A 51744-nucleotide genomic window follows, 5' to 3' on the forward strand; every position below is an offset into this window, starting at 1 on the left:
CTCGCGATCGGCGACGGCGGCGGCCTCATCAGCGCCGCGCTCCATCCGGTCGAAGGCGGCGAACGGATCGCGCGTTACCTGATCGATCTCGTCAGCGGCACCCCCGCACTGGCGATCCTGGAGCGCACGGTCAACAGCCAGCCCGGCTTGGTGCTCCAGGCGGACGGCGTCACCACGGCAGTACTGGCGTTCGAGATCGCAGCCGGCCGGATCAAGCACATCTGGGGAGTGCGCAACCCGGACAAACTCCGGCTTTGGACCGCGGGCTGACGCGCGCAGATCGCCCTGGAGACCAAATGGGGCGCACCCGACCGGCAGGGAGTCAGCAGAGAAGCGGCTGGCTGATGCGGAGTCGCGGTTGCGCCGCCATCAGGCGGCGATCGAGGCGGGCGTGGACCCGGCTGCTGTGGATCCGGCTGCTGTGGTCGAGGCGATCAACACGGCGAAGGCGGAGCGGGAGGCGGCGCGCGCCGAGTTGCAGCACTTGCCCAAGGCGACCGTGATCGAGGCGGCGGAGGTGTACGCGCGGCTGGATTCGGTGGACGACGTGGCCCGAGTGCTGAACTCGCGGACGCCGGAGCGGATCACGCGGGTCTACCGGGGTCTCGGCGCACAACTCCGCTATGACAATGAAAAAGAGGCGGTCGTAGTGACCGCCTCTCCCCACGTGTCTAACGTGTGTGTCCGAGGGGGGACACTATCCACACTGTTGCCGCTGCGACGTTGATCACCGATCAACGTCGATGCTGAACGGCAGAGCAGGCAGGTCGTAGCGGTGCGTGCGGAGCTGCTCGCCGAGGCTGAGCGGACCAGCTGAGCGGCGGCGGCGTCCGGTGGGACGGGACGTTCCGGAGATCCATGAGCTGAAGGAGGCTGTGCCGGACGGGTCGGCCGGGCCACGGAGAAACAGCGGTCCGGGCTGCGTCCGCAGCTGTCCGATGTGGACGAAGACTTGAGTGGCCGGACCGCCTTCCGGAGAACAAGTGCAGACGTATCGCCGGTTCCTGACACGGGCGCCGGCCGGGGAAGCCGCGGCTGTGTCCGGCAGCGCTCCCGTCGGTGGGACACCGTCAATGGGGGCGGTGTCCGGTGACAAGGACTTCGACCAGAGACGGCGCATCGGATGCGATCGCCCTGCCAAGAGCGTCAGTGAGGTGGGCAGTGTCGCGCACGCGGGTGGCCGAGATGCCGAAGAAGTCGGCGGCTTTGGTGAAGTCGAGGTGGGGCGGGGCAAGGTCGAGGCCGGGATAATGGCCCATCGCGGTAGCGCGGCTCTCCCACCGGTCGAGCGTCTCCTTGAGGGTGCGGTACTCGCCATTGTTCATGACGACGAACGTCACCGGGACCTGGTACCGGGCCGCCGACCAGAGTCCCTGCAGGCCGAACATCGTGCACCCGTCGCCGAGAACCGCCACGACGGGACGTTCCGGGTTGCCCATGCGGGGACCGGCTCCAGATGGCCCGGTCGCTGACCGACCTCAGCCACGTGTACTCCTTGCTCAAGGACTACTCGCGGGCGAGGACGCTGATCCGGCGGGCAGGCAACGTCGCCCGGGATTGCCACGCGGAGCTGCGCACCGTGCCGGACACCCCCGTCGCGACGGGCGGCGGCTCTCAGGAGTCGGTGCTCAGCGAGGCTGAACGGCGGGTCGCGGTGTTGGCCGGGGCCGGGCACACCAACAGGGAGATCGCCCGCACCCTCTACATCACGGTCAGTACTGTCGAGCAGCACTTGACCAAGGTTTACCGCAAGCTCAGGGTGACTCGCCGCACCGAGCTGCCCACGAAGATGGTGGGCCGCTGACAACCGGCCGCGTTGCGCGAGCGCTGTGCCGCGGCGGCAATGCCGGCAGGGTTTCGATCACCGCGGCGCACTCCGCCGCCGCGCCCGTCGCGGCCGCACCATCTTCGATTCCGAACTCGGCTTCCCGCTAACCGGGCGGGATGTTGTGGTTGTGCCCCAGCAGGTTTCCCGGGTCGTGCCGACGTTTCAACGCGGTCAGGCGCCGATAGTCCTCCCGGGTGTATGCCGTTGCGGTGAGCCGCGGATCGGTGAGGAAGTTCAGCACTGCCCCGCCGGTCCGGTGCGGTGCCAGCTCGTTGGCGAGCATCAGATCGCCGATCCGCGAACTGGTCGCGGCGGACTTCAGCAACACCGAGAAAGGGACGTCGCGGTGGCCGACCGGGCCGGCTCCGGCGTCCGGCCGGGCCATCGCCCCGCCCCAGTGCCGGATGTTCACCGCTGTCGAAGCGTCGACGAGGTCGCCGGTCAACGCGGCGACGACCGGATCGGACAGCTCGGTGAACATGTCTATGCGTTCACGAGCGGCCTGCGACGGTTCCGGCGGCCCGAACATCCTCAGCAGCTCCGGATAGGTCATCGGGCCGAGCTCGCCCGTGAGCGGGCGTCCGCCGGCCGCCCACAGCGGCGCCAGCCACTGCTCGGTGACGGCGGGCGCGGCGAGCGAACACGCTCCGACGCAGACGACCTGCTTGCCGCCCAACGGCGCGGGTACCTCCGGCGGGAGGGTGAGGAGAAACACGGATGTGCTGAGGTCGTCCGGTTCGGTCGCGGCCCAGTCCCGGTAGGTCCGGAGAAGCGTTCCGGCGTTGCCGCCGTCGAAGAACTTGAGCCCGGCGTAGACGCGGGACACCGCGTAGAGCCGCATCGACAGCTCGGTCACCACGCCGAAGTTCCCGCCGCCGCCTCGCAACGCCCAGAACAGTTCGGCGTTCTGGGAGGCGTCCGCGGTGAGGACGTCCCCGTCGGCCGTCACGACCTCGGCCCGTAGCAGGCTGTCGGCCGCGTACCCGTGCTTCCGGGACAGCCAGCCGGAACCGCCGCCGAGCGTGTAGCCGGCGACTCCGACTTCCGGGCAGTACCCGGACAGCGGTGCGAGGCCCACCTTCGCCGCGGCGGCAACGACATCGCCCCACAGCGCTCCGGCTCCCACGCGCGCGACCCGGCGGGAGGGATCGATGTCGATGTGGTTCAGCCGCGGCGTGGCCAGCAACAGCCCGCCGTCGCAGGGCCGGACAGTGCCGTGACCTGTCGACTGCACAGCGAACGGCAGTTCATGGTCGCGTGCTGTCCGAACCGCCGCACGAACGTCCTGTGCGGTCGCGGCCTCCGCGACCACAAGCGGCCGCTGGTCGATCTCCCGACGCCAAGGCCGCCGCAGCGCGTCGTACCGCGCGCTGCCGGGAACGTGCACCGCACCGCTGAAGCCGAGCCCGAGCCCGTCCGCCACCAGGCGGCCGCGCGCGGCGCAGCGGCCGGTCTCCGAGGTACTCACAGCTCAGTGCCGCTGCGGTTGCGGTCGGGTGTTGATGAGAACTGCCGCCAGCACCGCCGCGACGACCAGGATGCCCGCCGCCCAGCCGCAGGCAGTCCGGTAGCCGTACACGTTTCCCTCGATCTGGCCGGCCGTCGCGTGCGCCGCCAGGTAGGACGCGGTGGTGCCGGCGGCGATGGTGTTGAGCAACGCGGTGCCGATCGACGCGCCGATCTGCTGGGACGTGCTGACGAACGCCGAGATTACGCCGGTGTCGCTGGGGGCGACCTCGCGAGTGGCGGTGTTCAGGCTCGGCGACATGACCGCGCCGGACCCGAGGCCGACCAGGATTTCTGCGGGCAGGATGTGCGCGAGGTACGAACTGTCCGGCGTCAGGAACGTCAGCAGGAACATGCCTCCCGCGGCGATCAGCAGGCCGGGGGAAATGAGCGCTCGCGGCGGGACCTTCGGCAGCAGCCGGGCGACGATCTGCGTTGCGGTGACCGCGCTCATCACCATCAGCGGCAGAAAGGCGCAGCCTGCCTGGATCGGCGAGTAGTGCATGACCGTCTGCAATTGGTAAGTGACGAACAGGAACATGCCGAACGTGCCGATGAAGTTCAGCGCGACCGACAGGAAAGCGCCGACCCGGTTGCGTGCCGAGACCACCTTCAGCGGCAGCAGAGGATGACGCACTTTGCTCTGCAGCACAATGAAAAGCGCGAGCAGCACCACGGCGGCGGCCAGCGTGCCGAGCACCAGGCCCGAGGTCCAGCCGGACGCGGCCGCCTGCCCGAAGCCGAACACCAGCGCGGCCATCCCGCCGCCGCCGGTGATCGCTCCTGCGATGTCGATCCGCGCTCCGGACTGGCCGGGGACATTGGGCAGCACCAAGGCCGCGCCGACGCCGGCGGCGACCGCGATGGGAACGTTGACGTAGAGGCACCAGCGCCAGTCCAGGTACTGGGTGAACACCCCGCCCAGGATCAGCCCCGCGGCTCCGCCGGAGATCAGCACCGCGCTGAAGATGCCGAACGCCTTGGCGCGTTCGCGATGGTCGGTGAACATCGTGACCAGCAGGGACATGGTGGACGGCGCGAGCAGCGCGGCGAACAGCCCCTGCAGCGCGCGGGAGCCGATCAGCATGCCCGGGTTCATCGCGGCCCCGCCGAGCGCGGAGGCCGCGGCGAACCCGGCCACCCCGACGAGCAGGGTCTTCTTGCGGCCGACCAGGTCGGCGATCCGGCCGCCCAGCAGCAGCAGGCCGCCGAAGGCGAGGGTGTAGGCCGTCACGACCCACTGTCTGCTCGCGTCCGACATGCCCAGGTCCTGCTGGGTCGTGGGAAGCGCGATGGTCACGATCGTGGTGTCCAGCACCACCACCAACTGGGCGAGCGCGATCACCACCAGGCCCCACCACCGGGTCGCGGGAGGGGGAGGACTGGTGGTGGGCACTGGCGTGGCCGTGGGGTTCGTCATGTGCGCGACGCCTTCTCGTGAGATCCGAGGCCGAAACCATATTCGGCGAAATACGGTTCGGTTATACTTCCTGTTACGGTCGCCGTCAACAACCGGGAGGGGAAGGAAGGCCATGAAGGGGTCGCAGAGTCAGGGGATCCGCAAGGCCAAGGCAGAACAGACCGTGCTCGCCCTCAAGGAAGCGGCCAGGAAACTGTTCGCCGAGCGCGGCTATCTGGCCACGAAGATCACGGACATCCTGGCCGAGGCGGGTCGTTCGGCCGGCGTGTTCTACGACCACTTCGCGAGCAAAGAGGAGCTGCTGGAGGCGTTGATCGCCGACTTCCAGTCCGACGCCGCCGCCGGGGCCGCCGCCATGGACTGCGCCGCGGACGAACACGACCTGTCCGACCGGTCGCAGCTGCGCGCGCACATCGAGGTCTTCTGGCGCACCTACACTTCGCACTTGCCGGTCATGGTCGCGATGTTCCAGGCGTCCATGGTGGACGAAGGGGTGACCGCAGGGTTCGGCGAATGGCTCAACACCACCATGTTGCACCAGCATCTGGAGCACCTGGAGAAACGCGGTGTCGCGCTCGCGGGCGAGCCGGCCTTGCTCGCGTCCGCTCTGAGCAGCATGCTGTTGCAGTTCGCCTACGTCTGGCTGGCGACCGACGGACGGGCCCCGGGGGGAACCGGAGCCCGTTCCGCGCCGTCCGCCGACGAGGCCGTCGACATGCTGACTTCGCTGATCCACAACGGAATCGTGGCCAAGAACTAGGACGGCACAGAGCAATCACTCCGGACGGCGAACGAACCATGTGCACCTACCTGGGCGCGTGCGCGGAACTGGGGCCTGAGGACATCGATGCCCGGCAGGTGGCGTCGGCGGCGGTGACCTACCTCGAGGGTTACCTCTGGGATCGCCCTCGGGCGAAAGACGCCTTCCGGTTGGCGATGTCCCTCACGCACCAGGCGGACCGCCGGGTCGCGCTCAGCTTGTCCGACGGCTTCTGCGTCGAACGCCACCGTGCCGAGTTCCTCGACCTGGTGCGTTCGGGAGTGGACGTGCTGTTCGCGAACGAGGACGAGATTCGCTCGCTGTGCCAAGTGTCCACAACGGACGCCGCGGTGGCACAGTTGCGCGGTGCCTGCGAGATTCTTGTGGTCACTCGCGGGGAGAAAGGTTCCGTGGTGGCCGGAGCGGGCGTGCAGTACGAGGTTCCCGCCGTCCCCGCCGCGGTCGTGGACACCACAGGCGCCGGGGACGCCTACGCCGCGGGCTTCCTGCACGGTCTCACGCGAGGAGCGGGCCTCCACGAATGCGCCCACCTCGGCTCGGCGGCTGCCGCCCGGATCATCTCGCACCTGGGGTCCCACGCGATTCCCGACATCACCATTCGCCGCGGCTGACGCACCGGTCGGCTCCGCACGGCGGGTCGTGAAACCGGGGGCGAATCTGCGGTCGCCCCCGGTTTCAGGACGCTTTCGGCGGACGGGCAAAGAGAGCTGGCGGTGTATGTCACGGCCGGCTCTCGAGCGGACAGCGAGTGCGCCGCGGGATGATCGCCCGCCGACACGCCGCGGTCGCCGTCGTGAGGAATCCGCCAGTGCTCAGCCGACCTCGCTCGTCCGGAGGGGGTGGTCGGAGCGGGGCGGTGCGGAGTCCCGCCAGAGGGCGCAGAGCTGCTCGACCGAGAGGCGGTCGAACGCACTCGCGACGCCTGGCCGGTCGTGCTGGATCAGTTCGGCCGCCAGCGCGCACTCAGTCCACCGCCCGCGCGCTCCCCAGCTGCGGAGGTCGCGAAGAGCCTGGTCCAGACCCACCACCTCGCCTCGCTCGTTTCGCGCTGCCAGCCGCGTCCGCATCTGCTCTCGTCCGCGCGGCGTCAGCTGGTCGAGAAGTGCCGTCAGGTTCAGATCGGTCCAGCCTCGCGGCGGAGCCTGGTCCGCGGGTGTCTCGGGCATCGACGGCGCCGCGAAGAGCAGTTCCACTGCGGGCAGACCACCGAGAACGTACATGTCGCGCAGGAGGTCCGCCGGCTCATCGGGACAGTGGACGAACGCGATCATGCGGTTCGTCATTCCCAGCACGGCGCGAAGCTGCCCGTCTGTCCGCCTGTTCCCGTTCGACGAGCCCTTGCGCTCGGCGAGCCACATCGTCAGCGGAGTGCGGCCGCCGCGCGCGTTCCGGCGGACGAGCAGGCACCTCGACGGTTCTCGTTCCGACATCATCACGTGGAGACGGATCCGATCGGTGGTCGCCTTGACCCACGGGTAGGACCACAGGGCATTCGACCGGGCCGCGTCCAGCTCGACGTCGAACGAGGACACGACCGACAGTCCATGTGCGTCGAGGAAACGGCGAACGGCCGCCATCCGCCCGCTCACCAGCGCCTCCGGCTTCACCACGACCAGGGCCAGGTCCCACAGCCGGGCGGCGACGTCGCCCGCGAGCCCGGCGGCGATGGCCATCGCCGTCCGGGGAAGCGGGTCGGCACCGTACGCGGCGGCCTTCTCCGGCAGCCTCGTGAGCGCTGTCCAGCCGGCTGTCCCGCTCACGTCAGCAACTCCTGGGCAAGCCCGGCGAGCTTGTCCGGGCCGATGCCGTAGTGGGAGAGGACGTCCAGCTGGGGACCGTTGACGATCGGCTCGTCCGGGATGCCGAGGCACCGGAACCGGACCGGGATCCCTCCGGTCATCAGCGCCGTCGCACAGGCTTCGCCCAGACCGCCGTGCACGCTGTGCTCCTCGACCGTCACGAGTGCGCGAACTCGCCGGGCGACCTCGAACAACGTGCCCGTGTCGAGCGGCCGCACGGTCGGCATGCTGACGACAGTCGTGTCGACCCCCTTGCGCTCCAACGCTTTCGCGGCTTCAAGTGCGATCGCCACGGTTTCGCCCGTCGCGATGATTCCGGCGTCGCCGCCTGCCCGCAGCTGTGTGGCGTGCTCGACCGTCACCGGCCCGGACCGGCTGGTGTGCACGCACGCCAATGCCCGCTTCCCGAGCCGGATGTACACGGGTCCGTCGGTTGCCGCCGCGGACCGGACAGCTGCCTCCGTCTCGCAGTTGTCCGCCGGCGCCACGATCGGGATGCCGGGCATCGCACGCAGCGCCGCGTAGTCTGCGATGGAGTGGTGCGAGGCGCCGAGGGCTCCGTAGCTGATCCCCGCGCTGATCCCGATGAGCCGGACCGGATTGCGGCCGTAGCTCACGTCCACTTTGAGCTGTTCGAGCGACCGGGCGGTCAGGAAACACGCGGGCGAGACGACGAACGGTTTCATGCCGCAGGCCGCGAGCCCGGCGGCATCGCCGACCAGATTCTGCTCGGCGATGCCGACCTCGACGATGTGATGCCGGCGAAGAACCCGGCGTTTCGGGCGGGGCGTCCGTGACACCGGACCGAGCGTTCCTGCACGCGGCGCTGTTCTACCGCAGTGCTGACGAGTTCCTGGCGGGCCTCGTCCCTTTTGCCCGCGACGGGCTGGCGGCGGGCGAACCGGTCGCAGTCGCCGTGCCGCCGGAGCACGTGCGCCTGGTGCGGGCCGAGCTGGGCGCGGACGCCGGGAGGGTGCTGCTGGTCGACATGACCGAGGCGGGCCGCAATCCGGGCCGGATCATCCCGGGCGTGCTGCGTGCGTTCGCCGACGGGCATCCGGACCGGCACGTGCGGATCGTCGGGGAGCCGGTCTTGGCGGGCCGGTCGCCGGCGGAGTACCCGGCGTGCGCGCAGCACGAGGCGTTGATCAACCTGGCGTTCGAGGGCCGCTGGGCGACCATCCTGTGCCCCTATGACGCTGCGGCTCTGGGACCCGTCGAGCTGGCGGACGCGGTCCGGACACACCCGTGTCTGATCGACGGCGCGGGAGCGTGCGTGAGCGGCGGGTACACGCCGGACGCGGTGGTCGCTGGCTACAACCGCGAACTGCCGCCACCGCCCGGTGCCCGGTCCTTCGTCGTCGCCGAGCCCGACCTCGTCGACCTCCGCGTGGTGACCGCCGAGACCGCGCGGCGGCACGGCCTCGCCGAGGATCGGGTCGAGAACGCGGTGATGGCGGTGCCGGAGCTGGCGGTCAACAGCGTCGAGCACGGGAGCGGATCCGCGGTGGTGCGGCTGGGCTTCGCCGGCGGGCAGTTGGTGTGCCAGGTTCGGGACAAGGGGTGGCTGGCGGATCCGATGGCCGGTCGCCTTCCGGCTCCTCCCCATCAGGTCCGCGGCCGGGGACTCCTGCCGGTGAACCATCTCGCGGACCTGGTGCGGATGCACTCGGACCCGTCCGGGTCGACGGTGGAGGCCCGGTTCGCCGCCGAATGAAGGCACCCGGCTTAGATTGTTCGTCGCTTCCGGCGAGGAAGGGGATGGGCCGCACCCTTGAACGGGCCGGTCAGGGCACCGCGTTGGCGGTGGCGGCGTCGATGCCGTGTGCGGCGACGATTTCGGCGCTGCCGTCGGCGAGGCGGTAGCGGAGGCCGACGACGGCGGCCTGGCCGTCGGCGACGCGGTCGGCGAGCACGCGGGAGCGGTCCAGCAGCAGGTCGACGGTGTGCTTGACGTGCTCGGCGAGGATTTCGTGCGGTTCGGTCAGGCCTGCTGCTCGTGCGGCGAGGACGCTGGGGGTGACCTTCTCGACGACGTCGCGGACGTAGCCGACGGGTGCGAGTCCGTCTTCGAGGGCTGCGGTGGCGGCGCCGACGGCGCCGCAGGAGTCGTGGCCGAGGACGACGACGAGGGGGCAGTCGAGCAGGTCGACGCCGTATTCGATGCTGCCGAGGACTTCTCCGCCGATGACCTGGCCTGCGGTGCGGACGACGAAGAGGTCGCCGAGGCCGCGGTCGAAGATGATTTCGGCGGCGAGGCGGGAGTCGGAGCATCCGAACAGGACGGCGAACGGGTGCTGGTTCGGCGCGATCGCGGCGCGGCGGGCGGCGTCCTGGTTGGGGTGTTCCGGGGCGCTGGTGACGAAGCGGTGGTTGCCTGCCATGAGCAGGTCGAAGGCTTCTTGCGGAGTCGGCGATGTCGTGTCGGCCATGCTCGCAGCTTAAGCCGGTGCGGGCGGCGACAGGTGTTGCCGTCGTCTCGCTTCCGTCCGGTGCCGTTCCGGCGGTGCGCGGACCGATGTGCTTCGGGGAGAACGCGTCCTCCCGCCCGCCGCTCTGGCACTCGTGCGGCAGCGGATCGGGGCGCGCGGCGAACTCTGGGGTTTTTCCGGTTGCCGCCAAGGCAAGCTGGGATGTGGGCAGCCCCGGCAGCGCCGAAACGAGCTGCCTCAGGCGAGGAGAGGATGTGTGCTGGCGTCGATCCGCGGTTCGGACCTCGTCCGGGTGCCGGGGAAACAGGTGCCCGGGGAGCGGAACGCGCGGGGTGGCCGAGCGCCCGGGGCGAGGGGCGGACTCGCGGGAGTCCGTTCTGCCGGAGGCGTTTCCGGCCGCCGAGGCACCGGCCTGGCTGCCGTGAGCGGCGGGTTCTCGCGTACGGGAAATGCGGTCGGCGCGGGCGTACGGGCATCGGTGATGACGGCGTGACCCGGTCGGCCGTGGTGCTCTTTCCCGGAATGGCGCCGGCGACGTTCGACGATCTCGGCCGGTTCCTGGTGCTCGACCGTTACGTCCGGCCCTGGCTGGCCGCCGCCGGCGAGGTGCTGGGCGAGCCGGTGCTGCCCGCGTTCCGGGCCGAATCCGCGCACTACGGGCCGTTTTCGCAGGTGGCCTTTCTGGCGAGTTCGCTCGCGCTGGCCGAGCGCGCCGAGCACGAATACGGGATGACGCCGGGTGTTTGCGTCGGTCCCAGCTTCGGCCAGCGCGCCGCGGCGGTGTACTCGGGTGCTGTCGGTTTCGCCGACGCGGTCCGGTTGACCGCTGCCTGGGCTCGGTGCGAGCGGGACTATTTCGCCGCGCAGCCCGAGGCTTTCGTGACGCAGTGCTTTGTCCGCGTGCCGGACCAGGCGATTCCGGAAGTGCTGGCCTGCCTCCGCGAACGGGGGGAGTGGGCGGAGGTCTCGGCCGACCTGGGCGACGGCGCGGTCATGGTGTCGGTGTGCGAGGCGGTTCTCGGCGAAGTGGTGTCGGCGGTTCGGCGGCGGGGCGGCTACGCCATGCGGGCGATGCGACCGGCCATGCACGCGAGGCGCTTCGCGCCGTTGCGGGAAGCGGCGGCCGAGGTGCTGGCCGGGTGCGCGGTGGCCGATCCGGAATTGCCGGTTGTCGCTGATCAGGACGGCCGGGTGGTGCGCACCGCGGCCGGGGTCCGCGGCATGCTGCTTGACGGCTTCGATCGTCCGGTGGATTGGCCGGCCGCGGTCGCCGGACTGGCTGAACTGGGCGTCGAAACCGTTTTCGTCACCGGTCCCGACCGACTGTTCCGGAAACTGGAGGCAACGCGGTCGCTTGGTGATGTTTTCGCGGTAACTCCGGATACGGTGGGCTGGGTGCGCAGGTGAGCACATATCGGCATCGTGGTTCCCGAAAGGTCGTTCTTTCCGGATCCGAAATGTGCACTGTTGCCGCGCTAAAGCGGTGAACTGACCTGCTTCGGCGCGCGGTGCCGGCAATGTGCTTCGAGGTGCGTCGCGAGCGGTCCGGTTGATCGTATTCGTCTGAGGTGCGGCGATGTCCGGTCTGCGGGAACGTGCGGAAACACTTGTGCCCCAGCTGAAGCTGGACACGGATGCGTGTCGAATTCTTGTGCGGCAACGATTTCCGCAGTGGGGAGGCGGCGGACGGGTGGCTGGAGTTTGGCGTGAGATTGCCGAAAGTTCATTGTATGGCAAAGAAAAGTCAGTGTTCGCGCTCGGGTGGTGTGGGCTTGTCCGAGATCGATGGCCGGATGGCCGCGACGGTTGCGCCGCGTGCCGGAGCGGCGGGTGGCCGAACGGGGCGCGGAATCCGGGGGGAACGCGATATCGGCATTGTGTCCGTGATCGCCGATCGAGCCGGAAACTGTAGTGCGAAAGGCTGGCGTGGTTCGGGCGGAGCTGCGGCCGGCGAGACGCAGTGTGCGTATTTTCGCACAAATGCGCACAAGTGAGCGGGGTTGGTTCGGTATCGGGTTCACTCATATGCATGATTGACGCTCATCTGGGCGCCTAATGGCTGCCTGTACTTACCTTGCGGACGGGCATGTTCGTGCTGGAAATCTTGCCGGGAAACCGTCCTCGACGGTAATGTTCAGCACCGGAGCACCACTGTTTACGCCACGAGGTCCGCATGACGGGAGGGGCCAATGCGGGGTCGTTGGTCTCCGAGGTTCGCCGGAGGCGAACCCGGGAGGTGCGAACCGCCGTGTCCGGGCGAACGGGCAGCCAGTCCCGAGTTTGCTCACCTGAGCGAGCCAGCGGGGCCGGAGTTCCGCGACGGCGAACTGTCGCGGCAGGCCCTTCGGGGGGTTCTCGTGGCCGCGGTCTCGTGCTGCTCCTCGCTCCACACCGGGATTCCGGCCGCTGCGGAGGGCTGGCGAGAGTCGGCGCATGCGGATCGGCGGTGGCGCCGGCCTGGCCGGTCCGCCAGGACAGACCGGGTCCGCGGCCACGGGCGACGGCCGGGAAGAGCCGGTGCGGGCAACGGCAGCCCCGTCCGCGCGACGCAGTTCCACGTCTCGCTTCCGGCTGTCTTGGGCGGCGTTGCCCGGTGCCCGGCACCGGGCGATGGCGCGAACAAGCAAGCAAACACTGTCGTTTGCCAGGAGTTGGTCTTCGGGCGGTTGGCCGGCGGCTCTTCGGCGGACTAGTTTTCGCCGCCGAGCCCTGGATTCCACGCCGGGAGCGGTGCGCCGCGCGGCGCATTCCCGGCGATTCCCCGAACGCGACTCCTGACGATGGAAAATCGAATGACGCAACGGCATGAGAGGGACGGTCTGTTCAGATGAGCTCGAATCCAGTGTCCCATCGCTCCGCGGCCATGGGGCGCTCTCCGGACGCCGCCGAACACGGCGACAGATACCGGTCGCTGTTCGACCAGTCCGGAATGTGCATCGCGAACCTCGACCTCGGGCTGCGGGTGACCGACGTCAACCGCTTCTTCTCCCGGCAGTTCGGCCGCAGCGTCCAGGATCTGCGCGGCCGCGGGTTCTGCGACGTCCTGCACCCGAGCGTGCACGGGAAGGTCCGGGACCAGCTGACCCGGCTGCGCGAGGGGGGCCGCTCGCGGTTCGCCGAACAGGTCGTGGCGCTCGGCGCGGGCGAAGGGACGTTCGTCGGCGAGCTGGTCGGCGTCGGCGTGCGCGGCGGCGCGGGCCGGGTCACCGGGCTGATGGCGCTGGTGCAGCCGGAAGACGCCGAGGGCGTCCCGCCGGCGGTCAGCGGCAAGCGGGTGCTGCTGAGCCCCGTCGACGCCCGGATCCTCGAAGGCGTCGCGACAGGCGAGTCCACGGTGCAACTGGCGGCGAAGCTGTTCCTGTCGCGAGGCGGAATCGAGTATCACGTCACCACCCTCCTGCGGATGTTGAAGGTGACCAACCGGCCGGCTCTGGTGTCGAAGGGCTATTCGATGGGAATCCTCAGCCTCGGGCACTGGCCGCCGCGGGTCCGGCCGGAATACATCCGTTCTTCGTGATCCCGGGTGCGGCGGCCGGTCCGCGGGGACCGGGCCGCCGAGTCGGCGACGCCCGGAGCCGGGGCCGGGCACGCCCGCGCTCCCGCCGAAGCGGTGCCGACGGCGCGGCACCGCGGCGGTTCAGCTCGAAGCGGCTGAGATGCCGGTGCGGGGCGCGGTGGCGCCGCGATCCTGCCGGGAGTGCGGAGCACGGCCGGCCCGGGCGAGTTCGCCGGAGATCTCCCGGTTCACCGCGGCCGCGTGTGCGGTGAGGTAGAAGTGCCCGCCGGGGAAGGCTTTCCGGCGGAAGGCTGCGGTGGTGTGCTCGCGCCAGCGGTCCACCTCGGCGAGTGTGGCTTTCGGGTCCGCGTCGCCGATCAGCGCGACGACAGGGCAATCGACCTGCGCTTCGGGCCGGCCTCGGTAGGTTTCGGCCGCGCGGTAGTCGTTGCGGATCGCGTGCAGCGCCAGCCGGCGCATTTCCGCGTCGTCCAGCATCGCGGTGTCGGTTCCGCCGAGCCGCTCGACTTCCCGAAGCAGTTCCGCGTCGGCAAGCCGGTGGAAGTGCTCCGCCCGGCGTGTCGCCGGCGCGCGGCGTCCGGAGACCACCAGCGCGGAAGCGCTGCCGGTGCGCAACGCGGTCTCGAACGCGACGGACGCGCCCATGCTGTGTCCGAAGTAGACTGTCGGCAGCTCGGGTTCGCCGCGGAGGATCTCCGCAATCTGGTCGGCGTAGGTTTCGACGGTGGGCAGGCATTGTTCGCGGTAACGGTCCTGCCGGCCGGGGTACTGCAGCACGACGACGTCGATGCCAGGCGGGTGTGCCGCCGCGACCGGCCGGTAGAAGCTGGCCGAGCCCCCGGCGTGCGGGAAGCAGACCAGCCGGCGGGCGGCGGCCGGAGCCGGCCGGAACCGGCGGAGCCAGCGGTCGGAGTTCGTCCCGGTGATGCTCATGGTCGGCGTTCCTTCGGACGGCGGAAGCGGAGCGGACCGGCGGCTCGTCGCCGGGTCGTGGCAGCAGTAGACACCCGTCGTGCCGAGGAAATCACTAGAGACCCGGCGGCTCGCCGCCGAGTCCGTGCCTCGGCCGATCTCGGGGATCTGGTGCTTTCCACACCCTTTCGTCAGGAGCTTTGACAGCGTGGCCGCGGCACTGGGATCTTCGGACCGAAGAGGGAACGTCGTCAATCCGCAATGGAGCCCGACCATGCCCAACTCCGCTGAGCACCTGCCCAGCCTGGCCGATTTGCCGATGCCTGTGCTCCAGCCCGCTCCGGACTGGCGGCGGCTGCAGGAATCCGGTGCGGTGGTCCGGGTGCGGACCTATGCCGGCGACGAAGCGTGGCTGATCACCCGGTACGCCGAGATCAAGAAGCTGCTGACCGACCCGAGGCTCGGGCGCACGCATCCGGACCCGGCGAACGCGCCGAAATTCATCGACAGCCCGATGTTCGACCTGGCCGTGGGCCAATCCGACCACACGACCGAACTCGCCGACCACCGCAGGCTGCGGACGGTGCTCGCGCCGTACTTCTCCCGCAATCGGATGGCCGCGCTCGAACCCGCGGTGGCGCGGATCGTGGACGAAGAGGTGGCCGCGCTGGCCGCGCACGGGCCGCCCGCCGATCTGCAGGAGGAATTCGCGAACCCGCTGTCACTGGCGGTCCTGTGCGAGCTGATCGGCATTCCGGCCGAGGAGCGCGGCGAACTGGGAAAGCGGCTGGCCGAGGCGAGCCTGCTCGGCAGCGAAGCCGGCGGGCAGGGCCCGCTGTCGGCGATGCTCGGCGGGCTGGCCGCCGAGCGGCGCGCGCGGCCGCGAGACGACCTGATGTCCGGGGTCTGCGCCGCCGGGCTGCCCGACGGCGAAGCCACCGGCATGGTGGCCGGCGTGATCTTCGCCGGGCACGGCAGCGTGGTCAGCCATCTCGGCTTCGGCGTCGCGCGGCTGTGCAGCGACGAACGGCTCCGCGCCGCGGTCGCCGCGGATCCCGGACTGCTCCCGGACGCCGTCGAGGAATTGCTCCGCACGTCCAGCGCGGGCGGCGGGTCCATGCCGCACTACGCGCTGGAGGACCTCGAAGTGGCCGGCGTCCGCATCGCGGCGGGCGATCTGGTGCTGCTGGACTTCGCGCTCGCCAACTTCGACCGGCGGGCCTTCGCCGACCCGGACCGGATCGACCCCGCCCGTACCCCGAATCAGCACCTGACCTTCGCCCACGGCCTGTGGCACTGCGTCGGCGCGCCGCTGGCGCGGATGGAGCTGCGGCTGGCGTTTTCCGCTCTGCTGCGGCGTTTTCCCGAGCTGCGGCTGGTCCGGCCGGTGGCGGAGCTGAGCACGCCGAGCGATCAGCTGGCCGGCGGGCTGTCCGCCCTGCTCGTCGCCTGGTGAACCCCGACCACCGCACCCCGCCCCTGTGCAAGGGAGACTGAAATGCCCTGTCCTGCCGAGGACCTGCCCAGCCTGGCCGCTCTGCCCATTCCCGTGCTCCAGCCCGCTCCGGACTGGCGGCGGCTGCAGGAATCCCGTGCGGTGGTCCGGGTGCGGACCTATGCCGGCGACGAAGCGTGGCTGATCACCCGGTACGCCGAGATCAAGGAACTGCTCGCCGGCGCGAAGCTCGGGCGGGCGCACCCGGATCCGGCCAACGCGCCCAAATTCATCGATTCGCCGATCCTCGACGCGGCCGCCGGCCAGACCGACTACGCGAACGAGGTCGCCGAGCACCGCCTGATGCGATCGGTGCTCACCCCGTACTTCTCCCGGAAGCGGATGCTCGCGATCGAACCCGCGGTGGCGGCGATCGTCGACGAAGCGGCGGACGTCATGGCCGCCCACGGGCCGCCTGCCGATCTGCAGGAGCTGTTCACCAACCCGGTGTCGATGGCGGTCGTGTGCGAGCTGATCGGGATTCCCGCCGAAGACCGGGAGGAAGTGGGGCGGCGGCTCGCGGACGTCAGCATGCTCGGCGGTGACACTGACGGGCTGGGTCCGGTAGCGGACGCGCTGGGGCGGCTGATCGCGCTGAGGCGGCGGGAACCGCGCGACGATCTCCTCTCCGGCGTTTGCGCGACCGAACTGTCCGGCGACGAGGTCGCGAACCTCGTCGCCGGGGTGATCTTCGGGTCCCGCGGCGTGGTGAACCATCTCGCGTTCGGCGTCGCGCGGCTGTGCAGCGACGACGACCTTCGCGCGAAGGTGACCGCTGATCCCGAGCTGATGTCCGCCGCGGTCGAGGAGTTGCTGCGCACCGCCAGCGCGGGCGGCGTGATCATGCCGCACTACGCGCGCGAAGACCTCGACGTCGGCGGAGTCCGCATCCCGGCGGGCGACCTGGTGCTGCTCGACCTGTCGCTCGCGAATACCGACTCGCGCGCCTTCGACGAGCCGGACCGGTTCGACCTCGCTCGGCCGTCGAACCCGCACCTGACCTTCTCCGCGGGCATCTGGCACTGCGTCGGCGCGCCGCTGGCGCGAGTGGAGCTGCGAGTGGCGTTTTCCGCGCTGCTGAAGCGGTTCCCCGGCCTGCGCCTGGTGCGGCCGGTGTCGGAACTGGTCGCACCGGACGACGAACTCGCCGCCGGGCTGACGGAACTGCTCGTCGCTTGGTGAAACGGCGTCGCCGTGCGGCGCCGGCGGCGATGCATGCCCGCTTGATACTCGCCTGCCCGTATCTTTACGTCCGTGAGGGGAACCCTGAGGGAATCTGATTCCCTCAGGGTTCCCCTCACGGACGTAGCCGGGCTTGTGGCTTGCGGGCCGCGCGGCTCCCGGTCAGAGCGGGCGGCGGAAGCCGGGAAGGGCGGCGAGGGCGCCGACGACGGCGAGCACGACGCAGATGCCGACGGTCAGCCCGGCGGCGCCCAGCCCGCCGCCGGGGATGCCGAGGGCGAGGGTCCGCATGGTGTCGACGGCGTAGGTGAGCGGGTTCAGCTGCGCGAGCGTGTGGGTCCAGCCCGGCAGCGCGGAGATCGGCACGTAGGCGCTGGAAATGAACATCAGCGGGAACACGGCGACGACACTGACGTTCTGCATGGTCTGCGCCCGCCGCAGCCACGCGCCCAGCGCGAGGAACGGCCAGCCGACGCCCCAGCTGACCACCAGCGCCAGCAGGAGCGAGGCGAGCACGCCCGCGGGGCTGCCGCCGGGCCGGTGGCCGAACAGCGCGATCGCGATGCCGAGCATCACCACCAGTTGCAGCGCGCAGAACCCGAGGCCGGCGAAGCTGCGCGCGACCAGCGGGACGAGCGGGTGCACCGGCATCGACCGCAGCCGCGCGAGGAAGCCGTTGTCAAGGTCCTCGACCAGCGCGACACCGGACTGCATCGCCTGCTGCAGCGCGTTGTTCAGCAGGATCGCCGGCATCAGGTAGTCCACATAGGACAGTCCAGGCGGGAAGGCGGCGGTCGTGGTCAGGATCGCGAACACCTGGGTGAACAGGAACAGCAGCACCGTCGGCTGCAGCAGCCCGAACAGGATCTCCTGCGGGTCGCGCACCGCGGTGCGCAGCTGCCGCCAGGTGAGCGTGGCCGCCTGCGCGGCGAACGAACTCGACGGCCAGCGGGCCGGGACGGCGGCCGGGCCGGGAAAAGCGGTCATGGCAAGGCTCCTGAGGGGGTCAGGCCGCGAGCGCGGAATGGCGGGCGGTGAGGGTCAGATAGACGTCGTCCAGCGTGGGTTCCCGCAGTCCGATGTCGTCGACCTCGATGCCCGCCTCGTCCAGCGCGCGGATGACCGCGGCGAGTTCGCGCGCGGAATCGGCGGGAGCGACGACGGCGCCGGGCTCGGCCGCGGCCGGCTGCAGTCCGGCGCGGCGCAGCGCCGCGCACGCCGGATCCGTTTGCGCGGCAACCGAAAGCCGGACGTGCACCGAGCGCTGGCCGACCCGGGCCTTGAGCGCGGAGGCGGTCCCGGACTCGACGACCCGGCCCGCGGACATGACCGCGATCGTGTCCGCCAGCCGGTCGGCCTCGTCCAGGTACTGGGTGGTGAGCAGCACCGTGGTGCCCTGTTCGACCAGTCCTTCCACGATCTGCCACAGCGTGTTCCGGCTCGTCGGGTCCAGTCCGGTCGTCGGCTCGTCGAGGAAGATCACCTCCGGCCGTCCGACCAGGCTCGCGGCCAGGTCGAGCCGACGCCGCATGCCGCCGGAGTAGGTGCGGGCGGGCCGTCCGGCCGCTTCGGCCAGCTCGAAGACCGCGAGCAGTTCGTCGGCCCGCTCGGCCGCCTGCCGCCGGTTCGCGCCCAGCAAGCGGGCCAGCAGCAGCAGATTGGCGCGTCCGCTGATCGCGGCGTCCACCGAGGCGAACTGCCCGGTGAGGCCGATCCGCCTGCGCACCTCGGGGCCTTGGCGGCGCACGTCGTAGCCGGCCACCGACGCGGACCCGGACGTCGGGGGGAGCGTCGTGGCCAGGACGTTGACCAGGGTCGTCTTGCCCGCGCCGTTGTGGCCGAGCAGACCGAGTACGCGGCCGCGGCCGACCGACAGGCTCACTTCGTCGAGCGCGGTCACCGCGCCGAACGTCCGGGTGATCGCGGTGGCCTCGATCACGCAGTCGCGGCTCATGGTGTTGCCCTTCTTCGGAACGGCCCGGTGCGCGGTCAGTATGGGGCGGGCGGGGCTGGGGAAAGTCCCAGACGTGCCGGGCCCGGACGGCGGGTTCCCGGCCCGAGGACTAGAGGTTTCCGCGTTCGCCTTCTGCGATCGTGCGTTGCGGGCGCAGCCGGCGCCCCGGCTCGGAGGGAGCGGCGGAATGTGCGGCATCACCGGATGGCTGTCTTTTGAACGGGATCTGCGGGCCGAGCGCGCCGCGGTGGCGGCGATGAGCCAGACGATGGCCTGCCGCGGCCCGGACGCCGAAGGCGGCTGGGCGGACCGGCACATCGCGTTCGGGCACCGCAGGCTCGCGGTGATCGACGTCGAGGGCGGCGCGCAGCCGATGCGCGCCGAGGTCCCCGGCGGGAGCGTGGTGACGACCTACAGCGGCGAGGCGTACAACTTCGCCGAACTGCGCGCCGAACTGCGCGGGCGCGGCCATCGGTTCGCCACCTCGAGCGACACCGAGGTCGTGCTGCGGGGGTATCTCGAGTGGGGCGAGGCCGTGGCCGGCCGGCTCGAGGGCATGTACGCCTTCGCGATCTGGGACGGCCGGGACGAGAAGCTGGTCATGGTCCGGGACCGGCTCGGCATCAAGCCGTTCTTCTTCTCTCCCACCGGCGACGGGGTGCTCTTCGGTTCCGAGGCGAAGGCGATTCTGGCCCATCCGCTGGCGAAGCGGGTGATCAAGGCCGACGGTCTTCGCGAGATGCTGAACGGGTGGAACACCCCCGGGGCCGGGATCTGGTCCGGAATGCGGGAAGTCCGTCCCGGGAGCCTGGTCGTGGCCGACCGCTCCGGCGTGCGCGAGCGCCGCTACTGGGAGCTGGGGCCGGCCGAGCACACGGACGATCTCGACGCGACCGTCGCGACCACGCGCGAGCTGCTCGACGACATCGTCGCGCATCAGCTCGTGGCGGACGTCCCGCGGTGCGTCCTGCTCTCCGGCGGGCTGGATTCCAGTTCGCTGACCGTCGTGGCGGCCCGGCGGCTGGCCGCGCACGGCGAACGGGTGCACACGTACTCGGTGGACTTCGTCGGCCGCAACGAATCCTTCCGGCCCGATCAGATGCGCGCCACCCCGGACTCGCCGTTCGTCCACGACGTGGCCGGGCACATCGGTTCGGTGCACGAGGACATCGTGCTGCCGTATACCTCGATGACCGACTGGGAGAACCGCAAGGCGGTGATCGCGGCGCGTGATTTCCCGGTCGGCATGGCCGATGTCGACGTGCCGCTGTACATGTTGTTCAAGGCCATCCGGGAGCACTCCACGGTCGCGCTGTCCGGCGAGGGAGCCGACGAGGTGTTCGCCGGCTACCCGTGGTTCCACGTTCCCGAGTTCGCGAACGCCGACGTGTACCCGTGGATGGTCCCGGTGCTGGCCGCGTGGGACGACTCGAACGCGAACGCGATGATGAACCCGGATCTGCGGGCCGCGCTCGACCTGGAGACCTACTTCAAGGACTCCTACCGCGACGCGGCGGCCACCGTGGAGTCGCCGCCCGGGGAAACCGAGCAGGAACGCCGGATGCGCGTCATGTGCCACCTGCACCTGACCCGGTTCCTGCCGATGCTCCTCGACCGCAAGGACCGGATCAGCATGGCGGTCGGCCTGGAGGTGCGGGTGCCGTACTGCGATCACCGTCTCGTCGAATACGTGTACAACACCCCCTGGGCGATGAAGACCTTCGACGGGCGCGAAAAGAGCCTGCTCCGGGCGGCGGCGGGGGACCTGCTGCCCGCTTCGGTCCGGGACCGGGTGAAGAGCCCGTTCCCGGCGACGCAGGACGAGCGGTACGCCGCCGAACTGCAGCAGATGGCCCGGGAATTGACCGCGGACGCCGACCATCCCGTGTTCCGGTTCGCGAACCGAGCGTGGGCCGAGGAGGTGCTGCGGGCGGATCCGGCGGACATCGACGACAGCACCCGGGAAGCCCTCGACCGCATGATCGACATCGCCACCTGGGTCGATCTCTACCAGCCGGAAATCGAGCTCGGCTGAGCCGCTGGCACGGGACAACCTCTAGGGAATGTCCGGTGCGGCGAGGTGCACCCTGGTTTTCCGGGGGGTCGTCGACGCGGAGGAAACCCCCGGTTCCGCGAAAGGGATGATCGAGATGGAGAAGGTACGGATTGTGCTCGCCGGCGGTCCGGCCGAACTGCGGGAAAGCGCGGTCACCGAAGTCGACAGCCTGCACGAAAAGGTCAAGATAGCGTTCGCTTCCGGATACGAGCATTTTTCGCACAGCGGCGAAGTCGCCGAGGTGGACGGCGCGGTGCTGCCGGTCTTCCGCTGGTGCGCGCGGACCAGGATCGCGGAGTAGCCGCGTTCGCGGGCCGCCGGCCGCCGAATCGTGTTCGTGCATATCCCCAGTTCCTTTCCGGGCCGCCCCGGTCCGCGGCCGATCGATCGCGAGCTGTCCGTGTCCGAGAAAAGAGGTTGAAATGTCCAGGCGTGCATTGATCACCGGGATCACCGGTCAGGACGGTTCGTATCTGGCCGAACACCTGCTGGCGCAGGGATACCAGGTGTGGGGGTTGATCCGGGGGCAGGCGAATCCGCGGAAATCGCGGGTCAGCAAGCTGGCCGCGGACCTGAATTTCGTCAACGGCGATCTGCTGGACCAGGCGAGCCTGGTCGCGGCGGTCGACAAGATCCAGCCGGACGAGGTCTACAACCTCGGTGCGATCTCGTTCGTGCCGATGTCGTGGGAGCAGGCCGAACTGGTCACCGAGGTCAACGGCATGGGCGTGCTGCGCATGCTCGAGGCGATCCGGATGGTGAGCGGGCTGTCGATCGCTTCGCGTCCGTCGACCGCCGGGCAGATCCGGTTCTACCAGGCCTCGTCGTCGGAAATGTTCGGCAAGGTGACGGAAACGCCGCAATGCGAGACAACGGTGTTCCACCCGCGCAGCCCGTACGGCGTGGCGAAAGCCTACGGCCACTACATCACGCGCAATTACCGCGAATCATTCGGCGTGTACGGGGTCTCCGGGATGCTGTTCAACCACGAATCGCCCCGGCGCGGCACGGAGTTCGTGACCAGGAAGATTTCCCTGGCGGTGGCGCAGATCAAGCTGGGGCTGCAGGACAAGCTGAAGCTGGGCAATCTGGACGCGGTGCGCGACTGGGGTTTCGCCGGCGACTACGTCCGCGCCATGCATCTCATGCTGCAGCAGGAGGTGCCCGGCGACTACGTGATCGGGACCGGGCGGACGAATTCGGTGCGCGACGCGGTCCGGATCGCGTTCGAGTGCGTGGACCTGGAATGGGAGGACCACGTGGAAATCGATCCGTTGCTGGTCCGCCCGGCCGAGGTCGAGACGTTGTGCGCGGATTCCGGGCTGGCGCGCGAGACGCTGGGCTGGGAGCCGTCGGTCTCCTTCGCCGAGCTGATGCGCATGATGGTCGAGTCCGATCTGCGCCAGGTGCAGCGCGAACGCCGGATCGACGAACTCTCGCTGACCGGGACCTGGTAGCCGCCGATGCACCCGTCCACACGCGCCAATATAGGGATTTCCCAGCCGTACCAGCGGGAAACTGTTGTGGTGGGAACGACGACCGGGGCCGCGCGGCGGTGCCGCGGCGCGGCGGGCAGGCGGCGGACGAGGCCCCTCCGGACATTTCTGATCTGTGGTGCGGGCAGCGTTTTTCCGCTCGCCGTCGAGACGGATTGAGCGGGAATGGACAACGAACAGAAGCTCAGGGACTATCTCAAGCGGGCCAGTGCCGATCTGCGGCGGTACCGGCAGCGGGTGGGCGAACTCGAAGAAGCCGCCGCCGAGCCGATCGCCGTCGTCGGCATGGGCTGCCGGTTCCCCGGCGGGGTGGCTTCGCCGGAAGACCTGTGGCGGCTGCTGGCGGACGGCGCGGACGGCATCTCGGGTTTCCCGCTCGACCGGGGCTGGGAGCTGGCGGACCAGGGGTTGGGCGCGGCCGGAGCCGGGGCGGGCGGATTCCTCCGCGGCGCCGCCGAATTCGACGCGGACTTCTTCGGGATCTCGCCGCGCGAGGCACTCGCGATGGACCCGCAGCAGCGGGTGCTGCTGGAAACCGCTTGGGAGGCCTTGGAACGGGCCGGGCTCGATCCCGCCGCGGTGCGGGGGAGCCGGACCGGCGTGTTCGTCGGCGCGATGGCCCAGGATTACCGGGTCGGTCCAGGCGAGGGGGCCGAAGGCTTCCAGCTGACCGGCGCCACCACCAGCGTGTTGTCCGGACGGCTGTCCTACACCTTCGGCCTGGTCGGTCCCGCGGTGACAGTGGACACCGCGTGTTCGTCGTCGTTGGTCGCACTGCACTTCGCGACCCAGGCCCTGCGCGCGGACGAGTGTTCGCTGGCGCTGGCCGGCGGCGTCACCGTGATGTCCAGTCCGGCGACCTTCGTCGAGATGAATCGTCAGGGCGGCCTCGCTGCGGACGGCCGCTGCCGTTCGTTTTCCGACGACGCGAGCGGAACCGGATGGTCGGAGGGGGCCGGGGTCCTTGTCCTGGAGCGTCTTTCCGACGCCGAGCGCAATGGGCACGAAGTGCTGGCGGTCGTGCGCGGCTCCGCGGTCAACTCCGACGGCGCGTCGAACGGCCTGACCGCGCCGAACGGCCCTTCGCAGCAACGGGTCATCCGGGAGGCGCTGGTCAACGCGCGGCTCACCGCGGCCGAGGTCGACGTCGTGGACGCGCACGGGACCGGCACGACCCTGGGCGATCCGGTGGAGGCGCAGGCGCTTCTGGCGACGTACGGGCGCGAGCGGGACGCGGCGCGTCCGCTGCTGCTCGGTTCGGTGAAGTCGAATCTCGGCCACACCCAGGCCGCCGCCGGGGTCGCCGGGGTGATCAAGCTGGTGCTGGCGATGCGGCACGGCGTGGTGCCCCGCACGCTGCACGTGGGCACGCCGTCGTCCCATGTGGACTGGACGGCGGGCTCGGTGGAGCTGGTCGCCGAGCAGGTTCCGTGGCCGGAGACCGGCGAACCGCGCCGGGCCGGGATCTCTTCGTTCGGCATCAGCGGCACCAATGCGCACACCATCATCGAGCAGGCTCCGGTCGCCGGGCCCCCGGCGGCGAGGCGCGCCGAGCCCGGCGCGGTGCCGTTGCCGGTGTCCGGCAAGACGGCCGAAGCGCTGCGGGCGCAGGCCGCGAACCTGCTGTCCTTTGTGGACGAGCACCCGGACGCCGAGCTGGCCGATCTGGGGTACTCGCTGGCCACCGCGAGGGCGAGTTTCGAGCACCGCGCGGTGCTGACCGCTCTCGACCGCGAAACGGCGGTGGCCGGGCTGACCGCGCTGGCCGGGGACGGTTCGGCGCCGGGGCTGGTCCGGGGAACCGTCCAGGGCAAGCCGAAACTCGCGTTCTTGTTCACCGGGCAGGGTGCGCAGCGGCTGGGCATGGGCCGGGAGCTCGCCGCGCGTTTCCCGGCGTTCGCCGACGCGCTGGACCTGGTCGCCGCGGCCCTCGACGAGCACCTCGACCGTCCGCTGAAGGACGTGATGTGGGGCGAGCGGGCCGAGGTCCTCGAGCGGACCGAATACGCCCAGCCCGCGTTGTTCGCGGTCGAGGTCGCGCTGTTCCGGCTGCTGGAAAGCTGGGGCTGCACACCGGATTTCCTGATCGGGCATTCGATCGGCGAGCTGGCCGCGGCACACGCGGCCGGGGTCTTCGGCGTCGAAGAAGCGGCCGCGCTGGTGGCCGCCCGCGGCCGCCTGATGCAGGCGCTGCCGGGCACCGGGTCGATGGTCTCGCTGCAGGTGTCGGAGGCCGAAGCGGCCCCGCTCGTCGAGGACCGGGCGGACCTGGTTTCGATCGCCGCGGTCAACGGTCCGGCCTCGGTGGTGGTGTCGGGCGACCGCGAAGCGGTCGAGGAGATCGCGTCGCATTTCGCGGCGCTGGGCCGCAAGACCCGGAAGCTGGCGGTCTCGCACGCGTTCCATTCGCCCGATCTCGACCCGATGCTCGGCGAGTACCGCGAGGTCGTGGCGGGGCTTTCCCCGCAGCCGCCGCTGATCCCGATCGTGTCGACGGTGACCGGCGAGCCGATGACGGCCGAACAAGCCGGCGACGCGGGCTACTGGGCGGATCAGGCCCGCCGCACCGTCCGGTTCGCCGACGGCGTCGGCTGGCTGCACGACCACGGCGGCGAAGTGTTCGTCGAACTCGGCCCGGACGGAGTGCTCTCCGCCATGGTCCAGTCCTGCCTGGACGACGCGGCCGTCTTCCCGGCGCTGCGGGCCGGCCGTCCCGAGGTCCCCGCGATCACGGCGGCGGCGGGCGGCATGCACGCGCACGGCGTCCGGATCGGGTGGGACGCCTTCTTCGCGGGCACCGGCGCCCGCCGGGCGGACTTGCCGACCTACGCCTTCCAGCACCGGCGGTTCTGGCCGAAGGCCCGGGCCGCCGAGGCCGGCGAACTGCGCGCGGCGGGTTTGGGCGCGGCGAGCCATCCGCTGCTCACGGCGGCCGTCGCGCTGGCCGGGCCGGACGGGTTCCTGCTGACCGGCCGCCTTTCCCGGCAGACGCACCCGTGGCTGGCCGACCACGCTGTCGGCGGTGCGGTCCTCCTGCCGGGCACGGCGTTCCTGGAACTGGCGATCCGGGCCGGGGACGAGGTCGGCTGCGAGCGGGTCGAGGAACTCGCCCTCGCCGCGCCGCTGGCGCTGCCCGAGCACGGCGGCGTCCAGGTCCAGGTCTGGGTCGGTCCGCCGGACGAGTCCGGCAGCCGCTCGATCTCCCTCCACTCCCGGCCCGACGACGTCGCCGAGGCGGCCGACCTGCCGTGGGTCCAGCACGCGACTGGACTGCTTTCGGCCGAGCCCGCCGGCGCGGTGCCCGACGAGGACTTCGCCGTCTGGCCGCCGGCCGGTTCGGCGGCGCTCGACCTCGACGGGCATTACGACCGGCTCGCCGGCGTCGGTTTCGAGTACGGGCAGGCATTCCGCGGCCTCACCGCCGCGTGGCGGCGCGGGGACGAGGTCTTCGCCGAGCTGACCCTGCCGGAGGGCGAGGACGCCGAGGCGTTCGGCATTCACCCCGCACTTCTCGATTCCGCTTTGCACGCCTTGGGTTTCGCCGGCGTGACCGGCGGTCTTCCGTTCGCCTGGGAAGGCGTTTCGCTCTACGCCACCGGTGCCTCGGCGGCTCGGGTCAAGATCGCCAAACTGGCCGACGACACCGTCTCCGTCGCGGTGGCCGACGCGGCCGGCGAACCCGTCGCCTTGATCGACACCCTCGTGGTGCGCGCGGCGGACGGCAACGCCGGGTCCTCCGGGGTCGAGCGGGATTCGTTGTTCACCCTCGGCTGGAAGAAAGCGCACACCGGCCAGGCAACGGCACCTGCGTCGATCGGCGTGCTGGGCGAGGACGTCTTCGGCCTGGCCGGCGCCGTTCGCGAAGCGGGCGTCGCCGTCGAGGCCGAACCCGGCCCGGTCTGGTCCGGCGACGCGGTTCCGGAGATTGTGCTGATCCCGTTGCGCGGGAACGGAAGCGAGGTCGCCGCTGAGACGCACCGCTTGGCCGCCGAAGCGTTGAGCCAGGTCCAGGCGTGGCTGGCCGACGAGCGGTTCGAGCAGTCGCGGCTGGTCTTCGTGACCCGCGGAGCCGACCAAGGCGATCTGGCCGCGGCTGCGGTGCGGGGTCTGCTCCGGGCTTGCCAGAACGAGCATCCCGGCCGATTCGTCCTGCTCGACCTCGACCCGGAGACGACTTCGGCGGCCGGGTTCGTCCCGGCGCTGGCGGTGGCCGAACCGCAGGTGATGATCCGCGACGGCGTCGTGCTGCGGGCCCGCCTGGCCCGCGTTTCCCCGGTGGCGCCGGAAGAAACACCGTGGAGCGCGGACGGCACCGTCCTCGTCACCGGGAGCGCGGACGGTCTCGGCGGCGTCTTCGCCCGGCATCTCGTTGCCGCGCACGGCGTTCGTCGCCTCCTGCTGCTGAGCCGCCGGGGCACCGCCGCCCCGGGCGCCGCCGAACTCGTGGCCGAACTGGCCCGACAGGGTGCCGAACTCGCCGTCGTCGCCTGCGACGTCGCCGACCGCGCCGCCATCGCCGAGGTGCTGGCGTCGGTTCCGGCCGAACACCCGTTGACCGGCGTGCTGCACACCGCGGGAGTGCTCGACGACGGCGTTGTCTCAGCGCTCACGCCAGAGCGTCTCGACGTCGTTCTGACGCCGAAGGTCGACGCTGCCTGGAATCTGCACGAACTGACGCGCGCGCTCCCGCTCACCGCGTTCGTCGTCTTTTCCTCGGTCGCCGGCACCTTCGGTGCCGCCGGGCAGGCGAACTACGCGGCTGCCAACGCCTTCCTCGACGCACTTGCCGCGCACCGTCGCGGTGCGGGCCTGCCCGGAGTCTCGCTGGCCTGGGGCCCGTGGGCCGGGTCCGGCGGGATGACCGCCGCACTGACCGACGCCGACCTGGAGCGCCTGGCGCGGGCGGGTACGCCGCCGATCTCCGCGGAGCAGGGCGTTTCGCTGTTCGACGCAGCGCTGTCGGCGCCGGAAGCGCTGGTGCTGCCGGTCCGGTTCGACCTGGGCGCGCTGCGGGCGATCGGCGACGTGCCGCCGCTGCTGCGCGGGCTCGTCAGGACCTCCGGCCGCCGCGCCGTGGTCGCCGGTGCCGGCCCGGCGTCCGCGCTGGTCCAGCGGCTTGCCCGGCTCACCGCGGCCGAGCGCGCCGACACGGTGCTGGACCTGGTGCGCACCGAGGTCGCCGCGACCCTGGGGCACGCCGGAGCCGCCGCCGTCGATCCCGGCCGCGCGTTCGCCGACCTCGGTTTCGACTCCCTGACGGCCGTCGAGCTGCGCAATCGGCTCAGCCGCGTCACCGGCCTCCGCGCTTCGGCCACGGTGGTCTTCGACTACCCGACCGCGCACGCGCTGGCCGCGCACGTGCTCGCCGAGCTGACGGATCCGGACTCCGCGTCCGGTGCCCCGTCCGACGGCCGCCCGCGCCCGCCGCTCGCCGATGACCCGATCGCGATCGTGGGCATGAGCTGCCGGTATCCCGGCGGGGTGGCTTCGCCGGAAGACCTGTGGCGGCTCGTGCGCGAAGGCGCCGACGCCGTCTCGGGCTTCCCGGTGAACCGCGGCTGGGACCTGGGCTCGCTCTATCACCCGGACCCGGACCATCCGGGCACGACCTACACGCGGTCCGGCGGTTTCCTGCACGACGCCGGCGCATTCGACCCGGGCTTCTTCGGCATGAGCCCGCGCGAGGCGATGGCGACCGACGCGCAGCAGCGGTTGCTGCTGGAGGCTTCGTGGGAGGCGGTCGAGCGCGCCGGGATCGATCCGGTGTCGTTGCGCGGCAGCCAGACCGGCGTGTTCGCCGGGGTGATGTACAACGACTACGGCGCGGTGCTGGCCGGCGGCGGGTTCGAAGGGTTCCAGGGGAGCGGGACCTCGCCGAGCGTGGCGTCCGGGCGCGTTTCCTACACGCTGGGGCTGGAAGGCCCGGCGGTCACCGTCGACACCGCGTGCTCGTCGTCGCTGGTCGCGATGCACTGGGCGATGCAGGCGCTGCGCGCGGGGGAGTGTTCGCTGGCGCTCGCGGGCGGTGTGACGGTGATGTCGACGCCGGCCGCGCTGATCGAATTCGCGCGGCAGCGCGGGCTTTCCCCCGACGGCCGCTGCAAGTCCTTTTCGGACTCCGCCGACGGCGTCGGCTGGGCCGAAGGGGTCGGCGTCCTCGTCCTGGAGCGTCTTTCCGACGCCCGGCGCAACGGGCACGAGGTGCTGGCGGTCGTGCGCGGCTCCGCGGTGAACTCCGACGGCGCGTCGAACGGCCTGACCGCGCCGAACGGCCCGGCACAGCAACGGGTGATCCGTCAGGCACTGGCAAGTGCCGGGCTGTCGGCTTCGGACGTCGACGCGGTGGAGGCGCACGGCACCGGCACCCGCCTCGGCGACCCGATCGAGGCGCAGGCGCTGCTGGCCACCTACGGCCGGGACCGGGACGGACAACGGCCGCTGCTGCTGGGCTCGGTGAAGTCCAACCTCGGCCACACCCAGGCGGCGGCCGGGGCGGCAGGCGTCATCAAGATGGTGCTGGCGATGCGCCACGGGGTGCTGCCGCGGACGCTGCACGCCGGCGTTCCTTCGTCCGAAGTGGACTGGACGGCCGGCGCGGTCGAGCTGGTGTCGGAGGAGACCGCGTGGCCGGACGCCGGCCGTCCGCGCCGCGCCGGGATCTCGTCGTTCGGGATCAGCGGGACCAACGCGCACCTGATCGTCGAGGAAGCCCCCGCCGTCGTGCGGCCGGAGCGGCCCGGCGGCGAGCCGGTCCTGCCGTGGCTGGTGTCCGGAAAGACCCGGGAAGCGCTGCGTGCGCAGGCCGCCGCGCTCAAGTCCGCCGTGGAGTCCGATCCGGAGCTGCACCCGGCCGATGTCGCGCTGTCGCTGGCCACCACCCGCACGGCGTTCGACCGGCGTGCGGCAGTCGTCGGCGCGGACCGCGACGAGTTGCTGGCCGGGCTGGCCGCGCTGAGTTCGGACGCGTCGGCGCGCGGGCTGGTCGAAGGCGAGGCGGGCGGCGGGTCCAAGCCCGCGCTGCTCTTCGCCGGGCAGGGCAGCCAGCGGCCGGGCATGGGACGGGCGCTCGCGGCACGGTTCCCGGTGTTCGCCGCGGCACTCGGCGAGATCGCCGCGCAGTTCGGCGATTCCCTCGAGCGGCCGTTGCCCGAGATTCTTTTCGCCGCGGAAGGCACTGCCGAAGCGGAGCTGCTGAACCGCACGGACTGGACCCAGCCGGCGCTGTTCGCGTTCGAGGTCGCGCTCTTCCGGCTGCTGGAGTCCTGGGGCGTCCGGCCCGCCGCGGTCGCGGGCCACTCGATCGGCGAGCTGGCCGCGGCACATGTCGCCGGAGTGTTTTCGCTGGCCGACGCCTGCGCGCTGGTCGCGGCCAGGGCGAAGCTGATGGCGGCATTGCCGGCCGGTCGCGGCGCGATGGCGTCGCTGCGGGCCGGAGCGGACGAGGTCGGCCCGCTGCTGGCCGACGGGGTGTCGCTGGCGGCGGTCAACGGACCCGCCTCGGTGGTCGTCTCCGGCGACGAAGACGCGGTGCTCGCGCTCGCCGCCCGCTTCGGCGAACGCGGCCGCAAGACCAAGCGCCTGAAGGTGAGCCATGCGTTCCACTCCTCGCACATGGACGCGATGCTCGACGAGTTCCGCGCGGTCGCGGCGGGACTGTCCTATGCGGACCCGGAGCTTCCGCTGGTGTCCAATGTGACCGGTGGGTTCGGCACCGCCGAGCAGATGTGCTCCCCGGATTACTGGGTCGAGCACGTGCGTGCCACCGTGCGGTTCGCCGACGGCGTCCGCACGCTGCGGGACTCGGGCCTGACCACGTTCTTCGAACTCGGCCCGGACGGTGTGCTCTCCGCGATGGCCGAGGAGGTGCTGGCCGGCGAGACCGATCCGGAGGCCGAAGCCGTGCCGGCCCGGCGGGGGGACCGGCCGGAAGAACTCGCGCTGGCCGATGCGCTGGCGCGCCTGCACGTCCGCGGCATCGCACTCGACTGGTCCGCGTTTTTCGCCGGCTCCGGCGCGCGCAAGGCCGATCTTCCGACCTATGCCTTCCAGCACGAGGTCTACTGGCCGGAGAACGTCCCGGCGGCCGCCGGGACGGACCCGGCCGACGAACGGTTGTGGGCTGCCGTCGAACGCGGCGACGCCGATCGGCTCGCGGCGCTGCTGGGCCTGCGCGAGGAGCAGCTTTCCGCGCTCGGTTCGGTTTTGCCCGCCTTCGCCTCGTGGCGCCAGGGCGCGCGGGAGCGGTCTCTGCTCGACTCGTGGCGCTACCGCGTCGACTGGAAGCCGCTCCGGCTCCCGGCCGCTCCCGAACTCGGGGGCTCCTGGCTGCTCGTCACCAGCGACCGGACCGGCGACGAGGCCGCCGCGGAAGTCTCCGCCGCGCTCGCCGTGCACGGTGCCGAGGTCTGCCGTTTCGGCATCGGCGAGTCGGGCACCAGCCGCGCCGCGCTCGCTTCCCGGCTCGCCGAAGAAGCAGGGAACGTCACGGGAATCGTCTCGCTGCTCGCCGCGGACGAGCAGGCCGACGACGAGTTCCCGGTGCTCTCCCGCGGCCTGGCGCTGACGATCGCGCTCATCCAGGCGGCCGGAGACGCCGGGCTTGACGCCCCGCTGTGGGCGGTGACCAGAGGAGCCGTCGCGGCCGCGCACGGCGACCCCGGCCCGAGTCCGCGCCAGGCCGCGGTGTGGGGCCTCGGCCGGGTCGCGGCGCTGGAGCATCCGCGGCGCTGGGGCGGCCTGATCGACCTGCCCGCGACGCTGGACGGCGCCGCGGCCCGGGCCACGGCGGGCGTCCTCGCCGGGCTCGACGGCGAGGACCAGGTCGCCGTCCGCTCCGGCGGCGCGTCCGGCCGCCGGCTCGCGAGCCGTCCGGTGGACGAGCCGTCCGGCGAGTTCACCGCCGGCGGCAGCGTGCTGGTGACCGGCGGGACCGGCGCGCTCGGCGCCGAGTGCGCGCGCTGGCTCGCCGGCAGCGGTGCGGAAAACCTGATCCTGCTCAGCCGCCGCGGCGAGGACGCGCCCGGCGCGGCCGACCTGCGCGGCGAACTGGCGGCGTTGGGCGCGCGCGTCGACATCGTGTCCTGCGACATCGCCGATCGGGAGAGCCTGGCGGCGGCGCTGGACCGGATCCCGGCCGAGCACCCGCTCACCGGCGTGGTGCACGCCGCGGGCGCCGGCCAGTTGTCGCCGCTGGACGAGACCGATGTCGAAACCTTCGCCGGGATCATGTCGGCCAAGGTGTCCGGCGCGGTCAACCTCGACGACCTGCTCGGCGAGACCGCACTCGACTTCTTCGTGCTCTTCTCCTCGATCGCCGGGGTGTGGGGCAGCGGCGGCCAGAGTGCCTACGCGGCGGGGAACGCCTGTCTCGACGCGCTCGCCGAACAGCGGCGATCTCGCGGCCTGGCCGCGACGTCGATCGCCTGGGGACCGTGGGCCGGCGGCGGGATGGCCGCCGCCGACGCGGTTTCCGGCGATCTCGCCCGCCAAGGGCTTTCCCCGCTGCCTCCCGAAGCCGCGATCGCCGAACTCCGGCGCGCGGTGGCACAACAGGACGTCGCGGTGACCGTCGCCGACGTCGACTGGGCGCGGTACTTCCCGGTCTTCGTCTCGGGGCGGCCCAGCCCGTTGCTCGGCGACCTGCCCGAAGCCCGCGCCGCGCTCGACGCCGAACCCGCGGCCGGAGATTCCGCGTTCGCAGCTCGCCTGCGCGCGGCGGCGGAGCCCGAACAGCACCGGCTGCTGCTCGAACTCGTCCGCACCGAAGCGGCCGTGGTGCTCGGGCACGGATCTGCCGAGGCCGTCCCGGAGCGGCAGCCGTTCCGCGACGCCGGGTTCGACTCGATGACAGCGGTGGAACTGCGCAAGCGGCTGGCCAGGGCGACCGGCCTGGCCCTGCCTGCCACACTGGCCTTCGACTACCCGAACCCGGCCGCGCTGGCCGCGTTCCTGCGCGCCGAGGCGCTCGGAGCCAGCGACGCCGGTGCGATCGAGCGGACCGCCGCCCCGCTCGACGACGACCCGATCGTCATCGTCGGCATGAGCTGCCGCTTCCCGGGCGGTGTCCGCTCGCCCGAGCAGTTGTGGGATCTCGTGTCCGAGGGCGGCGACGCGATCACCGGCTTCCCCGCCGACCGGGGCTGGGACGGCGAGGGCCTCTACGACCCGGACCCGGACCGGCCGGGCAGGACCTACTCGACCCAGGGCGGGTTCCTGCACGACGCGGCCGGGTTCGACCCCGGGTTCTTCGGGATCTCCCCGCGCGAGGCGCTGGCGATGGACCCGCAGCAGCGGCTCCTGCTGGAGACCGCGTGGGAGGCCTTCGAACGGGCCGGGATCGACCCGGAAACCCTCCGCGGCAGCGACACCGGCACGTTCGTCGGCGCCAGCTACCAGGACTACGGCGCCGGTGCGGATCTCGGCGGGTCCGAGGGCATGATGGTCACCGGGACCAGCCCGAGCGTCCTGTCCGGTCGCCTGGCCTATTCGTTCGGGCTGGAAGGCCCCGCGGTCACCGTCGACACCGCGTGCTCGTCTTCGCTGGTGGCGCTGCATCTCGCCTGCCGGTCGCTGCGCAGCGGCGAAAGCTCGCTGGCGCTGGCCGGCGGCGCGCACGTGATGGCCAGCCCCGGTCCGTTCATCGCCTTCAGCAGGCAGCGGGCGATCGCCGCCGACGGCCGCACCAAGGCGTTCGGCGACGGCGCGGACGGCATGATCCTCGCCGAGGGGGTCGGGCTGGTGCTGGTGGAGCGGCTCTCCGACGCGCGCCGCAACGGGCATCCGGTGCTGGCGGCGGTACGGGGCTCGGCGGTCAACTCCGACGGCGCGTCGAACGGCCTGACCGCGCCGAACGGGCCGTCGCAGCAGCGCGTCATCCGGCAGGCGCTGGCCGGCGCGGGTCTGTCCGCCTCGGACATCGACGCGGTCGAGGGCCACGGCACCGGCACCGCGCTGGGCGATCCGATCGAGGCGCAGGCGCTGCAGGCGACCTACGGCCGCGACCGCGACCCGGCGCGCCCGCTGCTGCTCGGCTCGATCAAGACCAACATCGGGCACACGCAGTCGGCGGCCGGGGTCGCGAGCGTGATCAAGATGGTACTGGCGATGCGCCACGGAATGCTGCCGAGCACGCGGAACGCCGAAACCCCGTCGACGCGCATCGACTGGTCGCCGGGCACGATCTCGCTGCTCTCCGAAGCGGCGGAATGGCCGGAGACCGGCCGCCCGCGCCGCTGCGCGGTGTCCTCGTTCGGCATCAGCGGCACCAACGCGCACACGATTCTCGAACACGTCCCGGAAGCGGTTCCCGCCGAGGTCCCGGCGGCGCCCGCCGCCCCGTCCCGGGTCGTCCCGCTGGTGCTGTCGGCGAAATCCCCGGCCGCGCTGCGGGGACAGGCCGCGGCGCTGAAGTCCGCGATGGACGCCCCGCTGGCCGACCTCGGCTATTCGCTGGTGACCTCGCGCACGCTCTTCGACCACCGCGCGGTGGTCCTCGGCGCCGACCGCGCCGGGGCGGGGGCGGCGCTGGAGGCATGGAGCCGGGGCGGTTCCGCGGCCGAAGTCGTGAGCGGGATCGCCGACGTCGGGGGCCGCACGGTCTTCGTGTTCCCCGGCCAGGGTTCGCAGTGGGCCGGAATGGGCGCCCGCCTGATGGACGAGTCGCCCGTCTTCGCCGCGCGCGTCGCCGAGTGCGCGGCCGCGTTGTCGCCGTTCGTCGAGTGGTCGTTGCCCGAGGTGCTGCGCCAGGCCGACGGGGCGCCGGCGCTCGACCGCGTCGACGTCGTCCAGCCCGCCACGTGGGCGGTGATGGTTTCGCTGGCGGAGCTGTGGCGTTCGCACGGGGTCGAGCCCGCCGCCGTGGCGGGCCACTCGCAGGGCGAGATCGCCGCCGCCGTCGTGGCGGGCGCGCTGTCGCTGTCCGACGGCGCGCGGATCGTCGCGCTGCGCAGCCAGGCGATCGGCCGCACCCTGGCCGGCCGCGGCGCCATGCTGTCGGTCGCCCTGCCGGTCGACGACGTCGAAGCGCGGCTTTCCGGTCGTGGCGCGGAAATCTCGGTCGCGGCGGTCAACGGGCCGAACTCGGTCGTCGTGGCCGGAGCGCCCGAACCGCTCGACACGCTGTTCGACGAGCTGACCGCGGAAGAGATCCGGGTGCGCCGGATCGCCGTGGACTACGCGTCGCACTCCGCACAGGTCGAACTGCTCGAAGCGGAGCTTCTGCGGGTGCTGGCCGAGGTCCGCCCGCGGGCCGCCGAGGTGCCGTTCTTCTCGACGGTGACCGGCGACTGGCTCGACACCGCCGCGCTGGACGCGGGCTACTGGTACCGCAATCTCCGCCAGCGGGTCCGGTTCGCGCCCGCGATCGCCGAGCTGATCGCCCAGGGCTACCGCGCGTTCGTCGAAGCCAGCCCGCATCCGGTGCTGACCGCCCCGGTGCAGGACATCGCGGACGCGGCCGGGGTGAAGGCGGTGGCCGCCGGATCGCTGCGCCGCGACCAGGGCACCGCGAGCCGGTTCCTGGCTTCGCTGGCCGAGGTCTTCGTGCGCGGGGTGCGGGTCGACTGGCCGGACCTGTTCGCCGGAGCCCGTCGCGTCGAGCTGCCGACCTACGCGTTCCAACGGGAGAACTTCTACGCCGTCGCGGCCGAGCGGCCTGCCGAGTCCACAGTGGACTCCGCCGACGCGGAGCTGTGGAACGCCCTCGAGGAGGAGGACGTCGAGTCGCTGAGCGCGCGGCTGGACGTCGACGGCGCGTCGCTGGCCGCTGTGCTTCCCGCGCTGTCCTCGTGGCGCCGCAAGCGCCAGGAGCTGTCCACAGTGGACTCTTGGCGTTACCGCGCGGTCTGGAGGCCGGTCAAGGCCGGGTCCCCGGCCGTGCTGTCCGGGACCTGGCTGGTGGTGTCGGCCGAAGGCGTCGACGACGCCGAAATCACCGCAACGCTGGAAAATCACGGTGCACGGGCCGAACGACTGGTGCTGGACGAGCAGGCGGGCGACCGCGCGGTACTGGCCGGCCGCCTGGCTGCGTTCGCCGAGGTGTCCGGGGTGGTCTCGACGCTGGCTTTCGCGGAACAGCCGAGCGAACGCCACCCCGAACTCGCGCTCGGCCTGGCGCTGAGCGTCACGCTGATCCAGGCACTCGGCGACGCCGGACTCGACGCTCCGCTGTGGGGTCTCACCCGCGGCGCGGTCGCCACCGGCCGCGCGGACCGGGCGCCCCATCCGCCGCAGGCGCAGGTGCTCGGCCTCGGCTGGACCGCGGCGGTCGAGGCTCCGCACCGCTGGGGCGGCGTCGTCGACCTCCCGGAGCGCCTCGACGAGCGCGGCGCCCGGCGGCTGGCGGCCGTGCTGGCCGGGACGACCGGCGAGGACCAGCTCGCGATCCGCTCGTCGGGCGTGCTCGCCCGGAGGGTGGTTCCCGCCCCGGCCGGCGAACCGGACCCGGCCCGCGCGTGGCGCCCGCGCGGCACCACGCTGGTCACCGGCGGCACCGGCACCCTGGCCAAGCATCTGGCGCGCTGGCTGGCCGAACAGGGCGCCGAGCACATCGTGCTCGCCAGCAGGCGCGGGATCGAAGCGCCCGGCGCGCCCGGACTCCTGGCCGAGCTGACCGGTCTCGGCGCCGAGGCGGAAATCGTCGCCTGCGACGTGGCCGACCGCGCCTCGGTCGCCGGGCTGCTGGACGGGCTGAAGTCCGCCGGCCGGACCGTGCGCACCGTCGTGCACACCGCCGCGGTCATCGAACTCGCCTCGATCGAGGACACCGACCTGGCGGCGTTCGCGCGGGTCGTGCGGGCGAAGGTGCTGGGCGCGCGGCACCTCGACGAACTGCTGGCAGGCGAAGACCTCGACGCGTTCGTGCTCTACTCGTCGACCGCGGGGCTGTGGGGGAGCGGGCAGCACGCCGCTTACGTGGCCGGGAACGCCTACCTGGCCGCGCTGGCGGAGAACCGCCGCGCCCGCGGGCTCCCGGCGACCTCGATCTCGTGGGGCATCTGGGCCGATGACCGGGAACTCGGCCGGGTCGACCCCGGGCAGATCCGCCGCAGCGGCCTGGTGTTCATGGAGCCCGCGCTCGCGCTGTCCGGGCTCCGGCGCGCGCTGGAGGCGGCCGACCCGGCGGTCGCGATCGCCGACATCGACTGGGCGCGGTACCACCCCGTCTACACCTCGGTCCGGCCGACGGAGCTGTTCGCCGAGGTGCCCCAGGTGCGCCGGCTCGCCGCCGCGGCGGAGGCCACGGCCGTCGCCGGGGACGGCGAGTTCGCCGCCGGCCTGCGGGCGCTGCCCGCCGCCGAACAGGATCGCGCGCTGCTCGACCTCGTCCGTGCGGAAGCGGCGACGGTGCTGGGGCACGAGTCCGCCGGCGCGCTCGCCGAGCGGCGGGCGTTCCGCGACGCCGGGTTCGACTCGCTGACCGCGGTGGATCTGCGCAACCGGCTGGCCGCCGCCACCGGGCTGGCGCTGCCCAGCACGATGGTGTTCGACTACCCGAGCCCGGTCGCGCTCGCCGGGTTCCTGCGCTCGCGGATCGGCGGCGCGCCGTCGGCGGCGGCCGCGCCGGCCGCGGCAGGCGCGCGGACCGGCGAGCCGATCGCGATCATCGGGATGAGCTGCCGCTTCCCGGGCGGGGTGAATTCCCCGGAGGACCTGTGGGACCTGGTCGCCCGCGGCGCGGACGTCATCTCCGGCTTCCCCGCCGACCGCGGCTGGGACGAGGACGCGCTGTTCGACCCCGATCCGGACCGCCCTGGCAAGACCTACTCGACCCGGGGCGGGTTCTTGACCGACGTCGCCGGATTCGACCCCGGTTTCTTCGGCATCTCGCCGCGGGAGGCGCTGGCGATGGACCCGCAGCAGCGGATCCTGCTGGAAACGGCGTGGGAGGCCTTCGAACGGGCCGGGATCGATCCCGCCGCCCTGCGCGGGAGCCGGACCGGCACGTTCATCGGCGCCAGCTACCAGGACTACGACGCCGTCGGCGAGAGCGCCGCGGAAAGCTCCGAAGGGCACCTGGTCACCGGCACGCTGCCGAGCATCCTCTCCGGCCGGGTGTCGTATCTGCTCGGGCTGGAAGGCCCTGCGGTCACGCTGGACACCGCGTGCTCGTCCTCGCTGGTGGCGCTGCATCTGGCCTGCCAGTCCGTGCGCAGCGGCGAAAGCTCGCTCGCGCTGGCGGGCGGGGTCAGCGTGATGGCCACGCCCAACGCGTTCGTCGGCTTCAGCAGGCAGCGCGCGATGGCCGCCGACGGCCGCTGCAAGGCCTACTCGGACTCGGCGGACGGCATGAGCCTCGCCGAGGGGGCCGGACTGGTGCTCGTCGAGCGGTTGTCCGACGCGGAGCGCAACGGACACCAGGTGCTGGCCGTGGTGCGGGGTTCGGCGGTCAACTCCGACGGCGCGTCCAACGGCCTCACCGCGCCGAACGGCCCGTCCCAGCAACGGGTGATCCGCGAGGCGCTGGCCAACTCGGGGCTCGCCGCTTCGGAGGTCGACGTCCTCGAAGGACACGGCACCGGCACCGCGCTCGGCGACCCGATCGAAGCGCAGGCGATCCTCGCGACCTACGGGCAGGACCGCGAGCGTCCGCTGCTGCTGGGCTCGGTGAAGTCGAACATCGGGCACACGCAGATGGCCTCCGGGGTGGCGAGCGTGATCAAGACCGTGGCGGCGCTGCGGCACGGGGTGGTCCCGAAAACCCTGCACGCCGACGTGCCTTCGTCGCATGTGGACTGGTCCGCGGGCGCGGTCCGGCTGCTGACCGAACAGGTCGAATGGCCCGGCACCGGCCGTCCGCGCCGGGCCGGGATCTCGTCGTTCGGGCTGAGTGGCACCAACGTGCACACCGTGCTGGAACAGGTGCCCGCGACCGGCGTCCCCGCCGGCGAACCCGTCGAGGGCGCGGTGCCGGTCCTGCTGTCCGGGCGGACCGAGCAGGCGCTGCGCGCGCAGGCCGCCCAGGTGCTGTCGCTGGTGGAGAATCGGCCTGACGTGCACCTGACCGATCTCGCGTTCTCACTGGCCACCTCGCGCTCGAGCTTTGAACGCCGCGCCGCCGTGGTGGCGGGCGAGCACGGCGAACTGATCCGGGGCTTGACCGCGCTGCGCGACGGCCTCCCGGCGAGCGGCCTCGTCCAGGGCTCTCCGGTCGCCGGCCGCGTCGCGTTCCTGTTCACCGGACAGGGCAGCCAGCGGCCCGGCATGGGCAGCGAACTGTACGAGCGGTTCGAGGTTTACGCCGAGGCTTTCGACGCCGCGGCGGCGTGCTTCGACCTCGAGCTGGACCGCCCGCTGCGGGAAATCGTCTTCGCCGGGGCAGGCACCCCCGAGGCCGATCTGCTGAACACCACCGCCTACACCCAGCCGGCGCTGTTCGCGCTGGAAGTCGCCCTGTTCCGCCTTGTCGAGTCGTGGGGGATCCGGCCCGATCGCGTCGCGGGCCACTCGATCGGGGAGATCGCCGCCGCGCATGTCGCCGGGGTTTTCTCGCTGGAAGACGCCTGCGCGCTGGTGGCCGCCCGCGGCCGGCTGATGCAGGCGCTGCCCGAGGGCGGGGCGATGGTCTCGCTGGAGGCGAGCGAGGACGAGGTCGCGCCGCACCTGACGGCGGGAGTCTCGATCGCCGCGATCAACGGACCGGCGTCGCTGGTCGTCTCCGGCGACGAACAAGACGTCCTGGCCGTCGCCGCGCGGTTCGAAGCGGGCGGCCGCAAGTGCAAGCGGCTCGCGGTGAGCCACGCTTTCCATTCGCCCCGCGTGGATCCGATGCTGGGCCAGTTCGCGCTCGCCGCCGCCGGGCTCGCCTGCCGCGCGCCGGAGATCCCGCTGGTGTCCACCGTGACGGGCGCTCTCGCGACCGCCGAGCAGCTGCGCGATCCGCGGTACTGGACCGCGCACGCCCGCGCCACCGTGCGGTTCGCCGACGGCGTCGCGGCACTGGCCGCGGACGGGGTCGCCGTGTTCGTCGAACTGGGCCCGGACAGTGTTCTTTCCGGTGCGGCGGAACAGGTTCTGGGCGAGGAGTCCGACGCCGTGCTGGTGCCGGCGCTGCGCCGCGACCGGCCCGAGGCCGCGACGCTCGCCGCCGCGCTGGGCCGGCTGCACGTCCACGGCGCCGAACCGGACTGGACCGCGTTCTTCGCCGGTTCGCGGGCCCGCCGGATCGACCTGCCGACCTACCCGTTCCAGCACGAGCGGTTCTGGCCCGAGCCCGGCGAACCCGGGGCCGCCGGCGGCGCGGACCCGGCCGATGCGGAGTTCTGGGCCGCCGTCGACCGCGCCGATGTCGGTTCGCTGGCCTCGGAACTGGACCTCGACGAGGCCACGATCACCGCGATGGCACCCGCGCTGTCGGCCTGGCGCCGCCGCAGGCAGGACCAGTCCACTGTGGACGAATGGTGCTACCGGGCGGTCTGGAGGCCGGCGCCGTCCGTCGCGGAGCGGCCGGAACCGGCTGGTGCCTGGCTGGTCGTGACCGCCCCGGGCATCGACGAAGCGTGGCTCGAGACCGTCGTCGGCGGACTCGGCGCCGATACCGTCCGGCTCGCGGTGACCGAGCCCGGCCGCTCCGCGCTCGCCGGCCGGCTGCGCGAGTGCGGCACCGGTTTCGCCGGGGTGCTTTCCCTGCTGGCCGTGGAGAACGGTGCCGCCGCGGTGCCGGCCGGGCTGCCGCTCACCGCGGCTTTGGTCCAGGCACTCGGCGACGCCGGGATCGACGCGCCGCTGTGGTGCCTCACTCGCGCCGCGGTGGCCGTCGGGCGTTCCGAGCAGGTCGCCGATTCCGCCCAGGCGGGTCTGTGGGGCTTCGGCCGGGTGGTCGCGCTCGAACATCCCGACCGCTGGGGCGGTCTGGTCGACCTGCCCGCCGACCTCGGCCACGCCACCGCCCGGCGGCTGCCGGGCGTGCTGGCCGGCGCCGAGGACCAGGTGGCGGTCCGTGCTTCCGGAACCTTCGTGCGCAGGCTGGTCCGCCGGCCGTCCGGCGGTCGCGGGACCGGGGCGTACACGCCGTCCGGCACCGTGCTCGTGACCGGCGGCACCGGCGCGCTCGGCGGACACGTCGCCCGGTGGCTCGCCGGCGCCGGGGCCGAGCACGTGGTGCTGCTCAGCCGTCGCGGACCGGACGCTCCCGGCGCCGCCGAACTGCGCGCCGAACTCGCCGGCTCCGGCGCCGAGGTCACGATCGTGGCCTGCGACGCGGCGGACCGGGAGGCGCTGGCCGAGGTCTTCGACCGCTTCCCGGTCAGCGCGGTGTTCCACGCCGCCGGAATCGTCGAGGACGCCGTCGTCGAGGCGCTGACCCCGGAGAAGTTCACCGCGGTCTGGCGGTCGAAAGCGGGTGCGGCGCAAGCACTGGACGAACTGACCAGGGACCGGGAGCTGTCCGCGTTCGTGCTCTTCTCGTCGGTGTCGGGCACGCTCGGTTCGCCCGGCCAAGGCAATTACGCCGCGGCGAACGCGGCGCTGGACGCACTGGCCGAACAGCGCCGCTCGGCCGGGCGCACGGCGACCTCGATCGCCTGGGGTCCGTGGGCGGACGGCGGAATGGCGGCCGGCGGGCCGTCGCTGGGCAGCCGGCTTCGGCGCGGCGGCTTCGGCCTGCTGCCGCCGGAGCTGGCGGTCTCGGCGCTGCGGCGGGCGATCGAACTCGGCGACCCGGCAGTGGCCGTGGCGGACATCGAGTGGCCGCGGTTCGCCGGGGCCTTCGCGAAACTCCGGGCGAACCCGTCGCTGTCGGACCTGCCCGAACTCAGGCGGCTGGGCGCGGCGGCGCCGGAGGAGGACGAATCCGGGCTGCGCGGCCGCCTCGCCGGGCTGCCGGCGGGCGAGCGCTCCGGCGCGCTGCTCGACCTCGTGCGCGGCCAGGTCGCCGCGGTGCTCGGCTACGCCGACGCCGCCGCGGTCGAGCCCGACCGGGCGTTCAAGGACCTCGGTTTCGACTCGCTGACGACGGTCGAACTGCGCAACGCCCTGTCGGCGGGCACCGGCCTCAAGCTCGCCGCGTCGATGATCTACGACTACCCGAACACCGCCGAACTGGCGGAGTTCCTGCTCGCGGAACTGCTCGGGACGATCACCGAGCCGGTCGAGCCGGTCTCCGCCGGCGGCGCGGCGGCCGACGACCCGATCGCGATCGTCGGCATCGGCTGCCGTTTCCCCGGGGGCGTCTCGTCGCCGGAAGACCTCTGGCAGATGCTCGCCGAAGGCCGGGACGGCATTTCGCCGTTCCCCGCGGATCGCGGCTGGGACCTCGAAGCGCTCGCCGGCGGCGCGTCCGACACCCGCGAAGGCGGATTCCTCAGCGGGGTCGCCGATTTCGACGCCGCGTTCTTCGGCATTTCGCCGCGCGAGGCGCTGGCGATGGATCCGCAGCAGCGGCTGCTGCTCGAAACCAGCTGGGAAGCGCTCGAACGGGCCGGGATCGACCCGGTTTCCCTGCGCGGCAGCGACACCGGCGTGTTCGTCGGCACCAACGGGCAGGACTACGCCGGCGTGCTGCGAGCGGCGGCGGCGGACGTCCAGGGCCACGTCGCCACCGGCACCACCGGCAGCGTGCTGTCCGGGCGCCTGTCCTACGCCTTGGGCCTCGAAGGGCCCGCGGTCACCGTCGACACCGCTTGTTCGTCCGCGCTGGTCGCGCTGCACTGGGCGAGCCGAGCCCTGCGCGACGGCTCCGCCTCGCTGGCGCTGGCCGGCGGCGTCTCGGTGATGTCCAGCCCGGACTCGTTCGTCGAGTTCAGCGCCCAGAGCGGGCTCGCCCCCGACGGCCGCTGCAAGCCCTTCGCCGAGGCGGCGGACGGCACGTCGTGGTCGGAAGGGGTCGGCGTCCTGGTGCTGGAACGGCTCTCCGCCGCGCTCGCCAACGGGCACGAAGTCTGGGGCGTCGTGCGCGGCAGCGCGATCAACTCCGACGGCGCTTCCAACGGCCTGACCGCTCCGAACGGCCCGTCCCAGCAACGGGTCATCCGCGCCGCGCTGGCCGACGCCGGGCTCGCCGCCGCCGACGTGGACGCGGTGGAGGCGCACGGCACCGGGACCGCGCTCGGCGACCCGATCGAGGCCCACGCGTTGCTGGCGGCCTACGGCCGCGACCGCGCCGAGCCGCTGCGCGTCGGCGCGGTCAAGTCGAACCTCGGGCACACCCAGGCCGCGGCCGGGGTGGCCGGGATCGTGAAGATGGTCCTGGCGATGCGCCACGGCGTGCTGCCGAAGACGCTGCACCTGGACGCGCCGACCTCGCACGTCGACTGGTCGGCCGGAGCGGTCTCGCTGCTGCGCGAGAAGGAAGCCTGGCCCGAGACCGGGCACGCCCGCCGCGCCGGGGTCTCGGCGTTCGGCGTCAGCGGCACCAACGCGCACGTCGTCCTGGAGCAGGCCCCTGCCGTCGTGGCGGCGCCGCCCGAGGCGACGGTCGTTCCGGCGGTGGTGCCGTGGCCGGTGTCCGGCAAGAGCGCCGCGGCCCTGCAGGCCCAGCTCGACCGCCTCGCCGCGTTCGCCGCCGGGACCGAGCTGTCCGCCGTGGACGTCGGCTACGCGCTGGCCACCGGCCGGACGGCGTTCGCGCACCGCGCGGTGCTGCTGGCCGGGCCGGACGGCCCGGTCGAATCCGCCAGGGGGAGGACGGCGCCCGGCAAGACCGCGTTCCTCTTCTCCGGGCAGGGCTCCCAGCGGATCGGGATGGGCCGCGAGCTCTACGCCCGGTTCCCGGCCTTCGCCGCCGCGCTGGACGAGGTTTTCGCGCACCTCGACGTCGAACTCGACCGCCCGCCGCGGGAGCTGGTGTGGGGTCCGGACGCCGAGCCGCTGGACCGCACCGGCTACACCCAGCCGGCCTTGTTCGCGGTGGAGGTCGCGCTTTTCCGGCTGCTGGAATCCTGGGGCGTCCGGCCCGATTTCGTCGCGGGCCACTCGATCGGGGAGATCGCCGCCGCGCATGTCGCCGGGGTTTTCTCGCTGGAAGACGCCGTGCGGCTGGTCGTCGCCCGCGGCCGGCTGATGCAGGCGCTGCCCGAGGGCGGGGCGATGGTCTCGCTGGAGGCGAGCGAGGACGAGGTCGTGCCGCACCTGACCGGGCGGGTTTCGCTCGCCGCGGTCAACGGATCCGCCGCGGTGGTGATCGCCGGCGCCGAGGACGAGGTGACGGCGATCGCCGGGCATTTCCGCGCCGAGGGCCGCAAAACCAAGCGGCTCCGGGTCAGCCACGCGTTCCACTCGCCGCTGATGGACCCGGTGCTGGCCGCTTTCGGCCAGGTGGCCGAAGGGCTTTCCTTCCACGAGCCGGACATCCCGCTGGTGTCGAACGCGGCCGGGTCGCCCGTCCCGCCCGCGCGGCTGGCTTCGCCGGAGCACTGGGTGCGGCACGTCCGGGAAACCGTCCGGTTCGCCGACGCGGTCCGGGCGCTGCGGGACGCCGGGGCGTCGACCTTCGTCGAGGTCGGCCCGGACGGCGTGCTGTCCGCGATGGCAAGGCAGGTCCTCGACGAGGACGGCGGCGGCGACCACGCGGTCGTGCCGTTGCTGCGGGCGAACCGCGACGAGGAAACCGCCGTCACCGCGGCGGTCGGCGCCCTCTGCGTGCGTGGCGCGCCGGTGGCCTGGGAGGAGTTCTTCGCCGGGACCGGCGCCCGCCGGGCCACCCTGCCGACCTACGCCTTCCAGCACGAGCGGTTCTGGCCGGACGCGCCGGCACCGCGCGCCGCCGGTGCGATCACGGACCCGGCGGAAAGCGAGTTGTGGGCCGCGGTCGAACGGGAAGACCGCGCCGCGCTGTCGGAACTGCTCGAACTCGACGACGACTCGCTGACCGCGGTCGTGCCCGCGCTCTCGGCGTGGCAGCGCAAGCGGCACGACCGGTCCGTGGCGGACGGCTGGCGTTACCGGGTGAGCTGGCGGCCGCTGGCCGTCCCGGACGGGACCGCCTCGCGGCGATGGCTGGCGATCGTCCCGGAGCGCACCGATCCCTGGTCGGAGACGGCGGTCGCGGCCCTCGGCGAGGACGTCGTGCGAGTCGGGTTCGGCGAGGACCGCGCCGCGTTCGCCGCGCAGCTGATCGAAGCGCACGAAGAATCCGGCAGCGTGGCGGGAGTCGTGGCCTTCGCGATGCCGATATGGCCGGCGGCGCTGCTGGAAGCTCTGTCCGGCGCGGGCGTCGAAGCCCCGCTCTGGTGGGTCACTCGCGGCGCGGTCGCGGTCGGCCGGTCCGAGCGCCTCGCGGAGCGGGGCCGGGCCGCGGACTGGGGCCTCGGCCGGGTGCTGGCGCTGGAGAATCCGGACCGGTGGGGCGGCCTGGTCGACCTTCCGGAGACCCTCGACGCCCGTTCGGCCGGGCGCCTCGGCGCTGCGCTGGGCGGCGCGGAGGACCAGGTCGCGGTTCGCGCTTCGGGCGTCTTCGCCCGGCGGCTGGTCCGGGCCGCCGCCGACGACGGCGGTTCCTGGACACCGGACGGCACTGTGCTGGTCGTCGGCGGCGCCCGGCCGGTCGGCACCGAGGTGGCCCGCTGGCTGGCGGCGCGCGGTGCGGATCACCTCGTGCTCACCGCGAAGCACCCCGAGGCGGCTCCCGAACTGGAAGCCGAACTGGCCGGGCTCGGCACCGCCGTGTCGGTCGTGCCCTGCGATGCGGCCGATCGCGAGGCACTCGCTTCGGTGCTGGACTCCGTGGCGGAGCCGTTGACCGCGGTGCTCTACGTCGATGGCGAACCCGGCGACGTCAGCGGCGACCTGACCGCGGACGTCGAGGCGGCCGTCGCCGGGGCGGAGAACCTCGACGCACTGCTCGCCGACCGCCCGCTGGACGCCTTCGTCCTGTTCGCCACGGTCGCCGGGGTGTGGGGCACTGCCGGACGGGGCGCCGAAGCGGCGATCGGCGCACACCTGGACGCGCTCGCCCGCCGCCGGCGCGATCGCGGGGTCGCGGCACTGTCGATCGGCTGGGGCGCTTGGGCCGACGCGATCCCCTCCGCCCTCGCCGGGCACTTGCGCCGCAACGGTTTGCCCGCCCTCGATTCCGGCCTCGCGCTGGCCGCGCTCGGCCGCGCGATCGCCGACCGCGAAGACTGTTCGGCGACGGTCGCCGACGTCGAGTGGGACCGTTTCGCTCCGGCCTTCGTCGCGAACCGGCCCAGCACTCTGTTCGACGAACTGCCCGAAGCACGGGCCGGCCAGGTCCCGGCCGCCGGGGCCGAAGCCGGCCTCCCGCAGAAGCTGCGCGGCCTGCCCGAAGCCGGCCGGGCAGCGGAGATTCTCGCCCTGGTCCGCGAAAAGGTCGCGGCAGTGCTGGGACACGCCGACGCGGACGCGGTCGAGGACGACGCGGCGTTCAAGGACCTCGGGTTCGACTCGCTGACCGCCGTCGACCTGCGCGCCCAGCTGGCCGCCGCCACCGGCCTCGCACTGCCCGCGACGCTGGCCTTCGACCACCCGACGCCCGCGGCGCTGGCCGAGCACTTGCGGACCGGGCTGTTCGGCGAGGAAGCCGGTGCGCGGCCGTCGGCGGACGGCGTGCTCGCCGCGTCCGGCGACCCGATCGCGATCGTGGGCATGAGCTGCCGCTATCCGGGTGGCGTCCGTTCGCCGGAGGACCTGTGGCGGCTGGTCTGCGCCGAGGTCGACGCGGTCGGCGCGCTGCCGGGCGACCGGAACTGGCCGCTCGGCGACCTCGCCGGCGGCGGCGAGGGCGCCACGGTCGCCCGCGGCGGCGGTTTCCTCTACGACGCCGGAGATTTCGACCCGGGCTTCTTCGGCATCTCGCCGCGCGAGGCGCTGGTGATGGACCCGCAGCAGCGGCTCGTGCTGGAAGGCGCGTGGGAAGCGCTGGAGCGGGCCGGGATCGACCCCGCCGAGCTGCGCGGCACCGCCGCCGGGGTGTTCGTCGGCGGCGGCAGCGGCGACTACCGCCCGGCCGCCGGAGCGAACGGGCAGTGGCTGACCGCCCAGTCCGCGAGCCTGCTGTCCGGACGGCTGGCCTACACGTTCGGGCTGGAAGGACCGGCGGTCTCGGTCGACACAGCCTGCTCGTCCTCGCTGGTGGCGCTGCACCTGGCCGCCAAGGCGCTGCGGGCGGGCGAATGCGCGATCGCCGTCGCGGGCGGCGTGACGGTGATGTCCACACCGGCCAACTTCGTCGAATTCGGCGCGATGGGCGCGCTGTCCCCGGACGGCCGCTGCAAGGCTTTCTCCGACCGCGCGGACGGTACCGGCTGGGCCGAAGGCGTCGGCATGCTGGTCGTCGAACGGCTTTCGGACGCACAGCGCAACGGGCACGAAGTGCTGGCGGTGCTACGCGGCTCGGCGGTCAACTCCGACGGCGCGTCCAACGGCCTGACCGCGCCGAGCGGACCTGCCCAGCAGCGGGTGATCCGCACGGCGCTGGCGGACGCCGGGCTCGCCGCCGCCGACGTCGACGCCGTCGAGGCGCACGGCACCGGCACCTCTCTGGGCGACCCGATCGAAGCGCAGGCGCTGCTCGCGACCTACGGACAGGACCGGGAGCGGCCGCTGCTGCTCGGTTCGGTCAAGTCCAACATCGGCCACGCCCAGGCCGCCTCCGGCGTCGCGGGCGTGATCAAGATGGTCCTCGCCCTGCGCGGCGGGGTGCTGCCGAAAACCCTGCACGTCGGCACGCCTTCCTCCTATGTGGACTGGAGCGCGGGCGCGGTCGAACTGCTCACCGAGACCGTGCCGTGGCCCGACGCGGGCCGGCCGCGCCGGGCCGCGGTCTCGTCGTTCGGGGCCAGCGGAACGAACTCGCACCTCATCCTGGAACAGGCGCCCGCGGCCGCCGAAGCCCCGCCGTCGCGCGACATCGGCGCGGTGCCGGTGCTGCTGTCCGGAAAGACGACAGCCGCGTTGCGGGACCAGGCCGCCGGACTGCGTGCCCGGCTGCGGGCGGCACCCGATCTCGTGCTCTCCGACGTGGCGTTCTCCGCGGCCACTTCGCGGTCGGCGTTCGAGCACCGCGCCGCCGTCGTGGCGGAGGACCGGGACCAGCTCCTCATCGGGCTGGCGACGCTGGCCGACGGCGGCACCTCGTCGATCGCGCTGCGGGGGAGCGCCGGGCGCGGCGGCAAGCTCGCCTTCCTGTTCTCCGGCCAGGGTTCGCAGCGACCCGGCATGGGGGCCGCGCTCTACCGGCGGTTCCCGGTCTTCGCCGACGCGTTCGACGCGGTGCTGGCGCACCTGGAAGCTCATCTGGACCGGTCGTTGCGCGACCTGGTGTTCGCCGGACCGGCCACCGAGGAAGCCGACCTGCTCGACCGGACCGGGTACACCCAGCCCGCGCTGTTCGCGGTCGAGGTCGCGCTCTTCCGGCTGCTGGAGTCCTGGGGCGTCCGGCCCGATTTCGTCGCCGGGCACTCCGTCGGGGAACTCGCCGCCGCCCACGCGGCCGGGGTGTTCTCGCTGGCTGACGCCTGCCGGCTGGTCGCGGCGCGGGGCACGCTGATGGCTGCGCTGCCGTCCGGGGGAGCGATGGTGTCGCTCGAAGCGGCCGAAGACGAGGTGGCGCCGCTGGTCACGGACGGCGTTTCGATCGCCGCGGTCAACGGTCCGCGCGCGGTGGTGATCGCCGGCGACGAAGATGCCGTGACCGCGCTCGCGGACCGGTTCGCGGCCGAAGGGCGCAAGACCAAGCGGCTGCGGGTCAGCCATGCGTTCCACTCGGCCCGGATGGACGCGATGCTGGCGGACTTCGACCGGGTCGCGCGGCGGATGTCGTATGCCGCCCCGGTCGTGCCGTTCGTGTCCGCCCTCACCGGCGAAGCGGTCTCCGCGGAGTTGGTGTGCGACCCGGGCTATTGGGTGGCGCACGTGCGCCGGACGGTCCGGTTCGCCGACGGGGTAGCCGCGCTGGCCGCGAACGGCGTCACGAGGTTCCTCGAGATCGGCCCGGACGCAGTGCTGTCGGCGATGGCCCAGGACAGCCTCGGCGACACTGATGCGCTGGTGATCCCGTTGCTGCGCAAGGACCGCGACGAGGAAACGACCGTCGCCGCGGCGGTCGCCCGGCTGCACCTCGACGGCGTCCGCCCGGACTGGCGAAGCTTCTTCGCCGGGACCGGAACCCGGCGGGTCGACCTGCCGACCTACGCCTTCCAGCACCAGCGGTTCTGGCCGTCGCCCGCGGTCGAGGAGCCCAGCGGCGGCGAAGCCGACCGCGAGTTCTGGGCCGCGGTGTCGGACGAGGACTTCTCCTCGCTGGAAGCGACGCTGAACGTCGAGGGCGACGCGCTCGCGAAGGTGCTGCCGGCCTTGCTGGACTGGCGACGGCGGCACGCCGATCAGTCCCTTGTGGACGGTTGGCGCTACCGGGTCGGCTGGCAGCCGCTCGGTCCCGTGCCGGCCGGCGGCGGCACCGGCTCCTGGCTCGTGCTCGCCCCGGCGGGCAGCGACGACGAGTGGATCCCGGCCGCGGTCGACGCGCTCGGCCCGGACGCGGTCCGGGTCGACGTCCCGGCCCGCCCGGACCGGGACGAGCTGGCCGGAACGCTGCGTGCGGCGGCCGGTCCCGGCTACGCCGGGGTCGTGTCGCTGCTGGCCTTGTCCGGCGCCGAAGCGGGAGCGTCCGCCGCGGCGGTCTCGACCGCGACGGCGGTGCAGGCACTGGGCGACGCGCGGATCACCGCTCCGCTGTGGAGCGTCACCCGCGGCGCGATCTCGACCGGCCCCGGGGAGCCGCCGGTCCGCCCGTGCCAGGCCGGGGCCTGGGGGGTGGGCCGTGTGGCCGCGCTGGAACACCCGGAGCGCTGGGGCGGTCTCGTCGACCTGCCCGAGGCGGTCGACGCGCGGGCGGCGGAGCGGTTCGCCGCGGTCCTCGCCGGACTCGACGGCGAGGACGAGGTCGCCGTCCGCGGGGCGGGCCTGTTCGGCCGCCGCCTGCGGAAGGCCGCCGCGCACGGTTCCGCGCCGATCTGGGAGCCCGGCGGGACGGTCTTGATCACCGGCGGCACCGGTGCGCTCGGCAAGCAGCTGGCCCGCCGGCTCGCTCGCGCCGGCGCCGGACACTTGCTGCTCGTCAGCCGCAGCGGTCCCGGCGCGCCGGGAGCGGCGGAGCTGCGGGACGAACTTGCCGCCGCCGGAGCGAGGGTCACCATCGCCGCCTGCGACGTCGCGGACCGGGCCGGCCTCCAGGCGCTGCTCGACGACATCCCGGCGGAGCATCCGCTGACCGGTGTCCTCCACGCGGCCGGAGTGCTCGACGACGGAGTGCTCGACGGACTTGCTCCGGACCGGTTCGAGACGGTGTTCCGCTCGAAGGTCGCTTCGGCCCTTCTGCTCGACGAGCTGACCCGGGAAGCGGACCTGCGCGTCTTCGCGTTGTTCTCGTCGGCGTCGGGCACGGTCGGCAACCCCGGCCAGGCCAACTACGCCGCGGCCAACTCCGTGCTCGACGCGATCGCCGAGCGACGGCGCGCACTCGGCCTGGCCGCGACCTCGATCGCCTGGGGCCCCTGGGGCGGCGACGGCATGGCGGCCACCGCCCAAGCCGAGACCGCCGCCCGCCGCACCGGAATCGGTGCGATGGATCCGGAGCTCGCCTTCGCCGCGCTCCGCCAGGTCGTCGTGGAAAGCGAGCCGACCGTGCTGGTCGCGGCCGTCGAAACGGAGCGGTTCACCGCCGCGGCCCGGCCCGGCGCGCTGCTGCGGGAAATGCCCGGCTGGGAGCAGGCCGCCGGCGGCGGGTCCGGAGCCCGTGCCGGATTGCCGGACCGGCTCGCGGATCTCGCGCCGGGCCAGCGCTTCGAGGCGGTGCTCGACCTGGTGCGGGCGCGGGCGGCGGAAGTGCTGGGCCACCTCGACGTCGAGCTGGTCGGTGCGGAGAAAGCCTTCCGGGACCTCGGGTTCGATTCGCTGGGCGCGGTCGAGCTGCGCAACCGGCTGACCGCCGCGACCGGGCTGAGCCTGGCCTCCACCCTGGTCTTCGACCATCCGACCCCGGTGGCGCTCGCCGGGCACATCCTGGCCGGCGTGCTGCCGGACGCCGTGCCCGAAGCCCCCGGGACCGGAGACGCCGCCGAGACCGCCGAAGCCGACGAAGCCGACGCCGGGGAGTCCATCGACGCGATGGCGGTCGACGACCTGGTCCAGGCGGCACTAGAGGGCCGGTCCGACCGGTCGGACGACTGACGGAGTTGATGATGGCATCGTCGAGCGAACAGGTAGTCGCGGCGCTGCGGGCCGCCCTGAAGGAGACCGACCGGCTGCGGCGGCGCACCCGCAAGCTCGAAGCCGCCGCCGCGGAACCGATCGCGATCGTCGGGATGAGCTGCCGGTTCCCCGGCGGGGTGGCCTCGCCGGAGGACCTGTGGGACCTGGTGCGCTCGGGCGGCGACGCGGTCTCCGGCTTCCCCGCCGACCGCGGCTGGGAACTGGCCGCGCTCGACGCGGCCGGAGTCGACGCGCGCGGCCACGGCGTCAGCAGGCAGGGCGGTTTCCTCAGCGGAGCCGCGGAATTCGACCCGGGGTTCTTCGGGATCTCGCCGCGGGAAGCGGTGTCGATGGATCCCCAGCAGCGGCTGCTGCTGGAGACCTCGTGGGAGGCGTTCGAACGGGCCAGGATCGACGCGACCCGGTTGCGCGGCAGCCGGACCGGCGTGTTCGTCGGCACCAACGGGCAGGACTACGCCTACCTGGTCGTCCGCGCGCCCGCCGAGGCCACCGGCGACCTCGGCACCGGGTTCGCCGCGAGTGCGATGTCCGGCCGGGTTTCCTACGCCTTCGGCCTGGAAGGGCCCGCGGTCACCGTCGACACCGCCTGCTCGTCGTCGCTGGTCGCCCTGCACCTCGCCGCGCAATCGCTGCGGCAGGGGGAGTGCGCGCTGGCGCTGGCGGGCGGGGTGAACGTGATGTCCACACCCGGTTCGCTGGTCGAGTTCAGCAGGCAGGGCGGGCTCGCCGCGGACGGCCGGTGCAAGGCGTTCTCCGCCGCCGCGGACGGCACGGGCTGGGCCGAAGGCGTCGGGATCCTGGTACTGGAACGGCTTTCCGACGCGCGGCGGAACGGCCACGAAGTGCTCGCCCTGGTGCGGGGTTCGGCGGTCAATTCCGACGGCGCGTCCAACGGCTTCACCGCGCCGAACGGCCGCGCGCAGCAGCGGGTGATCCGGGAGGCGCTCGCCGCCGCCGGGCTGAGCGCGGCCGACGTCGACGCGGTCGAGGCACACGGCACGGGAACCCCGCTGGGCGACCCGATCGAAGCGCGCGGCCTCATCGCGACCTACGGCGCCGCCCCCGGCCGCGAGCATCCGCTGCTGCTCGGGTCGGTCAAGTCGAACCTCGGCCACACCCAGGCGGCCGCCGGGGTGGCGGGCGTGATCAAGATGGTCATGGCCATGCGGCACGCCACGCTGCCGAAAACCTTGCACGTGGAC

At 72.6% G+C, this 51744-nt stretch carries 24 protein-coding genes (1 of these 24 cut by a window edge); 15 read left to right on the forward strand and 9 right to left on the reverse strand.

Annotated features, from left to right (window positions below):
* Both sigJ and ACFSVL_RS11035 read left to right on the forward strand, forming a co-directional pair.
* A protein-coding gene (sigJ, locus tag ACFSVL_RS11030) for an RNA polymerase sigma factor SigJ (RefSeq protein WP_378303101.1) crosses the window boundary here: on the forward strand, positions 1 to 270 show its 3' portion. Its footprint begins 657 nt before the window's first position; the window shows 270 of its 927 coding nt (coding positions 658-927); its start codon lies beyond the left edge, outside the window; its stop codon occupies positions 268 to 270.
* 88 nt (positions 271 to 358) lie between these two features.
* The gene (locus ACFSVL_RS11035; RefSeq protein WP_378303105.1) at positions 359 to 727 is read left to right on the forward strand and encodes a hypothetical protein; all 369 of its coding nucleotides are present in this window, start codon (positions 359 to 361) and stop codon (positions 725 to 727) included.
* 343 nt (positions 728 to 1070) lie between these two features.
* Here ACFSVL_RS11035 and ACFSVL_RS11040 read toward each other — a convergent pair whose 3' ends face one another.
* Positions 1071 to 1439 carry a thiamine pyrophosphate-dependent enzyme gene (locus ACFSVL_RS11040; protein ID WP_378303107.1) on the reverse strand — a complete coding sequence of 123 codons (369 nt, stop codon included), beginning with the start codon at positions 1437 to 1439 and terminating at the stop codon, positions 1071 to 1073.
* 17 nt (positions 1440 to 1456) lie between these two features.
* On the opposite strand from ACFSVL_RS11040, the gene ACFSVL_RS11045 reads away from it, so the two are divergent.
* On the forward strand, positions 1457 to 1804 hold the full coding sequence (locus ACFSVL_RS11045) for a helix-turn-helix domain-containing protein (protein ID WP_378303109.1): 348 nt from the start codon (positions 1457 to 1459) through the stop codon (positions 1802 to 1804).
* Positions 1805 to 1931: 127 nt separating this feature from the next.
* On the opposite strand, the gene ACFSVL_RS11050 is transcribed toward ACFSVL_RS11045, so the two are convergent.
* The gene (locus ACFSVL_RS11050; protein ID WP_378303111.1) at positions 1932 to 3296 is read right to left on the reverse strand and encodes an FAD-binding oxidoreductase; all 1365 of its coding nucleotides are present in this window, start codon (positions 3294 to 3296) and stop codon (positions 1932 to 1934) included.
* A gap of 3 nt (positions 3297 to 3299) precedes the next feature.
* A complete protein-coding gene (locus ACFSVL_RS11055; protein WP_378303112.1) occupies positions 3300 to 4754 on the reverse strand; it encodes an MFS transporter in 1455 nt (484 codons plus the stop codon).
* A gap of 112 nt (positions 4755 to 4866) precedes the next feature.
* Here ACFSVL_RS11055 and ACFSVL_RS11060 point away from each other — a divergent pair, with 112 nt between their 5' ends.
* Positions 4867 to 5514: a TetR/AcrR family transcriptional regulator gene (locus ACFSVL_RS11060; RefSeq protein ID WP_378303114.1), complete on the forward strand. Its 648-nt coding sequence runs from the start codon at positions 4867 to 4869 to the stop codon at positions 5512 to 5514.
* 14 nt (positions 5515 to 5528) lie between these two features.
* On the forward strand, positions 5529 to 6146 hold the full coding sequence (locus ACFSVL_RS11065; protein WP_378303167.1) for an adenosine kinase: 618 nt from the start codon (positions 5529 to 5531) through the stop codon (positions 6144 to 6146).
* Positions 6147 to 6347: 201 nt separating this feature from the next.
* Here the strand turns inward: ACFSVL_RS11065 and ACFSVL_RS11070 are convergent, their stop codons facing one another.
* Positions 6348 to 7295, reverse strand: a complete 948-nt coding sequence (locus tag ACFSVL_RS11070) for a hypothetical protein (protein WP_378303116.1) — start codon at positions 7293 to 7295, stop codon at positions 6348 to 6350.
* The gene (locus ACFSVL_RS11075) at positions 7292 to 8134 is read right to left on the reverse strand and encodes a transketolase family protein (protein WP_378303118.1); all 843 of its coding nucleotides are present in this window, start codon (positions 8132 to 8134) and stop codon (positions 7292 to 7294) included. Before ACFSVL_RS11075 ends, ACFSVL_RS11070 begins: the two co-directional genes overlap by 4 nt.
* Between ACFSVL_RS11075 and ACFSVL_RS11080 the strand changes: the two genes are divergently transcribed.
* Positions 8128 to 9051: an anti-sigma factor RsbA family regulatory protein gene (locus tag ACFSVL_RS11080; RefSeq protein WP_378303120.1), complete on the forward strand. Its 924-nt coding sequence runs from the start codon at positions 8128 to 8130 to the stop codon at positions 9049 to 9051. The two genes, ACFSVL_RS11075 and ACFSVL_RS11080, sit on opposite strands and share 7 nt — an antisense overlap.
* 70 nt (positions 9052 to 9121) lie before the next feature.
* Here ACFSVL_RS11080 and ACFSVL_RS11085 read toward each other — a convergent pair whose 3' ends face one another.
* Positions 9122 to 9766, reverse strand: coding sequence for a carbonic anhydrase (locus ACFSVL_RS11085; protein WP_378303122.1), 645 nt, complete (start codon positions 9764 to 9766; stop codon positions 9122 to 9124).
* 489 nt (positions 9767 to 10255) lie between these two features.
* On the opposite strand from ACFSVL_RS11085, the gene ACFSVL_RS11090 reads away from it, so the two are divergent.
* Both ACFSVL_RS11090 and ACFSVL_RS11095 read left to right on the forward strand, forming a co-directional pair.
* Positions 10256 to 11173, forward strand: a complete 918-nt coding sequence (locus ACFSVL_RS11090; protein ID WP_378303124.1) for an acyltransferase domain-containing protein — start codon at positions 10256 to 10258, stop codon at positions 11171 to 11173.
* A gap of 1420 nt (positions 11174 to 12593) precedes the next feature.
* Positions 12594 to 13283, forward strand: a complete 690-nt coding sequence (locus ACFSVL_RS11095; RefSeq protein ID WP_378303126.1) for a PAS domain-containing protein — start codon at positions 12594 to 12596, stop codon at positions 13281 to 13283.
* A 120-nt stretch (positions 13284 to 13403) separates the two neighbouring features.
* Here the strand turns inward: ACFSVL_RS11095 and ACFSVL_RS11100 are convergent, their stop codons facing one another.
* Complete coding sequence (locus ACFSVL_RS11100; RefSeq protein WP_378303128.1) at positions 13404 to 14216, reverse strand: thioesterase II family protein; 813 nt, start codon at positions 14214 to 14216, stop codon at positions 13404 to 13406.
* A gap of 253 nt (positions 14217 to 14469) precedes the next feature.
* Here ACFSVL_RS11100 and ACFSVL_RS11105 point away from each other — a divergent pair, with 253 nt between their 5' ends.
* A complete protein-coding gene (locus ACFSVL_RS11105; RefSeq protein WP_378303130.1) occupies positions 14470 to 15651 on the forward strand; it encodes a cytochrome P450 in 1182 nt (393 codons plus the stop codon).
* A gap of 42 nt (positions 15652 to 15693) precedes the next feature.
* On the forward strand, positions 15694 to 16872 hold the full coding sequence (locus ACFSVL_RS11110; RefSeq protein ID WP_378303132.1) for a cytochrome P450: 1179 nt from the start codon (positions 15694 to 15696) through the stop codon (positions 16870 to 16872).
* Between the two features lie 162 nt (positions 16873 to 17034).
* Here ACFSVL_RS11110 and ACFSVL_RS11115 read toward each other — a convergent pair whose 3' ends face one another.
* On the reverse strand, positions 17035 to 17859 hold the full coding sequence (locus ACFSVL_RS11115; protein WP_378303134.1) for an ABC transporter permease: 825 nt from the start codon (positions 17857 to 17859) through the stop codon (positions 17035 to 17037).
* A gap of 19 nt (positions 17860 to 17878) precedes the next feature.
* On the reverse strand, positions 17879 to 18826 hold the full coding sequence (locus ACFSVL_RS11120) for an ATP-binding cassette domain-containing protein (protein WP_378303136.1): 948 nt from the start codon (positions 18824 to 18826) through the stop codon (positions 17879 to 17881).
* Between the two features lie 187 nt (positions 18827 to 19013).
* On the opposite strand from ACFSVL_RS11120, the gene asnB reads away from it, so the two are divergent.
* The 5 genes from asnB to ACFSVL_RS11145 form a co-directional block, all read left to right on the forward strand.
* On the forward strand, positions 19014 to 20861 hold the full coding sequence (asnB, locus tag ACFSVL_RS11125; RefSeq protein ID WP_378303138.1) for an asparagine synthase (glutamine-hydrolyzing): 1848 nt from the start codon (positions 19014 to 19016) through the stop codon (positions 20859 to 20861).
* Positions 20862 to 20889: 28 nt separating this feature from the next.
* Positions 20890 to 21183, forward strand: coding sequence for a DUF5988 family protein (locus tag ACFSVL_RS11130; RefSeq protein WP_378303140.1), 294 nt, complete (start codon positions 20890 to 20892; stop codon positions 21181 to 21183).
* 121 nt (positions 21184 to 21304) lie between these two features.
* Complete coding sequence (locus ACFSVL_RS11135) at positions 21305 to 22339, forward strand: GDP-mannose 4,6-dehydratase (protein ID WP_378303142.1); 1035 nt, start codon at positions 21305 to 21307, stop codon at positions 22337 to 22339.
* A gap of 204 nt (positions 22340 to 22543) precedes the next feature.
* Positions 22544 to 50500 (forward strand): type I polyketide synthase, encoded by a 27957-nt coding sequence (locus ACFSVL_RS11140; RefSeq protein ID WP_378303144.1) that lies wholly within the window; start codon positions 22544 to 22546, stop codon positions 50498 to 50500.
* Positions 50501 to 50505: 5 nt separating this feature from the next.
* On the forward strand, positions 50506 to 51744 hold a 1239-nt coding region (locus ACFSVL_RS11145), incomplete at its 3' end, for a beta-ketoacyl synthase N-terminal-like domain-containing protein (RefSeq protein ID WP_378303146.1).

The sequence above is a fragment of the Amycolatopsis silviterrae genome, from assembly GCF_042684085.1.
GTDB classification, from domain to species: Bacteria; Actinomycetota; Actinomycetes; order Mycobacteriales; family Pseudonocardiaceae; genus Amycolatopsis; species Amycolatopsis silviterrae.

What these genes read in the sequence shown, in the direction of transcription:
- ACFSVL_RS11110 (WP_378303132.1), top strand. Translation starts at nt 15,694, where the DNA reads ATGCCCTGTCCTGCCGAGGACCTGCCCAGCCTGGCCGCTCTGCCCATT.
- ACFSVL_RS11130 (WP_378303140.1), top strand. Translation starts at nt 20,890, where the DNA reads ATGTCCGGTGCGGCGAGGTGCACCCTGGTTTTCCGGGGGGTCGTCGAC.
- ACFSVL_RS11120 (WP_378303136.1), bottom strand. Translation starts at nt 18,826, where the DNA reads ATGAGCCGCGACTGCGTGATCGAGGCCACCGCGATCACCCGGACGTTC.
- ACFSVL_RS11045 (WP_378303109.1), top strand. Translation starts at nt 1,457, where the DNA reads ATGGCCCGGTCGCTGACCGACCTCAGCCACGTGTACTCCTTGCTCAAG.
- ACFSVL_RS11055 (WP_378303112.1), bottom strand. Translation starts at nt 4,754, where the DNA reads ATGACGAACCCCACGGCCACGCCAGTGCCCACCACCAGTCCTCCCCCT.
- ACFSVL_RS11060 (WP_378303114.1), top strand. Translation starts at nt 4,867, where the DNA reads ATGAAGGGGTCGCAGAGTCAGGGGATCCGCAAGGCCAAGGCAGAACAG.
- ACFSVL_RS11085 (WP_378303122.1), bottom strand. Translation starts at nt 9,766, where the DNA reads ATGGCCGACACGACATCGCCGACTCCGCAAGAAGCCTTCGACCTGCTC.
- ACFSVL_RS11135 (WP_378303142.1), top strand. Translation starts at nt 21,305, where the DNA reads ATGTCCAGGCGTGCATTGATCACCGGGATCACCGGTCAGGACGGTTCG.
- ACFSVL_RS11040 (WP_378303107.1), bottom strand. Translation starts at nt 1,439, where the DNA reads ATGGGCAACCCGGAACGTCCCGTCGTGGCGGTTCTCGGCGACGGGTGC.
- ACFSVL_RS11100 (WP_378303128.1), bottom strand. Translation starts at nt 14,216, where the DNA reads ATGAGCATCACCGGGACGAACTCCGACCGCTGGCTCCGCCGGTTCCGG.
- asnB (WP_378303138.1), top strand. Translation starts at nt 19,014, where the DNA reads ATGTGCGGCATCACCGGATGGCTGTCTTTTGAACGGGATCTGCGGGCC.
- ACFSVL_RS11140 (WP_378303144.1), top strand. Translation starts at nt 22,544, where the DNA reads ATGGACAACGAACAGAAGCTCAGGGACTATCTCAAGCGGGCCAGTGCC.
- ACFSVL_RS11095 (WP_378303126.1), top strand. Translation starts at nt 12,594, where the DNA reads ATGAGCTCGAATCCAGTGTCCCATCGCTCCGCGGCCATGGGGCGCTCT.
- ACFSVL_RS11105 (WP_378303130.1), top strand. Translation starts at nt 14,470, where the DNA reads ATGCCCAACTCCGCTGAGCACCTGCCCAGCCTGGCCGATTTGCCGATG.
- ACFSVL_RS11115 (WP_378303134.1), bottom strand. Translation starts at nt 17,859, where the DNA reads ATGACCGCTTTTCCCGGCCCGGCCGCCGTCCCGGCCCGCTGGCCGTCG.